This window comes from Neptuniibacter pectenicola, from assembly GCF_001597735.1.
GTDB lineage: Bacteria > Pseudomonadota > Gammaproteobacteria > Pseudomonadales > Balneatricaceae > Neptuniibacter > Neptuniibacter pectenicola.
Genome location: NZ_LUTS01000002.1, coordinates 346,029 through 403,699, shown reverse-complemented (window position 1 = coordinate 403,699; position 57,671 = coordinate 346,029). Strand labels below are relative to the sequence as shown.

Sequence of the window (57,671 nt, the reverse complement as noted above, 5' to 3'; positions counted from 1 at the left end):
GATTATTCTGTAAAGAGTTAATCTGCTCCAAACTATTGATCCGAGCGTTCAAAAAATATTGGCGGAAGTTACTGTAATGGTATGGGAAATTATCGGCATACTCATCACGGAAGCGCTCACCCTCTTCCACTTTAAAGAAGAACAACGCCGTCAGAGTCTGGTTCATATGCACACCCAGTAACTCACCAAAGGTAGAGAAACCCGCCACGCTCATACCATCAAAGTCATGTATCTGTGAAAGCTCTGCCCCGTTATTCAAACGACGTAAGACACAATCATTGGCTAACATTGCCACCGGTTTACCCGGCTTACCTTGTAAAAAGTCACGGTACGCTTGACTGGTTGTTTGCGCAAAAGGCTTAGCTTTGACCAAGTACAAACGATCACCAAACTCCAGATCACAGAAAAAGGCGATACTGCCCTCACCTTCATTGATCGCCGCAATGGAGCGAATAAATAACTCGCCACCAATCTCAACCGCAAACGAATAGCCAACTAAAGCATCACCTAACTTCGATGCTGGGCAATTAAAGTGATCACAGAGTAAATCGACAATCGAGGATATCTGATTATTACCATCACGAATCGCTGACTGAACCACCCGCGTATGAACATCGGATTCTGCGATAACAAAGGAGGTCGATGTTTTTTCAAAGTTGTGCGCTTTAAAGACCCCGTAACGTATTTTGGGCGCTAACTTAGCAAAGATTACAACCGCTTGGTTATGCGCAACACGATCACCATCAAAGACCAGCGCTTGCTGAAAATCTAATTTACCGCCAGCAGAACCGCCCACAAAGTAACAAGGGAATTTGCCGCTCTCATATAGCCCCTGCATAAAAAAGTTTTCACTTGCAGATAAACCATCAAAAAACGTGAGCGCCAACGTATCTTGGTAATTAACATCAAATGGAACATCAATACGTTTAAATTCTTCAGCGAACTTAGCGACCCGCTCCTTTCGATTCATGGTCGGATTACCGGAACGAATATCCTCACAGTGCAAAGGAACGGAGCGAATAGCCACATCGGAGAACACATCACTGCTATAACTCTGAACAACGATATGGTCCCAATGATTATCCGCTTTATGGTACAAGTTACCGCCACAAGAGCTTAGCTCGCCCGCGGTCATTACCCCCACAATTTTGGGCACATCTGGCATTGCTGCCTTTAACTGTCTAATCGTACTTTCAAAATCCAGATGTGGTGATACAAAAGCGATCACCAAAGAGATAGATGCCCCCTCAAATGCGAGAGCTGCAAGGTTATCGGTAGATATTTCTCGACTACTGATTGATTTAACTTTGATGACTTCAGCATCAGCAAAAGAGGGTTTTGAAGATTTACTGCGACCAAACCAAGACATTAACTATCACCCGTAATCACAAGAAAAGCGCTCCGTCAGTAAGAATAGAGAGAAATAACCCACCTAAACCGAAACAGAGCTTTATGGTTTTCATATATAAAGCTAATTAAAGCCACGACACTTAGTTTGAACAACCCCATTCAGGTAATTCAATACTTAAGCATCAAGCAAATATCACCAAAGTACACACATAAAGCAAAGCATAGCCACTATCTACGGAATAACCATGCCTAGCCCTGATAAATAATAAATATTGCACTTAACAACAAGGGCTGTAGTCTAAATAGACAAACATCTCTCCTATACTTGATAGCAATTACTTAATTCAGGATTAGTCATGACCACCCCCGTACGTGTTCGATACCAAACCGTTGAATTTGGAAAAATTGATATCCACTTGTGTACCTTACGTGATAACCAACAATTCAGCGACCCAAAAGGTATCGCAGAAGAGCTTGGTATATCCTCCGCCCTATGGCCCCTCTTCGGTATTATTTGGCCTTCAAGCCTCGTGCTCGCAAACTATATGTCTGACTATGAGACAGATGGTAAAAGAATTTTAGAAGTGGGCTGCGGTATGGCTCTATCTAGCTTATTACTGAACAAACAACATGCCAATATTACCGCCACGGATTACCACCCCGAAGTTGAAACCTTTTTGCAAAGAAACACCGATCTTAACCATGACGACGAGATCAAGTTTGAGCGTGTCGATTGGGCGGAAGATCACAGCTCCCTCGGGCAATTTGACCTCATCATTGGCAGTGACCTTTTGTATGAGAACCAACACATTCAACAATTAGCTGATTTTATTGATAGCCACGCTAAACCCACCTGCGAAGTCATTATTGTTGACCCCGGTCGCGGACGAAAAAACAAACTCAGTTTATTAATGGATAAATACGGTTACTCCCCCTCCCATATTAAACCAATAAATACGGACTACTTAGCACACCCCTTTAAAGGCGATATTTTAAGGTTTAAACGGGAAGGATAGTCACCTCAACAGGGACTATAGGTCACACTTACACTATTGAGTTTGTGGCCTATAGGCCGCCGTACCCCACAACGGAACGGTGGATAAACTATGTTTATAACTCCCTGACGTTTCCTTGGTTGAGTAGGAGAGGTACATCAGCGTTTGAGATGAAGCGTCGTAAATACGGCGAATCTTTAGCGACTTAAAAAGAATACTTTTTGATTTTTTAAAAACAACCTCACCCGATTTGGATTTATCAATCTGATTAATCATCGCTGCGGTAATCGCCCCCGTCTGGCGACACGCGATAGAGCCATCACTAGGATCAGCGAAATCAAGATCGGCCTCTATATTCGCAAGGTGGCAAGTGACGCCCGTCACAATAGGATCAACCAAGACGCTAATTTTTATATCTTTAGTGGTCAAAAAACCCAGCGAGACATCCCCCACCTCATCGTCACTACAGCCACTTAATAACAAACTAAACCCCACTATAAATAGAATGCTTTTCATCTCTTTCCTTGTATTATTTAGATTAAATAGCCTTACTCAATAACACACGCCTATCCGCGCCTAACTAAATTAGCATATAAATCAGTGATTTTATGGATTACACACACGCAGAGACCTACCTCCTCTCACGACCTGAAACCGATAAAAGCTACCCTTTTGGCCCAGATGTAGCGGTATTCAAAGTTAAAAATAAGATGTTTGCCCTCTTAGCCACCAGCGGTAAAAACGGCAACGAGTTAGGGGCAGAGTTTGCCGGTTACGCCTTTTTAAACCTGAAATGCGATCCTGATGAAGCCATCATGCTAAGGGATATATTTCCTGAAGTTCGGCCCGCATACCATATGTCTAAAAAACACTGGAACAGTGTCGTACTGAAAGACTCGATGCCAGAAAAAGAGATTGAACGCTTAATAGATCGCTCCTATGCCTTAGTTGTCAAAGGGTTAAAAAAATCTGAGCGCACACAGCTGGAACTCAGATACCCCCCCGACCTTCTATATCGCTAATTTTTCGACTATACCCTTATAAACTTCATCATTTCTCACAAGAAAAACTGATCAAATAATATACTTTTCAAAAGTATGATGTATATTTAATACATGTTAATGCTTTTTACTTCCATAAGCTCAAAACACAACAATAATATAATTATGTGAGGACGAAGAAATGAAGAAAATATTAACGCTTACTGCTGGCATACTGAGTACATCTCTCTGCTTGGCAGGGCCTGGAGATGAAGTAGACTTCCCTGCGGACTACTTAACCAACTTTACCCCTTATATGTCAGTCGATCGCACGCAAAACCCTGACCAACATATTCGGTTATATATTAACGACAAGGGCCTAAGTGGGACCGACGATAAAGGTCAACTCCCTTACGGCACCGTCATTGTCGGTGAAGTGTATAAAGTAGAAAAAGATGCCGATGGCAAAGTGATAGAATCCACATTAGGCCAACGCCTGATCAACAAGCTAGCGCTCTTAGCGGTCATGGAAAGACGTGAGGGTGCAGCAGCTGAGTACCCTGAAGGCATGGGCAATGATGATTGGGACTTTGCAGCATTCAAACCAAACGGTGATAGAGCGAACAAAGACTTAACCCAATGCGCGGCATGTCATGCTCCGCATAAAGATTCCCATCACCTTTTCTCATATCAGCACATCATTGCTGAACAAAATAGAAAATAAGCCGCTTAACATGAAAAGTCAGGGGCCCCTTTAAACAGGACACCCTGACTTTTCATTGAAAAAATGGGTTGATACCCCATCACTCATTTATGCGCTAACGCATCCTCAGGTTGGCAGCGTGCTACCCGCTCCGCCTCCTCATCAAGAACCTCTTGCGGGAACTGGCTCATAAAGCAACAACAGATCCCTTCACCTATCATCGTACGTGGACCTAACGGATGACCGATATGCTTGTACACACCATGGGAGTGGCTGTGCTCATGGGTATGGCTATGATCGTGGCTATGATCATGATTATGCTCGTGGGCATGGTCGTGAGCATGGCTATGTGAATGATCTCCATGATCATGGGCAGGGGTAAATTCTGCATGATGGTGGTGTATATCCACTTCGCCTGCGGCTAAACGGCGTTGAAAGGATGCCATTAACGACTCGTCGGCGGTTTCACCGTCCTCGTCTAAAATTGCACGTACTCTAACTTCAAACGCATCGATCACTTTATCATGGTCATTTAAATACGGTGTTTTAATCCACTCATACTCAGGATGTTCTGCCGCCACTTTATCCACATAACCAAAAATTCGTTTAATTAAGCGTCCGGTAAATAGAAAATAGGGCGCGACAACAATACGTTTAAAGCCGAGCTTCATTAATCGCTCTAAGCCTACACCCACTGAGGGATAGGTCACCCCAGAGTACACGGTATCGGCCCAGCCGAAGCCCATATTTTCGTTCACAATACGGGTTAGTTTAGCCGCTTCTGCATTCGCTTCTGTATCGGAGGTTCCACGCCCAACCACCACAAGCATAGTGTCATACAACTGCGCTGGCGGATGCTCTGGATCAAGTCCGAGGGATTCATAGATACGCGCCTGAAACGCTTCAATCATCGCCGGATGCAAACCTAACTCTTTACCATAATGTACCGATACACCCTCGTTTTTCTCCGCATATGTCGTCAAAACCGAAGGGATATCATTTTTAGCATGGGTCGCTGCAAACAGCATCCCCGGCACGGCATAGATCTCTTCAACGCCTTGCTCAAGCAGTGCGTTAAGCCCCATATGAATATTAGGCGCCGAAAATTCTAAAAAGCCATATTCAACGGGCATATCTGGAAAGCGCTTTTTCAATCCATCCGCTACACGGCCAAATTCACGTTCAGCGTCTTTATCACGGCTACCGTGACCACACACCATAATACCTTTTTTAGGCACGGGGCTATCTCCAATAAAACTTAAAAAATATACGCAGGACTTTACCTTAAAGGGCTGTTATGACAGCCGCTTAACATAATCAATCCAGCGCTAAAATATAGTCGTTTATAACCTGTGTTAACCTTGCCAACCTGCACTTATCCTCGGCATCAATACTACCTAGCCGCAAAACACTTAAACCTGCGAAGTCAGCTGATTCCGCCTCGCCATCGATAATACGCAGTAGCACGCCTCGCTCAGCAAAAAAAGTATAGAGCGAAGTCGCCTGTTTCCTGTTAATCCACCAGCTACTAAACAGGGCAGAAGCACCGAGCGCTTCAGCCCCAATACGGGTTAACAACGGTCTAAATAAACTAACAGTGATATCACTATTTCGCTCAATGCTTGCCCGATTACGCCCGTGCCAACAATGATCGTTAAGCGCAGCGATGGCAACCGACTGAGCGGGGCCATTAACGGACCAAGGCCCAACCCCATGCGCCACTTTACGCAAGAGGGAAGCGGGCCCAAAGAGAAAACCTAAACGAATCCCTGCCAATCCAAAAAACTTACCAAAAGAGCGAATAACCAATAGATTACTGGCCTGTTGAAAAGCATGATAGTCGGATAGCACACTCTGTTCAGGGTGTAGATCAATAAAGGCCTCATCTACGATGATAAAGCCACCTTCCGGCATCCTTGATGCCCAATCGACTATACGCTCAACAGAGAACAACAGCCCTGTTGGGTTGTTGGGGTTAATCAGCACAAGATGAAACGGTTTATTCAACCTCAATTGCGACTCTATACGTTCAATCGCCGCCACTTGATCAATAGCAGAATAACAAAAGAGAGAACCCACGCCCCTCTGTGCTTTACGCCAACTTTTACAATGTTCCTGATAGCCAAGCGCTGGTAATAATACAGGCAACGTAGGCAGCAGTTTAGGCAATAATTCGATAACCTGCTGACTACCATTACACGCAACAAAAGCGCTGCTGCCATAATACGCCGTAACCGCCGCCTCAAAGTCGCGAGACTGATAGGGCAACTGCTGGAAGCAGGAAGCCTCCAGATGCGGTACCGGATAAGCACAAGGATTAATGCCGGTAGAGAGATCGATCCACGCCTCCCGCGCAACACCATAGCGCTTAGCCGCTGATACCAGGTCGCCACCATGGACTAAAACATTCAAGCTAGGGGCCACCTCATTCACAAGCTCGCACTCTGTATGGATACCATAAGCGCGGTCACAACATAGATCGCCACAACCCATAAAATAAGTACCTTATTAACCAGTTCACAGGCCTCTTCAATACTCTTCGCTGAAGGCTTAGCACCCGATGCAGGGCCTAGCGTAGGCCGCTGTTGTAACTCACCATGATAAACGGCCGCCCCCCCTAAACAAACATTGATAGCCCCCGCGCCTGCGGCCATCACAGGGCCTGCATTCGGGCTTTTCCAAACACGCCCCTGATCACGCCATGCTTTTAACGCCACGGCGGTATCCCCAAGCAACGCATAACTAACAGCCGTAAGCCGCGCTGGAATAAAGTTTAATAGATCGTCCATGCGCGCTGCACACCAACCAAACTCTAGATAACGTTGGTTTTTATAGCCCCACATCGCATCAAGGGTATTACTGAGACGATAAAGAATGACCCCCGGGATACCAAGTAAACAAAACCAAAACAGGGTCGAAAAAATAGCATCCGCACCATTTTCTAAAACCGATTCTGTCGCCGCGGAGGCGATCGCCTCCGGCGCCAGTTCAGACGTATCTCGGCTCACAATCATGGCCACCGCCGCTCTTGCGCCGGTTAAATCACCTGCTTTCAACGGGACGGCAATGGCCATCGCATGCCCCAACAAGCTCTGCCAGCCTATGCCTAAATACAGAACAATACCCGCGACAACCGCCATGAGTACAGGGGTGTCCAACAGGCTGTATTGCAAAATAAAACCGAACAATACCCAAGGTAAAACGGCTAAGCACCACGCAATAGATCCACCTTGTTTACTGTTTCGATGAAAGCGTTTTTCAAGCAAACCCGCCACATTACCGAAACCGACTAAGGGGTGAAATCGTTTAGGTTCTTTTAAAAAATAATCTAATAACAGAGCCACTAATACACTCAACGCGATACTCATACCGACGGCCTCGTTTCAAGCGCCAGTAAGCTTAATAACCTATCCAGTGGTAGCACCGCTTCAACCGCATCCGCTAAACGATCGATCTGCTGATTTCTAAAAGCCGGATAATCAAAATCTGCGCTATCCTTTAGCCCCGCCCACCCTAACAGTGCAGCTAACAGCTCAGGCTGATCAAATACACCGTGTAGATACGTACCTAATACGCTGTTATCCGTATTTCTCGCCCCCTCTAAGCGGGGTTGCCCCTGCTCATCGAGCAGTTGGAACACGGGGTTAGCCAACGCCGTGCCGGTGCTAACGCCCGCATGAATCTCGTAGCCTTTCACATCAATCTCACTGCCGCACAAATGCCCTGTCACATTACGTAAACATTTGTTATCCGTTAAAGTGGTTTCTAACGAGAGTAGCCCTAACCCCGCACTGGAACCGGCACTCGACTCAATTTGGTCAGGGTCATGAACCCAATCCCCTAACATCTGGTAACCACCACATATGCCGATCACCTTTCCACCCAAACGTAAATGACGCTTTATAATCTCATCCCATCCTTCATCCATTAACCATTGCAGATCCGCACGCACATTTTTACTACCCGGCAAGACAATCAGATCGGCCCCGGAAAATTGCGACGCCTCCTTCATGAACTCACAATCCACCTGTGGATGCATACGCAACACATCAAAATCGGTGTGATTGCTGGCCCTTGGGTAGAGCGGCACGACAACCTTTAACTGTTGATAATCAGCAGTAGTTTTTTGCTGCTGATTAACCGCGTCCTCTGCTTCTATATGCAGGTTCACTAAGTAAGGAATAACGCCCAACACAGGTACACCGGTACGCTCAGTTAACCAATCAAGCCCCGGTTTTAATAAAGAAACATCACCACGAAACCGATTAATCACAAACCCTTTTACCCGGGCCTTTTCGGTTTCACTCAGCAGTTCATAGGTACCCACTAAGTGAGCGAAAACACCGCCTCTATCGATGTCTGCCACAATAATGACAGGACAATCTATCGCCTCGGCAAACCCCATATTGGCAATATCATGCTCTCTTAGATTGATCTCGGCTGGACTCCCCGCCCCCTCAACAATAACGGCGTTATAGCACTGCTGTAATTGTTGATGGCTTTTTACAACGGCGGTTAAAAGCTTGGGTTTAAACCGATGATACTCCGTGGCTTTCATATTCCCGACCGCTTGCCCATTGACGATCACTTGCGCGCCAATATCGCTATTAGGCTTAAGTAAAACCGGATTCATCGCAACCGTTGGAGCCAAATAACAGGCCTCTGCCTGAACCGCCTGCGCCCGACCTATCTCACCACCTTCAGCCGTTACCGCGCTGTTTAACGCCATATTCTGTGGTTTAAACGGCACGACTGTAATCTGATGGCGCGCTAAGATCCGGCAAAGGGCCGTCACTAAAATACTTTTACCCGCATCTGAGGTCGTGCCCTGCACCATCAATGTATGGGGTGAACTAAATCTGCTCATCTATCCAATTTCCCCAGCAAGGGCGTTATCTGTAGAAACATGCGGTTTATATCGACTCTTGTTGTTCATCTATATCCAATAGCAGATCTTGTAAGCGGTCCGCATAATCGCCGGGCGCTTGCCACAATCCACGTTGCGTGGCTTCTAATAAACGCTCAGCCATCTCCTCTAAAGCGTGAGGATTATGCTGCTCTAGAAACTGACGATTCTGGGGATCAAATACCAAGGCATCGGTGACTTTTTCATATTGATAGTCAGCAATCAGGTTAGTTGTCGCATCATACGCAAATAGATAATCGACACTCGCGGTCATTTCAAACGCGCCTTTATAACCATGCGCCTGCATCGCACCGATCCATTTAGGGTTTAACAAGCGGGAGCGAATCACGCGATTAAGCTCCTCTTTAAGCGTGCGAACTTTAGGCTGTAATGGGTTAGAGTGGTCATTATGATACACCTCAGGGGCTTCACCTCGGTACACTTCAACCGCGTTACTCATCCCTCCTTGGAACTGGTAGTAGTCATCCGAATCAAGAATGTCGTGCTCTCGGTTATCTTGATTCTGAACCACCGCCTCAAGTGTGGATAACTGGTATTGAAAGGTTTCTGGTACAGCAATACCATCATCCTTAATGGCGCCTTGTTCATCTTTATTACCAAAAGCACCGGTATAGGCATACCCTCCCCAATTGAGGTACGCCTCCGCTAGATCACTCTTATTCTCCCAGCAACGCTCATCAATTAACCCTTGCAAGCCTGCACCATAGGCCCCCGGTTTACTGCCAAAAACGCGGTAGCTGGCCTGCCTAAGCGCATCATCAATAGGCATCCCTTGATCAATCAACTGCTGCTGGCGTCTCTGTATATTCTGCTGAATAGTATTACTCGTGCCCGGTTCTTCTAGTGCTGCAACCGCTTGCACTGCGGCATCATACAAGCGCATAACATTTGGAAAAGCATCACGGAAAAAACCAGAAACACGCAACGTGACATCGACCCGCGGGCGACCTAACAGTTGGCTGCTGATCACTTCAAAGTCCACCACACGGTTTGAACCTAATGCCCAAATAGGGCGTACGCCCATTAACGCAAACGCTTGTGCTATATCATCACCACCGGTACGCATTGTTGCCGTACCCCAGACAGAGAGTCCTAAACTTCTTGGATAATCACCCTGTTCCTGTAGGTGGCGATCAACCAACGCTTGTGCCGAACGCTCACCTATCGCCCACGCAGCGGGTGAAGGGATGGAGCGGTTATCAACGGAATAAAAATTACGGCCCGTAGGCAGCGTATCTAAACGCCCTCGCGTCGGCGCACCACTTGGGCCGGGGTTCACAAAAACACCCTGCAAACCGTCCAACAACGATTGGATCTCTAGCGCGGCACTTTGTAGCAGCGCACGGTGAATCGTAGTCCGTACATAAGCAAGCTGCGCGCTTATACGCGGTAGCTCAAGCAGATCATCTAACCCCTTAGGCGTGAGCACATACTCACTAATTAAGCGTTGTGCTAACAACTCTAAACGCTCACGGGTATCGCCATCACTGCGCCAGGGTTGATCCGATACCGCCACTAAAATATCAGGCTTTGCCCCCAACCAGGGTTGTGAGCTCAGCACTAATGGATCAAAGTCGAGCTGCAGATCGGCTACTAAATTATGCAAAATACCTTGAGCGGTGGGGTCATCCCCCCTCGGCAAGCGGAGTAGAGCCACTAAGGTATCGGCTAATTTCTCTTGGCTCGGCAGTTCACCCAAAATATGTAAACCATGGCGTATCTGGGCTTCTTTAATATCACACAGATAAGCATCCAGCTCATTTAATACATTGTCACTATCGGCTAGATCGGCCGCGCCAAGTTCCTCTAACAAGTGCGTATCTTGCACCTGCTTCAGAATCTCCTCCCTTAGCCATTGCTGACGCTTATCATCCATCCCCATCGCTTGGTAATACTCATCCACCAACCCTTCTAAAACGGCCATCTCGCCATAGGTTTCAGCCCGACTCATGGGTGGCATAAGGTGGTCAATAATGACGGCTTGCGTACGCCGTTTAGCTTGGGCACCCTCCCCTGGATCATTCACAATAAAGGGATAAAAGTGTGGCATCGGCCCCAATGCAATATCCGGCCAACACTCAGCCGATAAAGCACTCCCTTTTCCCGGTAGCCATTCGAGGTTGCCATGTTTACCCACATGAATAATGGCATCAACCCCATAGCATTCCCGCAACCAAAAATAGAAGGCTAAGTAATTATGCGGTGGGACAAGGTCAGGATCATGGTAGTTCGCCACCAGATCCACATTAAAACCACGCGCTGGCTGGATGCCAACAAAGGTTTCACCGAAGCGAATACCTGATAGCATTAACCGTCCGTTGCGATATTTAATATCCTCTTCCGGCGGCCCCCACTGCTCCAGTACCGCTTGTTGAGCAGTCTGGGGTAATTGCATAAAGCAGGCCTGATAATCCGCTAACGAAAGGCTCTGCCAACAGGGACGTTGATGCAGTGTATTCGGGTTGTTAGTCACCGCGCCAAGCAACGCTTGGATCAGTTTATCGCCACTATCCGGCAGTTCCGCCAGCGGATACCCCGCCCCCTGTAAGGCGTGTAAGATATTCAATGCCGACGCCGGTGTATCTAACCCCACCCCATTACCAATACGGCCATCCTTAGTCGGGTAGTTAGCTAAAATAACGGCGATACGTTTCTCTGCATTTGGCTTAATCGCTAAGGACGCATGGCGTTTTGCTAGTTTCGCAACAAAGGTGGCCCGCTCTTGATGTAATTGATAGCGCACAACAGAGACTTGGCTAAGGTCATCATAATACGCTTCGTTCTTAAAGCTTAATGCACGGGTATGAATACGCCCATCCATCTCGGGCAGCACCACTTGCATCGCGATATCACGACTACGCAGTCCCTGTTTATGGGCTTGCCAATCCGCCTCAGTACTACTCGATAAAACCAACTGAAGCACAGGCACCTTACGCACAAACGGTGAATAAAACTCACTGGGCTGCGAGCATAGATCAGGGCTCGCCACTGTATTCGAGGCAAAACCCGTACTGTTAATAATGAGCTGTGCTTGGCTTTGTTCCAGTAACGCATTCACCAATGCTAAAGATTCGGGGTCTTTCAGGGAGGTGATCGCTATCGGCAGCGGGTTAATCCCCTCCGCTTCTAATGTATGGATCAACTGAGTAAACATCTCAGTATTTCCGCTTTGTAGATGGCTGCGATAAAACAGTAGCAGCGCGACAGGTCGATGACTTCCATCTTGGACGGCCCAACGCTGCTGCCATTCAACAAATGTCGCCTGCCCTAAATGATGCGCTAACCCCGGCATATACAGCATGCATTTCGGTAGTTTTTTTGGCTCGTGCCAACGTAAAGGCAGATGCAGATATTCACTGCTCAACGCATTAAGCAGATGCAGGGCATTATCGATCCCCCCTTCACGCAGATAGCGCCAAACCCGAATACATTCATCCTCAGACACGGAGCTTGCTTGCATCAACTCGGGGTCCAATGCCTCATCACCCGGCACAATAATCAGCGTGCGTCCGCTATCGCCTGCCGCCCACGCTTGTAAACGCTCAAAGCCATAAGCCCAATAGCTTGCGCCCCCCAACAGAGATAGCACCACCACCCTCGCCTGCTCCAACACTTTGTGTTCATACAGGTCATACGCAGCGGGTTTTAGCAATTGCATCCAATTGGCTAAACGGACATCAGGTAAACCTGTCGGCACAGGCTGTTCTTGCCCCCCCTGTTCATGGAAAAGAGAGACAGCCGAAGCTAAAGCCGCAAGACTACTGTCCGCGGCGGAGAGGATCACAATGTCAGCCGGTGTCTGGTTTAAGTCGATAATACCTTCATCATCAACAAAACCACCGGGTTGGGCAGCAAGTAAGTGCATAGTGTTTAGCGGTGCTTACACCAATGCCGTTTCGAGGGCCGTTTGAATGACGGAGGCTTCAATACCTTTACCAATAAACACCAGTTGTGTTTTCGGCTGATCGGTACCCCATGGACGATCAAAATACACATCTAAGCGTTTACCAACCGCTTGCAGTACCTGTCGCATCGGTTTACCTGGCAGTGCGGCAAAGCCTTTAGCACGGAAGATATTAAATTCACTTAATAGGTTTTTAAGCGCCACTTGCAGCTTATCGCTGTCCACTTCGCCCAATGTAATAACAAAAGAGTCGAAGTGGTCATGGGCATGGTCGTGATGCTCACCATGGGCATGGTGATGATCATGGTGGTTATGCACATCGTGGATACGCTCTTCCGCTGCGGCATCGAGCCCCATCAGCGTATCTAATTCCGCTTCACCGTGACTGATATAGGTGGTCTTAACTGCACGCGGTACTTTAGCGCTAATCACCGCCTGAACCCGTTCCCGCTCACCGGCATCCAATAGGTCATTTTTACTAACAACCACAAGATCGGCAGCACTCAGCTGATCATCCAACAGCTCTTGCAAGCTTGGATCATGGTCAAGGCTTTCATCGGCTAAACGCTGTGCTTGTACTTGTGCGGCATCATGGGCGAAACGCCCCGCAGCAACCGCCGGTCCATCAATCACAGTGATCACGGCATCAACCGTGCAATACTCTTTAATACCCGGCCAGTTAAACGCCTGAACTAACGGTTTTGGTAACGCCAGTCCACTGGTTTCAATCAGAATATGATCAATGTCGTCACGACGTTCAACTAACTGTTTCATCACCGGAAGAAACTCTTCCTCAACGGTACAACAGATACAGCCATTGGCGAGCTCATAGATACCATTTTCGCCACCCGAAGTAGTGGCTTGCTCATCATCACATTCCAATGGGCAGCTACGCAGTAGGTCCGCGTCTATATCTAATTCACCAAACTCATTCACAATAACAGCGATACGTTTACCCGCGGCCTGTTTCAGCACATTCGATAGTAGGGTGGTTTTACCGCTACCTAAAAACCCAGTGACGACCGTTGTTGGAATCTTATTTAATTGCATTCTTTTTACTCTCAAATGTTGTAACGCTTAACTGCTATTCGATTTAGCCTATATCACGCTTAACGGTGCGTGGTGTTTTTGGCTTCACTTTAGGACGGTATACATGGGCTTGGTCTTTGGCGTAGAGATAAGACTCTTCAAAATCATCACAATCCAATACATGACCCACCAAAATTAACGCAGTACGCGTAAACCCTTTTGCACGTACTTTTTCAACAATGTCGCTTAATGTCCCGACCACTTTATCTTGATCTGGCCAAGAGCTGCGGTAACACACAGCCACCGGGCAATCTGCACCATAATGGGGGATCAACTCTTCGACAATCTTGTGGATACGCGTCACCCCCAAGTGGATCGCTAACGTCGCTCCACTTTGCGCTAGCTGCGGTAAACGCTCCCGCTCAGGAAACGGTGTTTTACCCTCATACCGGGTCATAATAATGGTTTGCGAGACGCCGGACAGTGTGAGCTCTTTTTTCAGGTAAGCCGCCGATGCCGCGACCGCACTGACACCGGGGATCACCTCATAGGCAATACCTAATGCCTCTAAGCGACGGATCTGCTCACCAATTGCGCCATAAAGCGAAGGGTCACCACACTGTAACCGCGCTACGTTCAGGCCCTCATGGTCAGCCTGCTGAATATGCTGAGTAATCTCATCGAGGTCAATACTCGCAGTATCTATAATCTTTTCTGCCGTCCCTTCAACAGATTCCAGCACTTCACGCGGAATCAATGAACCTGCATACAGCACGACAGGGCATTGCTGTAAAAGACGATGACCTTTCAGTGTCATCAATTCCGGATCGCCGGGGCCTGCACCTATAAAATAAACCGTCATAGCTTTTTAGAATAACCTCGGGGCGTATAAACCCACTCTTTACTACCGTTTACAATATGTTTTGATTCACTATTACCGACACTCACCATCGTGAACATATCTACATCTTTCGCATCCAACTGATCCAGTTGAATAATCCGCACTGATTCATCCTCACGGGTGAGCTGACGCCCCAGTAATACAGGTGTTTCTGCAGGACGGTATTGCAATAAAATGTCACGAGCACTATTAAGCTGCCAATCTCGTTTTTTCGAGACCGGGTTATAAAATGAGATAACAAAATCACCACAGCCTGCACTATGAATACGTTTTTCTATGGTTTCCCAAGGCGTCAGTAAATCCGACAGGGATACGGTACAAAAATCATGACCTAGCATCGCACCCACGCGACTCGCACCCGCCTGCATCGCTGAAATGCCAGGGATCACTTCGATCTCCACATCTAACCATTCAGGGTGATTCTCTTTACCCTGAAGCTGTTGATCCAAGAGTTCAAAAACCAAGGTCGCCATGGCGTAGATACCTATATCACCACTGGAGATCAACGCGGTGGTTTTACCACTGGCCGCAAGATCTAAGGCTAGCCGCGCACGGCCAATCTCTTCACCTAAAGGTAGGTCATGGTGTGTTTTGTTATCACACACACCACCAAGGAGATCTAAATACAAACCATATGCCACTAAGTCACTACTGGCTTTAATCGCTGACAATGCCTTAGGGGCAACAAGGTGTGCATCCCCCGGACCGGTTCCTACTACGTATAACTGACTCATCGACATCTCTAATCTGTTGATATGATCCATTAATACAATCTATGGCTTACAAGGCCGCTAACCTAGGTAAGCTCTAGCGATTGCACAGGTTGCTTTAGTGGTTTTCTGCTTGTTCATAACCAGTTCGGCTTTTATCTGTTCATGTTCACTTAACGGGGTACTGTTCGCGCCCCCATTCGCACGGGCATAATCTTGCGCACTATACAGGGCAGCGCTCTCGGCAACGCCATAAACCCCTACCGTGTTATAGACATACTCTGAGCGGGTACTTAATTGCGCCTCAACCGTGCCTAATTGCTGTTTATCCCACGTGCGATAAGGCAAGGCTAACTTGGCGGCCAATGAGATAAGCCCTTTTTCATCCGCCTTAATATCAATACTGCTTAGACAGCTAATCTGTTCGATAGAGAGGCCCTGTTGTTGCAATGAGGCCATCAATAAACGCTCAAGCTCCTCTTCAGGGCAATGGCGTTCACACCCCATACCGACACAATAGATTGGCTGCAAATAGGCTTGCGCGGTTGTAATCACAGGCTCCGCACCTATCAAAACGGATACTTGCAATGCCCACTCATTCGCCCCCCCTTCATGCCCCGATAATAAAGAGATAACAAAACGCCCTTGCTCATCTAATACCAGTACCGCAGGGTCTTTATATTTATCCTCTAGGACAGGCGCCAAGGTACGCATAACAATGCCTGTCGCACAGATAAAAATCAGTCGATCCGCGGCATTAAAGTAGGCCTGAACCTGTTCACTAAACGGCTGGGGCTTATGGCACAAGGCCGCCCCATCTAACAAAGAAACTAAACGTTCCCCTAGCATTTTTCCTTTATCGGTCAGGCTGATAACACGAATCATCAAGATACCCTATCGCGACAAGGCGCAATCACAAATAACGAAAAGTAGGGTCCCTCAACAGGGTCCAGATCATCAATATCACTAATAATCTGTTGGTTATCACGCCCGATATATTCAAGGTATTTTGCATCATCTTTACGGCCTGATTGCGCCAACAACGCAAGCAGACGTGGACGAGCTTGCCCAGCTTTCATAATCACCAACGCATCGTAATGGGCTAATGCAGCTAAGATCTGTTGATCGCTATGCCGACCATTAATCACCGCAAACGATTCTTTTAACATCGTCAACGGTTGAACGAGGCTAGCGGCGGCAGCATTCACCGAGGTAATCCCCGGCACAACTTGGCACTCATAGCTGTCTTCTAAGCGATCCAATAAATAACTAAACGAGCCATAAAAGAGCGGATCACCTTCACACAGAAACAGCACATCTACACCCGCGTCTAGCTTTTTCCTAATCGCTTTGGCACCTTGATCGTATGCGGCATTCGCCAAACGCCGATCTTTCAGCATCGGCATACAAATAGGGATCTGCTGCTGAACCGATTCAGCGGAATCAATCGCATCAATGGCAATACTGCGGGCTTGCGAGTCCCCTTTTTCGTTGGTTAAAAAACTCAAAACTTGGGCTCGCTGAATCAAACGCCACGCCTTAACGGTCAGCAGTTCAGGATCACCCGGCCCAACACCCACACCGATAAACCGCCCTTTAACAACATTCATTACCGGCTTTCCTTTTTAAATACATAAAGCGTAACGGGTAAACTCGGGCGGTACATAACCTGCCCCGCTAACGAGTTACCATGACTCACAGCCACCTGAAGTGTTTCATAATGGCTATCGGCCGATCCTAAGCGCGTTTCATAAAACTGGTATAGATGGTGTTTACTCGCTTCAGTCACCGCTGAGCAGAGTAAAACGCCCCCCACAGGTAGTAACGTCCAGACGTGGCTTAATAACGCGGGCAACTCACCCCCGCTGCCACCAATAAAGACCTTATCCGGGACAGGCAAACCGGTTAATGCTTGCGGTGCGCGCCCCTCTACAATAGAAAGATTGCTTACGACACCAAACCGTTGACGATTTTGTTCAAGGCAACCGAGGCGATCAGCATGATGCTCTATCGCATAAATAGGGCTATTCGGATTCCAGTACGCCAACTCCACAGACACACCGCCACAACCGGCACCTATATCCCAAACACATTCCCCTTTAGCCACCTGCAACTGAGAGAGTATCGATAACCGAACCTCCCGTTTAGTCAGCATTCCACGGCCAGCCCCCACTTTATCGGTCACAAAATGCTGATCAGGAATACCCGGAAATTCCGGCAAAAAACCACGGTTACATCCAGGCTCAAGCAGGGAGACATGTAGAGGATCAAACTCAATCTGGCAGCTTTCACTCACCAGTTCTTGAGCGGTAAATCCTCTGATTTTCTCATTGGGGTAACCTAAGGCTTCACACACGGTGACCTTGGCATCTACAAAACCACAGGCGATACATTCTTGGGCGAGCGCTGTTGGCGTACTGTGGGCGTCGGTTAAAATCAGTAAAGGCTGATGTTGACGCAAGCGCGTGCGTAGTTTTAATAAGGGGCGGCCATGTAAGCTGAGCACCTCCACATCCTGCAACGCGATACCTAAACGATGACATGCCACTTGCAGGCTCGATACAGCCGGATAAAAGGTTAGCTGTTCGGCTGAAAAATGACGACTAAACCAACGCCCAATCCCGTAAAAAAGTGGATCACCAGACGCGAGGATCATCACTGATCGGTTGGCCGCTAACGATTCATCGATCAGCTCCTGCAAAGCCTCTAGTTTAGGCAGCAATAATGTCGCTTTACCTACAGGTAACAACGACACTAATGTTGCTAACTGCCGCTCCGATCCTACGACAAGATCAACCTGTTGTAGCACCTGCAATGCTTCCGGTGATAGGTCGGCTTCATGGCTGACACCTAGGCCAACCACATAAATTCCGGTGGCCATCAGTAGTACTCCCCGCGAATACAACGCAGTAATGCATTACAGCTGGCTGCCGTTACGGCACTGCCCCCTTGGCGACCCAATAAGGTAATACACTCAATACCTAACCCTTGATGTGTATCCCACAGATGCTGCTTTGACTCAGCCGCACCCACAAAGCCAACCGGCATACCGATAATCAGCGCCGGCTTTTCGGCCCCTTGCTCAATCAGCTCTAACAACCGAAACAGTGCGGTTGGCGCGTTACCAATCACCACCACACTACCGGCTAACTGTTCACGCCACAGCGCTACCGCCGCCATCGAACGTGTTTCACCACTCACTTCCGCCAACGCAACCGCACGCTCATCATTCAAATAGCACAGGGGCGGCTGATCAATCATCCGCTTTGTAATACCTTGTTTAACCATTTCCACATCGCACAGAATAGGGGCCCCCTGCTTCAGGGCCGCAATACCGGATTCACACGCGTTGGCACTAAAGCGAACAGCACTGGCGATCTCAGGCATTCCTACGCTGTGGACAATCCGCATCACCACTTGCTGCTGCGCTAAGGTTAAATCGGTTAAATCCGTCAACGCCCGAATCTGACGAAAACTTTCCTGTTCAATGGCCTGCGGGTTGATCTCATACATTGTGGTCACTGCTCAACCCTTTTTTAACAAGTTTATTTATCACGTCATCGACTGAATGGAGTAAACAATCGGCCATCGGTAATACCGGCCTTTCTAACATAAACACAGGGATACCCAATTCCCGCGCGGCTGATAACTTAGCCTCAGTCGCCACGCCACCACTATTTTTACTCACGAGCAGGTCCACGTTGTAATCAAGGAGCAACTGTTTTTCAGCATCATGGTTAAACGGCCCAATCGCTTTTATCCACTGCATACTGTCGGGCAGTTCAGCGTTAGGAGGCGCAGCGGTTCGAATCACCTGTTTCTGCCCTGTTAACACCGTCTGTTGTGTAAACCGATCTATCACATCTTGGGGTAGTTGGCCGGCGGTCAAAAACAACGACGCATAATCTGCGGTCGCCTTAACCATGTCATCCCAGTCCTCAAACCGTTGCCATTGATCACCCTCTTGCGCTTGCCAAGCGGGCCGATGAAAGCGCCAACAGGGAAGTTTCAACTGTTTACAGGCGTCCACCGCCGCGCTGCTCATACGTAAAGCAAACGGATGGGTAATATCGATTACAAGGTCGAATCTTTCAGTGCTCAGGTAGTCGACTAGCCCGCCACGTTGCGTAAACCCACCACTAATGACCTCGCACGAAAACTTAGGTACACGCACTAAACCCGCCACGCTATACGTTATCTGAAAGGTAGCCAGCAATCCCTTATCTTCAAGTGATTCGACCACTTTTCGCGCATCGGACGTGCCCCCTAACATCAAGATTTTCATCGTAGGTCCTCGGCGGTCATATGCCCTACAAATTCGCCTTTACGGTCTATTGCCCAGACCTCAAGCGCTATATGGGTATTCTTTAACATCGTCTGTAGCACACGTAACGCTCGGCGACACACCTCTGCAGCAAGGTCTAACCCTTGCGCTTGGCAGAGGTGTAATACTTCAATACTGGTATTGGCCTGTAATATTTTATCGGCAAGTTGACTATCTGCGCCTACCGCAACCGCCATCTCCGCTAAATGCGAAAACTCAATGCTCGATGTGCGGCTGTTCAGATCCATATGACCATTGGCCAGCTTACTGATTTTGCCAAACCCACCGCAAATGGTGACTTTATCTACCGGCGCTTTCTTCAAGTGCTTCAACAAGGCCCCTATAAAATCACCCATCTCAATTAACGCCATGTCTGGCAGTTGATAGTACTGTTTAATCGCCGCTTCACTTGAGCTGCCTGTCGTCGCGGCAATATGCGTGACACCATTCGCCCGAGCAACATCAACCCCCTGCCGAATAGATGCGATATAAGCGGCGCAGGAGTAGGGTCTGACGATGCCCGTCGTCCCTAAAATCGATAAACCACCCAAAATACCTAACCGTGGGTTCATGGTTTTTAACGCGATCTGTTCACCGTTTTCAACCCCCACCGATACCTCAAACCCACCCTCGTATTGATACACCTCAGCCGCGTTAAGTAAGTGCTCTAGCATCATTTTTCTGGGAACAGGGTTAATTGCAGGCTCACCCACATCAAGCGCTAGACCAACGCGGGTTACGGTGCCTACACCTGCTGCAGGTTTAAATCGAACCCCTTTCTCTTGCGTTAAACGCAGCTCAACAAATACCGTCGCCCCATGCGTCGCATCAGGGTCATCCCCCGCATCTTTAATGGTCGCCGTACGCATCCCACCCTCAAGCGGCTGGTAACATTCGATCGATAGCTCAACTAATTGTCCACGGGGCAGTAACACCTCAACCTTAGTTGGTTGTTTACGGGCCAGTAATGCCTGTGCAGCGGCCACACAACAAGCCGTCGCACAGCATCCGGTCGTTAAACCGCTGCGCAATTCCTGTTTCTGTTCGCTACTTTCTGGCCACACGTGAGTACGACTCCCTACAAAGGCTGTGATGCAGATTGGCCATTAAAAATAGCAGCAATCGCATTAGGGTTAGAGGCAAAAAACAGATGAAGATAACTGGCGGTTAGCCCCTTTTCACGATAGATCGCCTCTCCCGGTGCAGGGTGACGCTGCCGCTTACCATAGCCTATAGGCGCGGGCGTATCGTGGCTGCGGGAACGGTGGTGTGCATGTGCTTGCACCGGCCCTTCAGGCAAAAGAGCCGTTTGCATCCCTTGGCAACCGCGTTTACCGCGCATAGCGCCATGGCCGGTAATAACACCGCACATAGGGTAGGTCGACTCATCGAGATCCGTTAAATCATCAAGGCAATAAAGAAAACCACCACACTCAGCCAAGATAGGTTTACCTTGAGCATGAAACGCTTTTATCTGCGTTTTAATAGGGTCATTTTCTGATAAGCGTTTGGCATGTAATTCAGGATAACCACCGGGTAACCAAAGGGCATCAGCCTCTGGCAGTGTTTGATCGTTTAAGGGCGAAAAGAAGGCAAGCTCGGCCCCCATCGCTTGCAGCAAACGTACATTAGCATCATAGATAAAACTAAATGCCGCATCCTTCGCAATAGCAATTCGCCGACCTAATAGCAAAGGCGCAACAGGTTCAATCTCTGCGCTAAAAAACTCAACAGGCTTGGGCAGTTCAAGAATAGCGTTAGGAACCTCTAAAGGCCCTTTTATCCACTGGGCACCCAACGTAAAACGATGCTCTAGCTCATCGCGCACCTCATCAGCTTGCACTAGGCCTAAATGACGTTCAGGCAGGGCCACGTCAGGGTCTCTTGCTAAGGTCGCTAATAAAGGTAAGTTTTCAGGCAACGCATTACGGATCAATTCCGCATGGCGCTCGGTACCGCAGTTATTCGCAATTAGGCCTGCAACCTGCACATCGTCGCGATAGTTCGCCATCCCCATCGCTAACGCAGCAGCAGTCTGCGCCATCCCTTTAACATTCATAACAATAGCGATAGGTATATTAAAACGGGCCGCTAAATCAGCGCTTGAGGGGTCACCATCAAACATCCCCATGGCACCTTCAACCAAAATGAGGTCCGCTGACTGGGCTGCCTCAAAGAGTTTTTGCTGGCAATAGGTATCCCCAGCCATCCATAAATCTAGCTGCTCAACATCCTGACCGGACGCCTGCGCTAAAATTTGCGGATCTAAGTAATCTGGCCCTGTTTTAAAAACACGCACCACTTTGCCCTGCGCTTTAAAATAACGTGCCAATGCCGCAGTGATCGTGGTTTTACCTTCACCCGAACTGGGGGCAGAAAGAAAGAGAGCCGGGCATGAAACTCTATTCGATAGATCAGTCATTAGTACTCGATTCCCGCTTGCGCTTTCACACCCAAACGAAACGCATGACGTTCATCCCGAATACTACTGATAGTATCCGCAATCTCTTCTAAGCCTTCAGGCATGACTCGACCCGTAATCATGACGTTTTGATTTTTTGGGCGGTTTTTCAACGCTTCAACCACAGGGGCCAGTTCAAGGTATTTATATTTGAACATGTAGCTCATCTCATCAAATACGAGCATCTCATAACGATCATCTTGCAAGAGCGCTTCCGCTATCTGCCATGCTTTTTTCGCCGCGGCGATATCTTGTTCTTTATCTTGAGTTTCCCACGTAAAGCCGTGTCCCATCACATGCCAATCAATCAATGCATGATCACGGAACAGTTTATATTCGCCGGTCTCTGTACGCCCTTTCACAAACTGGATAACGGCTGCTTTTTTACCATGTCCCACACAACGCGCCATCGTACCAAAAGCGGAACTGCTTTTTCCTTTACCATTACCTTTTAGCAGGATCAAAACACCGCGCTCTTCCGTGGCACTGGCGATACGTTTATCGATCACCTCTTTCTTTTTTGCCATACGCTCTTGATGGGTTTTCATTGACTGTCTCCTGCTAATGATAAGTAGGTTGCATTTAATGTGTGCGCAAAGTGCGGGCCTTTACCGCGTTTCACCTGACTCAACTCTGTATCAATCCATACCAGCTCACCGGGGAGTTGAATACCGTCAAGCGAGCTGCTACTACGGCCATCGCTTATCACATAACTACGGATCTGTAGTTGTGGGTTTTGACGCAGTAACGTACGCAGATAGCGCTGCGCTTCAATAAACGCATCTCGCATCGGTGTGCCACCACCCGCACTTAATTGATCTAACCATTCACCCAGCTCTTTTGGCGCACGCACTTTTGAGAGTAGGCGTTCTACCCGGCTATTACCAAAACCAAAAAGTGCAATCTGCTCGCGGGCAAGGTAAGCCTGATTGGAGATCTGCAAGATCGCCGCTTTACCCTGGGCAAAGCTTTTTGCCTGCAACGTGGACGCGGAGGTGTCGAACAACAAAAAATGCAGTAGGTCGTCAGACGCACGCTTAGTTTGAAAGCGGAACTGTTTAGGTGGCCAGCTAGGTAAATTAGCAACTAAGGTAGCGAACCAGTCTGGCCGTTTACTCAGCTCACAGGTCTCTTTAACCCCAACGCGCATCGCAGAGTGGCGTTTATCCCGATCAGTGACAAGTGGCGCTAAATTGAGCCTTAAACCTTCTGCGGTTTTCTGTTGTTCGGCTTCAGCCGTCATGGCACCCCAATCACCTTCTTGGCCCCTACGTTCTGACTGACCTTGATCGGTTTTACGCTGGCTATCATCCGGCCGTTTAAAACCCTGTTGCGGCGAAGGCGGTGGCGTCTGTTCCGGCGAAGACGGCGGTTGTCGATCATTCGCGCTATTTTTTGTCTGTCGGCGATGGGCTAAAACCAATGTTTCAACCGCATCAATATCCACTTGTGTAACATCCACCCTTTGGTTAAATGCAGCATGCGCAATAGCAGCCCTATACCAAACAATATCCGCCCGTAAACCATCCACCTGTGCAGCACTACAGCGTTCAGCAATCACTAAGCGCAACGCATCATCACAACTAACATTACTCAGTAATAAACGGGCCGACTCAATACGCTGAAGCAGTTCTGTCTGTTGCGCTTGATAATGTTCACAAAAGCGCTGATTTTCACGCTCAAACCGTTCACGCCGTTTAACAATCTCTACCCTTTCCGCCGGTAAGTATTGATTATCTAAATCAACCGATAAACCAAAGCGATCATGCAATTGAGGACGAAGCTCACCCTCATCGGGGTTCATCGTCCCGACCAACAAAAATTCTGAGCGATGACTATGGCTTATGCCATCTCGTTCGACACAGTTGACCCCCGATGAAGCAACATCGAGCAACAGGTCAACCAAGTTATCGGGCAGTAGGTTCACCTCATCCACATAGAGCACGCCCCCATCCGCTTTACTCAATAACCCTGGACTGAAGCGGACCGTTTTTTCATTGAGCACATGCTCAAGGTCTAAGGTACCTAATAACATCTCTTCGCTGGCACCTAACGGCAGCGTAACAAAATCAGCAGTTTTCCCCTTGCCTTCACCTACCGATGCAGGCAGTAGGTCAGCTAACCCCCGCGCCAATGTAGATTTTGCACATCCACGCGGACCGCTAATCACAACACCACCAATAGCGGGGTTAATCGCAGACAAAATAAGCGCTAATTTAAACCCCTCTTGGCCTAACACTGCGCTAAATGGAAAACTGTTTTTACTCATTTTTCTACCTTTAGGTTCCCGTTATCCGAGACATGCTATTCCATACCCTGTAACCAAGTTGCAGCATCAAGAAGCAACACTACTCACCCTACTTTACTGTTTTGGCCAGTAAGCATGATGCTCATCAATGACGAACTTATGCCGGTGTTTCTGCTGCGTATGGTAGTGGGGGTGAACATGAGGTTCCGCCCCCTCCCAGCCTTCATGTTCATGTTGATGGTGCTCATCATGTACATGGGGGTGTAGGTGATTCATTTCTAGGTGCTCATGCCACAGCTCGTACTGATCATGGGGCTTCCAGACAACCGCCGCCACAAGGGTAGCAATAAGCGCCAACACGGCTAAACAAGCAAAGGTTAACCCCATACCTAATCCGCTACCTAATCCCCCAGCTAAAAGATAACCTATCAACCACATGCCATGGGTCAGCGCGAAATTAGCCGAGAAGTAATCATTACGATCACTCGCTTGGCACGACTGACGCACCACCCGTCCGGTTGGAATCAAAATCATGCTACTGCCAACACCGATGACAAACCAGATAGGAAATAGGCCGAGATAACTCGGTCCGACACACCCCGCCAGCAACGCAACCACCAGTAACGTTCCACCACCTAACATCATTCGACGATCATGAAAACGCGCTAATAACGCAGGCAGGAAAAGCGCTGCCAACATAGACCCTAAACCCGCTGAGGCCATTAACAACGGCACTTGTTCTTCCGACAGATCCAGCACCGCTCGCACATAGACTACACTATTAACAATAATCATCGCGCCAGCAGCAGATAAGGCTAAATTAAGCAGCAATACCGCGCGTAACCGTGGTGTATGTAAGTAGCTTTTGATACCAAAACTAACATGTCGCCACACGCCACCACTGCGGTCATTACGCTGACTTTCCGGCAGCGTAGCCATAAATATAAAGATCACCGATAGCGCAAAAGCAACCCCATTGAGTTGGAACAGCAACTCATAAGAGGTAAATAATAAGATAAATGCCGCTAATGCGGGGCTTAGAAGGCTTTCTACCTCCATTGCTAAACGCGATAGCGACAGCGCTTGGGTATAGGACTCTTCATCAGGAAGAATGTCAGGTAGTAGTGCCTGATACACCGGTGTATAAGCAGCCGCCATAATATTTAATAGAAAGATCACCGCAAATAGCTGCCAGAGCGCGTCACAAAAGGGCAATAGCGCCACTAAGGTCGCACGCCCAATATTCAAACCTGCAAGCCACTTCTGTCGAGGTAAACGGTTAGCATACCCACCCACAATAGGCGCTACACTCAGATAAGCGATCATTTTAATCGCTAAGGCCAGCCCTAAGGCTAAACCCGCATCGCTCGGTTTAAGATCAAAGGCGAACAATGCTAAGGCAACCGTGGTCAAACCGGTGCCCAGCAGGGAAACAACTTGGCCTAAAAACAGCCACCTAAAATTCCGACCGGATAAAGAGGTAAAGATCGTCATCATGCGTGTTCGTGCTCTGCCGAGATCACATTTATACCCGTCCCAGTCGCTAGTGGATTCAACTTGGCATTTTCTAAGGTGACCTCCCGAGTGGCTAATTGCGCTAAAAAATCAGCATCATGGGAAATAATAATCATCGCTTGAGGTAAGGTTTGCAATGTATCAATCAGATGCTGACGTGCATTACTATCTAACGCATTACTCGGCTCATCTAACAGCAGCACTTCAGGCTCCATCGCCAACACCGCCGCTAAGGTGATCATCCGCTTCTCGCCCCCGGATAACTGATGTGTAATACGCTCTTCAAACCCTGCCATACCTAAGGAGGCTAAGGTATCCATTGCCAGCTGCAAGGCCTCCTCACGGCTTTTCCCTAAGTTAAGCGGCCCAAACGCAACATCCTCTAACACCGTTGGGCAGAATAGTTGGTCATCCGGGTCCTGAAATAGAAAACCGGCACGGGCGCGCACATCAATAAAAGATTTCTCATCGTTACGTGGCTCACCAAAGGCAATAATCTCACCCGATTTGGCTCTTTTAAGGCCAACCAGTAGATGTAACAGTGTCGTTTTTCCGGCACCATTCGCACCGGTCAGGGCAACGCGTTCGCCTTGGCACAGGTGAAAATCGACCTTATCAAGCACAAGACCTCGACGAGGATAACGGTAGCTTAATCCTCTCACCTCAATTAAGGGCTTATCTGACATAGCTCTATCACTCATAACCTGTTCATCATAAAAAGTTGAGCCCTACCAATATGCATAACAACGGAATAAACAACGCCATAAAACGATAATCATCGGCGCCTAGTGCCATATCATCAAAAAGATAAAATCGACCTTTATAACCTCGACACTTCATGGCATCCATAATACGTTCCGAACGTTCGACCGAATGGACTAACAGCATACCAATCAAGTAACCGATTGAACGCCATGTGTGCATATCGGTCCGCAAAACAAACGCACGGGCCTGCATCGCACGGCGCATCCGTTTATATTCCTGCCCAATCACATCTAAATAGCGCACCGTAAACAGTAACAGATGCACCAGTTTATCCGGTACGCGAAGGTGTGCTAACGCATGGCCTAAAGTGGTGGCACTTAACGTACCCACTAAGGCTAACAAGGATAAAACCACAGCATGGGCTTTAAGCAATATCATTAATGCGTGCAATAACCCCGCCTTACTTGCTGATACACCCGCCACAGTAAACAACGCTTCGCCGGGCGTGGTAAAAGGCAACAATATGACCAAAAAGATCATGAACATATCCATTGCAATCACCCGGCGCAGGGTACGCTTAAGGTTCAACTGAGCAAGTAGTGCCAGTAATAGGCCCACTAAGACCCCAACCCCTAAGACAAAAAAGTTCTCTGATAACACAGTCACAAAAGCAAACAGCGTCACCATGATTACACGAAGGCGCGGATCAAGCTTATCGATCACAGAAAGATCGTGCTTAACCTTTTGCCCTTTCCATGAGGTGCCGCTGTGCTCTAAAAACTGTGGCATTAACTCAACCTGTCTGCTGTTTATCGAGTTGACGCTGACGCCACCAGATACCTAAACCGCACAAGCCAAAGATATAACCAATCCCCCCCATAATATCTTGCAGGGAACTTTTCTCTTTGTATGCGGCGATCTCTTTTCTAAGCGGTACCACCTGTTTTGCCACGGCACGCTCAATCATCTGCTCTAACCCCTGGCGATCAGTCGCTATAGGTGTTGTCGACACACTCGGCACCGCAACCTTATCCACAGTTACCTCAACGGACCCAACCGCAGCTAGGCTGTCAGGCAACTCATCAGCCGGCAAGGTTAACTCTAAAATATGGCCAGAACTTAAATTGGCATAAAACAGATGATCAATACGCTGGGTCGCCGTGTAGGTAAAGCCTCCCTCATCATCGGTTTCTAAGCGGGCTAATTCATTGCCCTGCCTGTCCGTCACGTTGACCACCGTACCTGGGGTTGCCATATCCCCATTGGAAAACCCAACTTCACCTTCGATCTGGTCACCAATTGCATAAACACCGCCAACGACATTATGCGCAGCAACCCCGAGAGAAAGCAGGCTCAAACACAGGGCAGCTATTAACTTAAACCGCATCACACCTCTCCTTGATATTAAGGAACTCAGGTTTCACTTTACGAATAAGCAACACCGCCGCCGCAGTCACAAACCCCTCAACAATCATCACAGGAATATGCGCAACAAACGTGATCTTCGCCGCCAATAAGAACGCTTCGCCGGAGAGCATTAACGAGAACGCCACCAGCACGGTGGTGATCACAATTGACCCCGCGCCACCAATAGCACCCCATATAGCAGCCACTTTAGGCGAGCTTGAGCTAATACCCATTCCACATAGGTAATAAACCATGACCGCAGGGAGTGCGATGTTGACGGTATTGACCCCTAGCACTAAAAAACCACCGAAGCCAAAAAATACGGCTTGTAGGAACAAGGCAACCAATAAGGCAGGAAAAGCAGCCCAGCCCAATGCTAAGCCTATTAAGCCATTCAAAATAAGATGAACACTGGAAAAACCTATGGGCAGATGAATATATGAGGCGATAAAGAATACAGCAGATAAAACACCCACCTGAGGCAGGTGATCATAATCCATCTTTTTTAAACCAATCGCGACACCTGCCACCGTTAAGGCAGCACCTACCGCAAGTACAGGTACCGCCAACGCCCCATCAACAATATGCATAACGACTCCATACCAGGCTGAGAAACCTGTTCAAGTAACACCCTATCAGGCGCATCATTTTACGGCTTTAAAATCATGCGCTTGTACCCAGATCACTGCATCTTGGGATAGCTCTTTACCGTTAAGCTCTGTTTTTTCTCCCACACCGAGAGCAGCAAAACCCCATTGTCCGGCTTTAGGGATACCAAACGTAAACGTACCATTTGCATCCGCATAGATCGTCATTGTGATAAATAGGTCAGACGGTAGATTCGCGTTCGCCGTGTCAGAAAAACGATTGTTTTTCATATCTGGATCATAATTAACGTACTCAACCTCAATCTCTGCAAAAGGTACTGGCTTACCTCTACTTTTAACTACACCGGTAAATGACCCTCCCGCTAAAATACCGTAAGGCTTCGTTAGTGGAACAATTTCAGCGGTCAAACCTAAGGTTTCATTCCAATCAGTCGGTAACGTACCAACATTAACGATGGTTTTAACAATCTGCTGAATATATACATTTTCAGCTTCTTCAAAATAGGGTGCCATCTGCATCACAAAAACATGATCCCCTAGGCCTCGGAGTGTTGCATCCACTTCATAAGCATCACCAGTATTTGCGGCACTGCTCCATTTCGAGGCTTTCACACCCGACAGAAGATCCGTTTCTTTACCTTTTTTCACCACATAAAACTGCTCAGGCGGTTCTACAGCCATCACATAACCACTATCCGCAGGATGGGTAAAAGGGAGTTTCAGGTTAATTAATCCACCACGCTCACGTAATAGATCGGGGGTATACAGCATCTGAAAGTGGGCCTGAGCCGCAGAGGCGAAAAGGGATGAGGCTAAGCTAATAGCAATAAACGATAAAATATTTTTAAACACGAAAAAATCTCCAACAAGTCATGTGTCGGAGTTGGGAGGATAAGTATGTCCAGAAACCCTGAACGATTACTCGGTGAAGCCCTCCGCAACACCATGGTAAAAAATGTTTATCTAGCTGGTATCCGGACTCATTGGCGAGAGCGCATTGACATGAAATACGTAATCTCAATTACTTCACCTTCCCACATTAACTTAGGCAACTTTGCACTTAACAAAGCTAAACAGCGAATGCAGTGGTATAACGAAATAATCTAACCAATTTACCGTTGCGGGGGCAGTGTTGGGATTACCATTAGCCAACCATGGCTTGGGGCGCACCAACTTCCCAGATCAGAGGCTTAAAAAAACGCCCAATCTGCACTTACATGCGGCAAGATAAGCCGATAAGAATACCCATGCAATCAACGCTTTGCAATTGAGTAGTTTTCGCTTTGCTATGAATTTTGTACAGGCAAACATGATCCATTCACCCTCACCCCCTTTTGCCTTTATAATAAACCTAAATCCATAGATAAAAGATAATCACTATGCTCTATGTACTTCCTGAAACAACTGGCGACATTATCGTTTTACAAGCGAACGAATCGCTCACTCAAGACGATTATACCCAGACCTTTATCCCCCTCTTTGAGCATGTAAAAAACACCCACCCAACCGTACGTTTACTGATCACCTTCGCCCCAGGCTTTGAAGGATTTGAAGCCGGTGCACTATGGGAAGATCTGAAATTTGGCAGCACACACGCCAAGGACTTCTACCGTATCGCCATCGTCGGCGGCTCCGAGTGGATGGAATGGATTAGCAATGTCGCCGAATGTTTTATGGACGGCGAAATTCGCCACTATAAAATCACTCAACTGTTAGAAGCCCTTCGCTGGATTAATGATGAAGGCGAAGATGATGAACATGAGGAAAAAAATCACCCATTTGCAGGGTAGATACAATAAGTCACCTCCCCCATTCAAAAACAAGCGATAAGTGAATGCCTGCATGAGAATTGCAAAAGAAATGACAGTAGCCCATTAAAAAAGCCGTTCACTGCTATATAAGCCGCGAAGTGCCAGTATGCTGCTCATGCAGGGATATGAAGCCCCGACCTAACCCTCAGGGGCGAGGGATTAAACAACAAAGTCTGTGCCTCCCAACAAATAAAGCGTATAGTGGCTGGGTACACCCCCCTCTATCGAGCCTACTGGCCAACACGCCTCTATCCTCCTTATTGATCCTTTAGTTGCGACAAGCAGCTAGAGCAGATTTCTTGCACCTGCTGTTTGCGTTTCTCTCTCCATGGGAACAACCAGATTTTTAGCGTAGCTCTGTTCGTTAGAACACAGTGATGTTGCTCACGCTTTTTAACGTGATGCCGGTGCATCCTTGATTTATACCTATCTTTATTAGGAGCACCATGACTACAGATACTGAAAACGCCCACGCAGTCCAACCTGCTATAATTTCCTATGTAAAAGACCTGCCCAACCTATGCTCACTCGCAGGGTTAGCCTGCACAGTACTCGCGCTTTATTTTAGTATTATTGGCATCTATTACGCAGCGATGATCGGCATGATCTGGGCTGTTGCATTTGATTGGGCTGATGGGCTAGTCGCTCGCAAGATGAAGGGACGTACCGGCAATGACCGTATGTTTGGCGGCCAACTTGATCTAGTCATCGACATTGTCAGCTATGGCGTTACACCTGCGATTCTTATATTAAGCTATGGCCATTTCGACCCTCTATTGCTACCTATAGCGTTTTTCATGCTCGCGGCCAGCGCAATACGTTTGAGTTACTTCAGCACCTTCGGTTTGTCAGATACATCTAAATACACAGGGCTGGCACTCGATAACAACAACATCTTATTAGTTTTTATCTTTTTACTAGAGGGCATTATTCCAAACACTATTTTCGCAGGTATTCTCTACGCCAGCGCCTTAGGTTTAGCTGCGCTCAATGTCTCTCAGATCAAAACACCTAAACTCTCTGGCACCCCTCTCCATGTGGTTTTACTTGCACTGTACACCCTTGGCATAACAGCTATTTATGCTTACAAGCTGTTATAGACGTCGCTGCACAGAGAGTCCCCTGTCGCTTACCCGACACTGATTAATAATTTTATAAAGGTTAAATAAAACATGATTGTTTACACTGTAGGTACGTTTGATTTATTACACGTAGGGCACTTAGCGTTACTTGAGTATTGCAAATCGCTCGGCGGCGTTCTGGCTGTGGGCGTTGCATCTGACCGCGTTGTTAACTCGTACAAACCCAACGTGCCGGTTATTCCACTTGAGCAGCGCATGGAAATGTTAAGCGCACTGCGCTGCGTTGATATTGTCCGGCCTTATGATGAACTTGAATATGTCTCTGGCTGTGAAGCATTAAAGGCAGATATTTTTGTTATTGGCGAAGACTGGGGAAAAGCCCCCCATAACCTTGCCGTTGAATCCTATTTAAAATCAGCAGGCAAACAGATCCGACAGGTACTGTATAACCCACGCACCTCATCAACGACCATCAAACAAAATGTTGTCGCACAAGTGAATAATGCTCAAAACTTATCAACAGCAGTGGCATAACAACTTAAATCGGTCCATGTAATGAAACCATTAAGTAACGTGGCAGATAAGCGTAACTAGACATTGCGCCTCATGCCACGTTTCTCCGACGGCTAGACACACTCATTCGTTAAAGCAGGAAACTGGCGCACTCTCGCCCCGGATCACCTCATATTCAGCCAACATGACCCGTTAGCGCCAAAGCAGCACCCCTTGAGCAACAACACCTCAACCATCGCGACGATGCGATTGTTTAACTAAACGTTATCGACTGTTGCCCGTTACATTCTATTAATGACATGACTATTTCCATAAAATAAGGCGTATCCATCACAGCCCTATATTAGATCAAGCCATACAACCGACTGCATCTTGACCTATAGCGCCAGACTCCCACCCCATTGGAGGATTACATGAGCATTAGAAACACCGCCGACAACTACGGTTCCATAGCAAAATGGTTACATTGGATGACCGCTCTGCTTTTTTTAGGCGCTTATATGAGCGTGTATTATCGACACTGGTTTACTGAAGCGAAAACACCTGAAAACTGGAACGCATTACAACTCCACTTTTCAATTGGCGTAACCATCGCCGTTATCGTTGTATTGCGCGTTGTCTGGCGCTTAACCAACCGCCAACCGACGTTAGAACCCGGCACACAACTGGAACACCTAGCAGCCCACCTAGGCCATTATGCGCTCTACGCCCTAATGATCATCATGCCTCTCACAGGCTATTTAGGGACTGGCGCAAATACCGAATACTTCTTTCTATTTGATATACCAAAATTTGAAGATACCCAACTCTTTACCTCCCTTGTGCAGGATGGCTTAGGCCTAACGTTTAAAGCGTTTGAGAAGCCCATCGATTTTATCCACAAAGATATACTCGGCGCATGGTTAGCATGGATTTTAATTGCAGGACACGCCTTAGCCGCGCTATACCACCATCGGATAAAACGCGATAGAACATTACGTAAAATGACCATCGACAAATCCTAATATCACGATCCAATGTAAGCACCACAACCGCTAAACCGCGACGTGGCGTGGCGTGCGAAAAAAAGAGAGTGAAGCAGCTAACGGGTAGATGACATCACTACAGACACGCCCTGATCCATCAGGGCGTCCTTCCTTAATTTAACTTACATTGAGCTATAGCAAATAATGACCAAGACAGCATCCCCACTATGGTTTTATACTTAATCCAATACTAGCATCAATAGTTCCCATGAAAATTCGCCCCTACCAGCCATCCGATCACACAGAGATAGCCGACCTATTTCACGCGGCAGTGCACGCGATTCCTGAGACGATCTATTCAAAAGAGGAACGAGATGCTTGGGCACCCACGCCCCCCAATTATACTGAGTGGGCGTCACGCCTTAGCGTAAAAAAACCTTTTGTCGCCGTAAAAAACAATACCCTCATTGGCTTTATCGAATTAGAAAAAGATGGCCACATTGATTGTTTGTATGTCCATCCGACTTACCAACGAGCCGGGGTCGCCAGTCAACTGCTACAACAGGTGCGCACAATCGCCGACCAAAAAGGCCTGACGACCCTCACTGTAGAGGCGAGCCGAATCGCCATGCCTTTTTTTAAACAACACGGTTTTACATGCCTACAGAAAAACATCGTGCATTTAAGGGGACAACCATTAGTCAATTACAGCATGTCATCCTGCATGCCTTAGAGCCCTAAACACACCTTTATTAACCATCCCATCAATTGTTAGCGTTACTGGAAGGATTCAACATGAACGCATTAAAAATTAGCTTCTGGGGTACGTTGCTTGCATTAACCGCCTTATGGTTACTTGCTGACACTTTTATGCCCGAACCTTTGACCTACTTCTCATTCCGCTCTGTATTTATTCAATACACCGGCATAATCGCCATCGGCGCAATGAGCATTGCTATGCTGTTGACGATGCGCTCGACATGGATGGAAAAGCAGCTGCACGGACTCGATAAGATGTACCGTTTACATAAATGGTTAGGTATCGCCGCGCTGGTAACCGCAACACTGCACTGGTGGTGGGCAACCGGAACAAAATGGATGGTAGGCTGGGGCTGGCTAACCAAACCTGAACGAAACAAACTCAGCCCCGAAGCCCTACCTACATTAGAACAATGGTTAAGGGATCAGCGCCACTTAGCCGAGTCATTAGGCGAATGGGCTTTTTATGCCGCTGTTATTTTAATCATTTTGGCATTGATCAAACACTTCCCCTACCACCTATTCAGAAAGGTTCACTATTGGATTGCCGTTGCTTATTTAGTGTTAGTTTTCCACACCCTCGTGTTAACTAAGTTCGATTACTGGCTCCAGCCTATCGGCTTGGTCACCGCGCTATTGCTGATCAGTGGCACACTCTCGGCCCTGCTCGTATTGACTGGCCGCGTAGGACAAGGGCGAAAAACACAAGGAGTCGTTGACTCACTCACCTATTACCCCGACCTAAAAGTGATTGAATGTACCATTGATGTAAACCCCGATTGGAAAGGCCACACGCCGGGCCAATTTGCGTTTGTTACGTCAAAAAAACGCGAAGGTGCACACCCCTATACCATTGCCTCGGCTTGGGATGCAGAACAACACACCCTGACCTTTATCACTAAAGAGCTAGGCGACTGGACCAGTCGCCTACGCGATTGGCTCAAGGTTGGCCTGCCCGTTACAGTTGAAGGCCCTTACGGTTGTTTCGATTTTCGTGATCACTGTTCACATCAAATCTGGGTCGGCGCCGGTATCGGCATTACACCTTTTATTGCCCGCATGAAGTACCTCGCCAAAACCCCTGGGACACAGAACATTGATCTCTTTCACGCCACAAGTGATTTTGACCAAACCGCCATCGATAAACTTTGCGCTGATGCTAAAGCCGCAGGCGTTAACTTACACCTCATCGTAACACCAAAAGATGGGCGCTTAACCCCTGAAAAAATTCGCGAAGCTGTGCCTAATTGGCGTTCAGCCAGTCTTTGGTACTGCGGACCCATGGCCTTAGGCCAACTCTTACGTAAGGACTTTAAAGCGAAAGGAGTCGCCTCAAAAGATTTCCATCAAGAGTTATTCGATATGCGCTAACAGTGTGTCCTGGATAAACTGGGTCAAATCACAGGCCCAGTTTACCCCTCACTCCCCCCATACCTAGACGCATTCCCATGCCCAGCTATATAAGATATTATTAATATAAGACACATTGACGATAAAGTGGACTCTACTATATAGCGTTCACTTAAACAGTGTGCCGCAATAAGCATCACATCGAGCGCGAAAAAAACACTATATGACAAAAAATTTGTCACATATGTCACAAAGTTAATAGATAGCCGTTAACATAGACGGATGAAATTGGCAGAACACTCGATAAAACATTTTCCCATTGATGTAAATAACCAAAAAACATAGCGGGTATGTAATCTACTTTCATCCCTTAAAGACAACAGGTAACAGCCCGATCCACCAAAGCAGGCACGTCTATTAACCATAGACGCTCAACGCCCTAAAGAGTCTCTAAGGTATTTTCAAAAAGGTGATAACCATGTCAATTAATCGTCGAAACCTCCTCAAGACTGGCGCAACGTTAGGTATCGCAGGTGCCTTTGGTCTCGGGGCTTGGGAACTCAACAAAACCAATACAAAAGCAAAGATTCTCATTACCGGTGGTGGCGCAGGCGGACTCGCCCTATCAAACAAACTACTCCATTATTTTAGTGGCGCAGAGATCACCATCGTAGACCCGCGTGGCTACCACTGGTATCAACCGGGGCAAACATTACTTTTGGCCGGTGCTTATAAAAGCAAAAGTAAAGTCATCGAAGATAATGCCACCTATTTAGACAGCCAAGTTAAATGGATTGAAGCGGGTGTAGAAGCCTATAACCCTGATAATAACCAGATCACTACAACCTCAGGACAGGTACTAAACTATGACTATCTGATTGTCGCCACAGGCTTAGAGTTACGCTACGACATGATTGAAGGTCTCGACACGAATGAAATTGGCCAAGGGAACATCGCCAGTATTTACCTAAGCCCCGAGGCCGGTATTGCGAGCCATCAACAAGCACTAACATTTGCCCAAAGCAAAGGCGGACAAGCCCTATTTACGCGTCCACAGGGGGCCATAAAATGCGCAGGCGCTCCGATGAAAGCAACCAATCTCATAGAGTATTTTGTGCGCCAAGCAGGGCAACGAGACGCTTTTAATTTTGAATACTGCACCGCTGAGAACCAGCTATTTTCTGTCAAAGCATTTGACCAACGACTCCAGGAGATTTGGGCCGAGCGGCAAATTACGCCGAATTATGAGCACACGCTAACCTCCCTAGACAGTGCCGCCCAAACAGCAACCTTTACCTTGGCCGACAACGCTCAACGCACCATGGATTGGGACTTTATACATGTAGTCCCCCCCATGACAACGGTCAAAAGCTTACGGGAATCTGAGTTAATTGATGAAACCACCTTTAAAGGCTATTTAGAGGTTGATAAATACACACTGCAACATAAACGATACCCCAATGTTTTTGGTATTGGCGACACCGTAGGCACACCTATAGGTAAAACAGCCGCATCGGTTAAATCCCAATTATCGATTGTTGCCAGCAATTTGCAGTCACTTATTACCGACCAACCCTTAACGGCCCACTGGAACGGGTACACCTCTTGCCCGATGATTTTAGATGTTGGCCACGCAATGCTATGGGAGTTTGATTACAGCCTTGAGCCTATGACGACCCTACCTATTCAGGTAGTAGACCCGCTGGATAAAAGCGAGCTGGCTTGGGTGATGGAGAAATCACTTATACGCCCTGTATATGATGTGATGCTGCATGGCTACACTCCCGTTTAAAGAATAGAGCAAATATGAAGGGCCCACTGACCTTAAGTAAAAGGGAAAAATAAAGGAACATTGGCGCGGAATATATCCAAAAAAAAGACTATTCGGCCCAAAGTGGCAGGGCGTATACTTTTGTCGTTTAGCTTATTCAGCGACAAGAAAATAACTGGCACGACTTCTGCTTTACTATGGTTGACAACATCTGCACATGCCGAATAAATCGGTAATAAGTAAAAGGTATTAATTATGGTATCTGAAACTGTCGTGGAACTATCGCGCTGGCAATTTGCCTTAACCGCGCTATACCACTTCCTTTTTGTCCCCTTAACGTTGGGACTCGCCTTCTTGCTAGCCATCATGGAATCTGTTTACGTGATGACCAATAAGCAAGTATACAAAGATATGACCCGCTTCTGGGGTAAGCTCTTTGGGATCAATTTTGCGCTAGGTGTCACTACCGGCCTCACAATGGAATTTCAGTTTGGTACTAACTGGGCTTATTACTCTCACTATGTAGGTGATATTTTTGGCGCCCCCTTAGCAATAGAAGGGTTAATGGCCTTTTTCCTTGAATCGACCTTTGTTGGTTTATTCTTTTTTGGCTGGGATCGCCTAACCAAAGTACAGCATTTAGGGGTGACGTGGCTTGTTGCCATAGGCTCCAACTTCTCAGCCCTATGGATTTTGATCGCTAATGGCTGGATGCAAAACCCCGTCGGTGCGTATTTCAATTTTGAAACGATGCGCATGGAGATGAGCAGCTTTGCAGAAGTGATCTTTAACCCAGTAGCACAAGTTAAATTTGTGCATACCGTATCAGGTGGCTATGTCACCGGTGCCATCTTTGTTCTTTCCATTAGTGCTTACTACATGTTGAGAAATAAAGATGTTGGCTTTGCCCGCCGCTCTTTTGCAATCGCATCAGCGTTCGGCCTTGCTTCTGTCATGTCTGTTATTCTCTTAGGTGATGAGAGTGGCTATGAAGTGGGCGAAGTACAGAAAGTGAAACTTGCCGCCATGGAAGCTGAATGGGAAACCCATGAAGCCCCGGCACCTTTCACGCTCTTTGGCTTACCTAACCAAGAAACCCAAGAAACCGACATGGCAGTACGTATCCCTTACGCACTCGGCCTAATCGCAACACGATCGCTCGATGAAGAGATCATGGGGATCAAAGAGTTAACGGAACACGCCGAAGGCCGAATCCGTAACGGTATCAACGCTTATGCCCTCTTGATGAAGCTGCGTAATGGTGAAGACACGCCAGAAAACCGAGCGGCCTTCTCTGCCGTTAATCATGACCTTGGTTATGGCCTACTCCTAAAACGCTACACACCCGATGTTGTGGACGCGACAGAAGAACAAATAAAAGCAGCCGCTAAAGACACTATCCCGCAAGTAGCGCCAATGTTTTGGACCTTCCGCGTAATGGTGGCTTGTGGCTTTACAATGCTGCTGCTGTTCTCTCTATCGTTTTACTACACAGCCCGTCGCCAAGAGTACAAAAAACGTTGGTTACTTAAATTCGCAATGTTTGCACTCCCTCTACCTTGGATCGCAAATGAAATGGGCTGGTTTGTTGCCGAGTTTGGACGTCAACCATGGGCGATTGGTGAAATTTTACCCACCTATGTAGCGACCTCAACCCTAAGCGAAACGGATCTATGGATGAGTATTGCTGGGTTCGCAGCACTGTACTCACTCTTCCTTGTGATCGAAGTATTCCTCATGGTCAAGTACATCCGCAAAGGCCCAAGTGCGCTTGGCACTGGACGTTATGATAACGAGCCTTCTCTGAACGAAGATAAAGGAGCTGCTCACTATGTTTGATTACGAAACGCTGCGACTCATGTGGTGGCTCCTGATCGGTGTATTACTGATCGGTTTTGCAGTCACTGACGGTTTCGATATGGGGGCGGCGATGCTGCTCCCCATCATCGGTAAAACAGATACGGAACGACGTGTTGTCATTAATACTATCGGTCCCCATTGGGATGGTAACCAAGTGTGGTTTATCACCGCAGGCGGCGCCATTTTTGCGGCTTGGCCCTTAGTTTATGCAACGGCGTTTTCGGGCTTCTATTGGGCCATGCTGCTTGTCCTTTTTGCCTTATTCTTCCGCCCTATCGGTTTTGAGTATCGCAGTAAGATGGATGGCCAGCGCTGGCGTAATAACTGGGACCTTGGCTTATGCCTCGGCTCTTTTGTGCCCTCATTAGTGTTTGGTGTGGCCTTTGGTAATCTGTTTTTAGGGGTACCTTTCCACTTTGATGAGCTAACACGCTCAACTTACACCGGTTCATTCTGGGCGCTACTCAATCCGTTCGCCTTAATCTGCGGCCTTGCGAGTGTCACAATGTTGTTACTACACGGTGCGGTATGGCTACAGATGCGTGCAGGGGGTGATGTAGAGATGCGGGCAAAGAAATACGCATCATTACTCGGCCCTGTACTCGCTGTACTTATGTTAATAGCGGGTGCCGCTATCATATGGATGATCCCAGGTTATGAGATTGTCTCTACCCTTGTCACCGATGCTAGCTCAAACCCATTGAGTAAAGAGGTTGCATTAACGGACAGCTGGTTAGGTAACTTCGCCACCCTGCCCGCATTATGGCTGTTAGCTGCGGGAAGCATCGTCTTACCGCTACTGGTTAGTATCTTGGCAAAATGTGGCAAAGCTGGATGGGGATTTACCGTTAGTGCAGTCAATATTGCTGTCGTTATTTTGCTGGCGGGCTCTACGCTATTCCCGTTTGTCATGCCATCATCAACGGACTTGGCAAGCAGCTTAACCTTGTGGGATGCCACATCAAGCGCACTCACGTTAGAGATCATGTTCTGGGTGGCGATGTTCTTTGTTCCCCTCATTTTGATTTATACCTTATGGGGCTATTACAAAATGTGGCGAAGAATTGAGCCTGAGTTTATTGAACAGAATAGCGTTTCAAACTATTAGGAGAGCACGATGTGGTATTTTACTTGGATCTTAGGGGTATTACTGGCGTGCAGTTTTGGCATTATTAATGCCATGTGGCTAGAAAACCACTTCGACGAAGAATAAAAAGCAGGACTAAGAGGGCTAACCCAGTGTTAGCCCCTACCTCTTCCCCTTTAATACGAAGGGTTACTCAATGCGTATTTGCCAGGACAGCACTACGCACTCAACCTAGGTCAATGAAACTTAATCATTACCTACTTTTAACTTGCGATAGAGCGTACGTAAACTGCACCCCGCAATGTTAGCAACCTCGGACTTATCGCTGTAATGCGCCAGAAGCTGTTTAATATACGCCTGCTCAAGCGCCTCCAAACTCAGTTTTGCTTGAGCCAGCCCCAGCAAGCCCCTCGCTACAGTATTTTCAGCCACATCTGGAAACGTACTCAAATCCAGTGCCTGCTGCATAATATCAACGGTAATATCAGGCTTATCGCTCAACACAGTAGCCCGTTCCAATATATTTTTCAGTTCCCGTATATTCCCTTTAAACGGCTGTTCTGCCAGCAGGCTCATCGCTTCAGAGTCCAGATTAAAAGGGGTATGACTATCGATTCGCAACAAAATACTTTGAACCAACAACGGCAGGTCTGCTTTACGCGCAGCAAGCGAAGGCAATCGAATTGGGAATGTACTAATACGGTAATAAAGGTCTTCACGAAACTCATTCGCCTCAACCATGGCGGGCAGGTTTTTGTGGGTCGCACAGATAAGGCGAAAATCCGCTTCATAAGCTTGACTGTCCCCCACCGGACGAAACGTTCGCGTTTCAATCAAGCGCAGCAACTTAACTTGCTGATGCATAGGAATGTCGCCCACTTCATCCAAAAACAGTGTTCCACCACGAGCAGACTCAACCAGCCCTTTACGGTTACTGATCGCGCCGGTAAAGGCCCCTTTAACATGACCAAACATTTCGCTTTCAAACAGCGAATCAGCCAACCCCGAACATTCAACGGTCACAAAAGGCTTCCGTGTTCTTTGGCTAACATCATGCAAAGCCAAAGCGGCAAGCTCTTTACCACTACCCGATGGTCCGGTCAGCAATACATTGGTTTCGGTCTTACCTACACGCTGAATGCGATCGACCAACGCATTAAACGCTGGGCTTCGACCAATCATTTTATTTGCAATCGGTTCGGCACTGACCTCACTAACCGGTTTCATTACCTCGATAAAATAACAGCGCTCCTGCTCATCTGTCACCGGGGTGGTTTCTATTCGCATATGCTCTTTGCCTTGAGCCGTATTGTGAATATGCAACACACTGGAAGTAGAGCCACTATCAGCCGCCGCCCTCAATGGACAGCTTTCGCCTTCCATATCACAGGGCTGCTTATAACCATGCGAAATTTCATAGCACTTTCTCAAGCCTTTACTCGAATGCTGCTTGAAACGATGATCGTAGTGTTGATTTGTCGCCACTACATTATACTCTTCATCCAACAGCACTGCGGGTTCAGAGTAGCTATCCAACACATTGGTAATAGAGGCAAGCCAGCTGGTGTGGGTCATCGATACCATCTCGTCATTTGTCAAACATCTGTCAATAATGACAAAAACCCATATTTAGAGCTAGCATAAATAGCCAAACATTAGAGTTAACAGAGTAACCATGGGTAAAGTGCCTCAAAAAATGCAGTTCAACAACGCGGCCGATCTACTTCGCCAATTTAGCCAACAGGGTAAACGGGAAAACCGCTTATCGGTATTGCTAGGTTTGGTTCAGATCACAATGACGATCTTGTTTGCCTTTATGGTCGCGGGCATTTTAGATCAGGCCCTATTTCAAGCCGACAGCACGCTACCCGATGGGCAAACCTGGTTGATATTAACGCTCAGTTTGGTGACAAAAGCCGTAGCGACCTACCTGCAAAATAACGTTGCCAATCAGGCCAGTATTAAAATACGCAACCACTTACGTCAATTTGCCCTCGAACGCTGTTTTTCCCTTAATATCCGTCTGTTCCCTACCTTTAAAAGTGCTGAACTCAGCAACCTACTTAGCACCGAAATCAATAGCCTACGGCTCTATTTTGCTGATTACAGTGCCTATAAATATTTAGCGGTACTCATGCCGATCGCCGTCATTTTAGCGTCTGCGACCGTTAATTGGTTGGTCCCGCTCATTTTAGCAATCACAGCACCACTCGTGCCCTTGTTTATGATTTTGGTAGGCCACAAAGCGGGACAAGCCAGCCGAGATAACCTTAAACAATTGAATCGACTTGGCAATTTAATTTCCGACCGACTCAAGAACCTACAAGCCTTACAGCTTGCTGGCACAACGGAACAGGAAGCGGATAAATTATTTCGACGATCGGAATCCTTCCGGGAAGCCACCATGCGTGTATTACGCTTAGCGTTTCTATCAAATACCTTACTGGAATTTTTTAGTGCCATTAGCGTTGCGCTTGTCGCTGTTTATCTTGGCCTGTTTTTCCTCGATAAATATCAACTGGGAAGCTGGAGCACTGATCTCTCACTAAGCCAAGGTGTATTTCTACTGATGCTTGCGCCAGAGTTTTATCTTCCTTTACGCCGCTTAGGAACTCTATATCACGCCAAAGCGGACGCCACCAGCGTAGCCGAACACCTACTCACCTTAAACCAACTCGCCGATGACAGAACGAGTACTGACCTCAACTCGACCCTCGAAGCCCTGCCTGAGGTTCATCACATATATATCGAGGCCGTGCAGTCTGGCGATAAAGATAAGGCGTTACACCACCCGCTCTCCATACAGCTAGAAGCCAACGATAAGATCCTACTCAGCGGCCCGTCTGGGTCAGGTAAAACCACCCTATTAGATACATTGGCCGGACTCTACCCACTCCACTATGGAGCCATCAAAATCAATGGTATTGAGCACACCCTCTACCAAAACCCACACTGGCGAAAGCACATCGGGTATATGACCCAGACACCGGAGCTATTATTCGCCACTATACGAGAGAACCTTTGCCTAGGACGTAATTTCAGCGATGAGGCCCTGCTAAAAGCACTTAACGATGCGCAGATAGATACCCTTGTCATGTCCCTCACCGGTGGGCTGGATTACCTCATCAGTGACGCCGGAGGCTACCTATCCGGCGGTCAAGCACAACGTATCGCCCTCGCCCGGGTATTTTTACATAAGCCCAAGCTATTACTACTGGATGAGCCTACCGCAAATTTAGATGACGCCACAGCGCAGGCCTTCATGCAGCAACTTGCCCAGTATAGTGAACAGGGTGGCATGCTCATCATGACCAGTCACCGGCCCTCTGACCGGCACTTTTTCAACAAAGTGATTACGATGGAGGCCTTATCCGATGCCTAATGTAAAACGGCTTTATCTAAAGCTGCTGTTACAGGAACGTAAGATGGCGCTATTGGGGATTATTCTGGCGGTATTAACCGCCTATTCCGGTATCGCACTCTTAGCAGTATCTGGCTGGTTTATTAGCGCAGCCGCGTTGGCGGGACTCAGCGCTGTAGCCGCCCACGCATTTAACTTTTTCGCCCCTGGAGCCATCGTGCGCGGGCTCTCTATATCCCGTACTGCTGGGCGTTATGGCGAGCGCTTAAGTAGCCATGAAGCCACTTTTCGTATCATCTCTCACTTACGGGCTAACCTCTTTCGTTTAATTAGCCGAATGAGCTGGAGTGAGCAGCAACTTAACCGTCACGAAACCTCCAGCCGCCTGTTACAAGACATTCAAAATATCGAAGCCATCTATCTTTCAGCTATTCTCCCCGCCGCTGTTAGCTTTTTAGTGATGATCGCTTACCTCATCACCTTATATATAGTGCTGCCCAGCTTACTGCCGTGGGTCATTGTTCCCCTGCTCTTTGCAACGTTTGTAATGCCTTGGCTATACAGCCATCGAGTTTTAGCCTCGGAAACCAAATTACACCAACAACACAGTCAACAATGGCTCTCGGCCAGTGCGCTCTTAAGCTGCATGAGAACACTTACCCTATTTGAACGCTTGCGAGACAGCGGGCACTTCCTGCAACAACAAGCACAAGAAACCGATCAAGAGGAAGCCACTGCAGTACAACGTCAACAAGCAGTATTGCTACTGACTCAACTCATTTTAATCATAATGACCGTATTGGTATTTTGGCAGGGCTTACTCGCCTTTCAACACGAGCAACTCGACGGCGCATATGCCTTTATGCTCCTTTTACTGACCTTAGGTAGCGCTGAAGTACTGCTAAGTAACTGCCCAGCCTTGGCCAATCTAGGTCTGGGATTAGCCGCCTTAGGACGCTTACAACACAGCTTGATAGCTACCCCCGAACAACCTGACACGCGGCACTTTAACCACACAAGTAGCCCTAAACTAAGCGTACAGATTAATCATCTTGAATACAGTTATCCACAGCAACACCGCCCTGTATTTGAACAGTTCAGCGCGCAGATTAAGGGGCCCGGTTGGGTATGGCTCAGCGGACATAGCGGTGTAGGAAAAAGCACACTCTTAGCGCTCATTTATGGTCAACTCAAGGCTAAGAATGGCACGATCGACGTTAATGGCATCAGCGCAGAACAGATCCGTTTAATGCCGCAACGGATCGACATACTCCGTACTACGCTCAGGGATAACCTTACACTTAACCTGACTATCAACGAGCCCGCTCTCTGGCGCGCGCTCCAGCTTGTTGAGTTAGATCATTGGGCGAAACGACTCCCCCAAGGGTTAGATACATGGCTAGGTGAAGGTGAGTGGCAACCCTCAGGTGGTGAACGTAAGCGTATCGGCTTAGCACGCCTAATACTCCAAGACCCTAAACTAATCTTGCTAGATGAGCCGACTGCAGGTCTAGATAGCGCCCTCGCGGAAAAGATCTACCGAGAATTAAGAACCCACTGGTCCGATAAAATCATCATATGCAGCAGCCATGAGCTTCATTTCACCGCCACACAGGACCAAAGCATTGAGTTAACCGCAGGCTAAAGGCCAGCAAAAAAACAGAGCGATCAGCCCTTACCTTACTTAAAGGCTGATCGATCCCCGAGACATATCTTGACATTGCCAGTCATCGTTAAAACATAACCTATACTCATCCACGCTTAGACTAAACTTAAAGTGGGAACCAGCCCGCTAATTAGGTGAAATCATGGATAAAAACAACTATCGAATAGAAAGCGACTCGCTCGGCGAGGTACAAGTTCCCATCAATGCCCTTTATGGGGCCCAGACCCAACGCGCAGTGGATAACTTTACCATCAGCGGTATCGCCATGCCGCGGGCTTTTATCCGTGCATTAGGGTTAGTCAAAGCCGCCTGCGCCCGCGCGAATGCCCAGCTAGGTACGCTTGCGCCAGATGTAGCAGTGGCGATTCAACACGCAGCAATGGACGTTAGCCAAGGGTGCTACGACCGAGAATTCCCTCTCGATGTCTTCCAAACCGGCTCCGGCACCAGTACCAACATGAACGCTAATGAAGTGATCGCCCATCTAGCCTCTAAACAGCTCGGCATCCCCGTTAACCCTAATGATCAGGTTAACATGAGCCAAAGCTCCAACGACGTAATCCCCACCTGCATTCATCTGAGTGCCGCCCTATTGCTTAACGACCAACTTATACCGGCGCTAGACCACCTCATCCAAGTTATTGATGATAAGGCAGCAACCTTAACCCACGTTGTAAAAACCGGTCGAACGCACTTAATGGATGCGATGCCCGTAACTTATGCGCAAGAGCTCAGTGGATGGAAAGCTCAACTTGATCAAGCAAAAGAGCGACTACAGGCTGTTCAACCACGGCTGTATCAGCTTGCGATTGGCGGTACCGCCGTGGGCACCGGTATCAACACACCTAAAGGCTTTGCAACAGCGGTTTGTGCCGAGTTAAGCCAGCTCACCCAATTGCCACTAGACGTAACCCATAATCACTTCGCCGCACTCAGCAGCCAAGATACCGCCGTAGAACTTAGTGGACAGTTAAAGACCTTAGCTGTCGCCTTAATCAAAATTGCCAACGATCTACGCTGGGCCAACAGCGGCCCCTTAGCGGGGTTAGGTGAAATCAGCTTACCGGTATTACAGCCGGGTAGCAGTATCATGCCCGGCAAAGTAAACCCTGTTGCGCCAGAAGCCGTAGCGATGGCCGCCACTCAAGTCATCGGTAACGATTGCTGCATCACCCTTGCAGGGCAATCAGGTAATTTCCAACTCAATGTCATGCTCCCCCTAGTCGCCCATAATTTAACGCAAAGTATTGAGCTGTTAAGTAACAGTGCGTTATTACTTGCAGACAGCGCCATCTCGGAAATGACAATCAATACCGCCCAAATAGAATCGACCCTCGCCCTCAACCCGATCCTAATTACCGCATTAAACCAAGTCATTGGCTATGAACAAGGCGCTATAATCGCTAAACGTGCGTATGCAGAAAAAAGAACCGTATTGGAGGTCGCAATAGAAGTCACAGGTATGGATGGGGATGAGCTAAGTCGACTGCTTAACCCAAAAAATCTAACATGAAGTGCACACCAGATAAGTAATAACTAAGGGAGAGCGTCCTCTCCCTTAACACCCAAAGATGGCGCTTAGATAGGTAAACCAAATAAGTAATACACCCAGGCAACGCTTACTGCGACACACATCAACAAAGCCACTGGATTAATAGAACCCCGTGGTTTCGCGTTCCCTAAATCCTTTTTATTCCCCGTGATCATAGACGCCACCAGTTTCTCCTTAAAGAGGACACTGTGGGCAACGACACCAAGAATATGTAGCCCGACTAAACACTGTAATATCAGCTGTACCTTATGGTGAATTTCAGCACCTAAACTGGCTAATTCATCACTGACACTGGCATAAAAAGGTCCATCCCATAACACTTCATCAGACGTGACTAAACCGGACGCTACCTGCAACATCAGCAATAAAATAAGCATCACAACCATCATGGCACCCGCTGGGTTGTGACCATAAAAATGTGTTGAATTACCCTTAAACATCGATTTTAAATAGGTAAGCCCTTTGATAGGCGAAACGACGAAAGAGCAAAAACGGGCATAGTACGTACCAACTATCCCCCATAAAACACGAAACAGAATCAAACCCGACAGTAAATAGCCACTATAAAAGTGCCATTTCATGAAGCTGTCATCCCAATTACCGCTATAGATAAGAAAGACAAATAGCGAGACAAGCACCCAATGGAAAATCCGAGTTGGTAGATCCCAAATCTTAACCATTAATTTGATACTCCTTGTGCCCTTAAAAAATTATAACGGCAGCTTCATTGAAGAATAAAGCTGCCTAACAGTCACTTATTTAGCTTTATATTCTTTATGACATGCTTTACATGACTTGCCTAGCGGGCCAATCGCACCACGTAGTGCACCAACACCCTGACCTGCGTTTTCAGCCATAGTATTGACTGCTGCAACCCAGTTCTCATGCTTCTCACCAATATCTGAACCTTCCTGCCAGATAGCGGCTTTAGCTTTTGTTTTACCGGATAAACCCTCAGCGTCCATATCAGACCCTTTTGGCCACATAAGCGCATTATCCATTAAAGCTGCATTTTTAAGGTTATCGGCAATTGCTTGCGCTAATTTGGCATCATAATCACGTTCACCTTTTGCCATTGCACCCAAAACACCCATATTGAATTTAACCATCTGGAAGTAACCTTGACGGCCTTCAATCTGGTCTTCAAAAGGGAAATCTTCTGCCATAACAGGTGAAACGGTTGTCGCCAATACCGTCGCGCATAATGCTGCTTTAATAAACTTTTCCATTGTTAGACTCTCCTCACTGATTTAATCATCAGACATAATAATATCATCGTACTACGTAAGAATAATCTAATATTAAGCATTTATCTGTAAAGTTATGTAAACAAATAACGAAAAATAGACAAAAAAAACCGGGCCAAGGCCCGGTTAACTAACTTATTGAATTTTAAAACAATAACGGCTGTGCCGTCTTGGCTTACTGTCGCCTTTATTTACCCGCTAAAGACGCCGCGGCCTGCTTTTCAAAGTACTCACGTGTTAAGCGGAATACAACAGGACTCAATAGCGCAAGGGCTACCAAGTTAGGGATCGCCATCAACGCATTAAGCGTATCAGCCAGCAACCATACAAACTCTAAACCAACCATTGTGCCCACAGGAACAGCAAGGATCCAAAGGATGCGGAAAGGTACAATAATCTTCACGCCAAACAGGTACTCTGCGCAACGTTCGCCATAAACACTCCACCCCAAAATAGTTGTGAAAGCAAAAATAGCCAAAGCGATTGCGACAATATAGTTACCAACACCAGGAAGTGCCTGAGCAAAAGCCGCAGAGGTCAATGCTGCACCGGACTCACCTGAAGTCCAAGCACCCGATGTAATAATCACTAAACCGGTAATCGAACAGATGATGATAGTATCGAGGAACGTACCTAACATCGCGATTAAACCCTGACGAACAGGATCTTTAGTTTGAGACGCCGCATGAGCAATAGGTGCAGAACCTAAGCCCGCTTCGTTTGAGAATACACCACGCGCTACACCAAAGCGGATAGCCGCCCATACCGCAGCACCAGCAAAACCACCTTCAGCAGCGGATTCAGTAAATGCATACGTAAAAATAAGATCAAGAGCATGAGGAATCGCATCAGCATTAATCGCCAATACAACAAGGCCAGCAACAAGATAACTGATCGCCATCAACGGTACAAGGGAGCCGGCAACAGCACCAATACGTTTAATACCGCCAAGTAACACAGCAGCCGTAAGTACCATTAAAACAACACCGGTAACCCACAACGGTGTACCGAAGTTAGATTCAAGAACGGATGCAACCGAGTTAGATTGAACTGTGTTGCCAATACCAAAACCAGCGATGGTACCGAAAATAGCGAATAACGTACCCATCCAAGCCCATTTTTTACCTAGGCCATTCTTGATGTAATACATCGGGCCACCCACATGGTTTCCCTCTTCATCTACTTCACGGTATTTAACCGCCAGTACAGCTTCTGAAAATTTAGTCGCCATACCCACCAGTGCAGTACACCACATCCAGAACAGTGCACCAGGACCACCTAGGAATACAGCAGTAGCTACACCTGCAATATTACCTGTACCTACCGTTGCCGACATCGCTGTCATCAACGCTTGGAACGGCGATATATCACCCTCTTCTTTTTCAGAGTCAGGCGTTTTACGGCCGCTCCACATAAGTTTAAAACCAGTGCCAAGCTTAAAGATTGGCATCAGTTTTAATCCTAGTTGCAAGAACAGGCCTACACCTAGAATCAATACCAGCATCATGGGACCCCATACAATGCCGTTAACCATATTGATAAAATTGGTTAATGCTTCCATTATTATTCCTCGATATTGTTGTCTTAATTGAGGTTTGTTTACTCTTGAGAGTCTTATTATTAGAACATCCAATACTGTACTTCAAATGCGTTTGTGATCGCAAAAGAACAGTTAACTCTTAGGTGTGAAAACAGCATAACTGCTGACCGACTTGATAATTTCGCGCAAGATGCAGGCCTCAGCTATCACAGCACAAGCGAGTATTGCTCGAAATTACCTATGCTTCTGCCAAAAAGAAACGGCCCTAAAACAGCGATAGCTTAATTACAACACATAGTAGTTACCCATAAGATAAGTTAATTCAACTAGATAATGGCTTTGAAATTAACGGATATTCCGAATAAATAACTTTAATTACCCCCTCATAAAAGGGAAATATGCTATTTAATAGAGAATTAATCGTATTTATAGCGATCTATTGGGAAAATCCACACATAATCAGACGTTTTCACTACAAAGAGGACGTATTCAATAGCGTTCGCTTTAAATTAAGAATAATAACAGGCTATTTTCTGTATATATCGAACACATCTTCATCTGCAGCAACGATAAAGGCCGCATAAAAACATTTAAGAGGCTTACTATCTAGGCATGAAATAGCGCGCGGAATGGCGGGGTAACTAGGAACGTAGAAATGGCCCTAGAAAAAGCGGCGACTTTTAAATTAAAAAACAGAAAATAGGTATAAGGCAAGGCTGGCCCGCACCAGTCGTAAAACCCGACGGACGCTGCGCTTTACACACAAACGGCTATAGCACGAATACCTTGATTAACTGCCCGCTTTATATTCAATAGGTAAAGCATGGGTTTCCCTTACCTCTTCCATCACTATATAACTCTTAGAGTTTTTCACACCGGGCAATGTGAGTAACATATCCCCTAACAGCGCTCGATATTCCGACATATCGTTAATACGCGCCTTGAGTAGGTAATCGGCATCACCCGATACCAAGTGGCACTCAAGTATATAAGGTAAATCACACACCGCACGATTAAACATCTGGAACGCGTCAGGGGTTTGATAAGACAACGAGATCTCAACAAAGACCAACATATTGTAGTCCAGCAACTGAGGGTTTAATCGGGCATGGTAACCCTCGATATATCCCTCTTTTTCCAACCGCTTAACCCGCTCAATACACGGGGTAGAGCTTAAACCCACCTTTTCTGCTAAATCAACGTAACTAATCCGCCCATCAACCTGCAAGGTGCGGAGTATACTGATATCCAGCCGATCTAATGCGCGCTTTTTGTTGTTAGACATCCAAAATAATCCACTAAAAAATTAACATAAACTAGGTTATATTTCTTAATTATAAGAAAATTCAAAGCCATTTAATACTAAAAAGCCAATAAACTGGTGTTTTCTCATTAGCAAAATAAATTTAATAAATGAGGTCACACAATGAAAGTATTGGTTTTAGGTGCAGGCGTGGTTGGCGTTACAAGTGCTTGGTATTTAGCCAAAGCAGGCCATGAAGTAACTATAATCGATCGCCAAGTAGATGTCGCCTTAGAAACAAGTTATGGCAATGCAGGACAAATATCCCCTGGATACTCTGCGCCTTGGGCTGGTCCTGGCATCCCCCTTAAAGCGATTAAATGGTTAATGCAAGACCTCGCTCCGTTTATGATTAGCGGAAAAGAGATCGATACACAGACCCTCGGCTGGATGACTAAAATGCTCACCAACTGTACTGAGGGTGCTTACCATACCAATAAAGCACGCATGATGCGTTTAGCTGAATATAGCCGTGATTGCTTTATTAATCTGCGCCAAGAACTCGATATTGATTACGAACAACGCAGTAAAGGTACCCTGCAACTTTTCCGTACCGATAAACAGGTGAGCGATTCTAAAAAAGACATCTCCGTTCTGGAAGAGTGTGGAGTCGATTTCCAAGTCCTAGATACTGACGGCTGTCTTGACTATGAACCCGCCCTCGCCGCAGTAAAAGAAAAAATCGTAGGTGGCCTTAGGTTGCCCGGTGACGAAACCGGTGATTGCTTCAAATTCACCAATGCCCTTGCGGAAGAGTGCAAAAAGATGGGCGTTAAATTCAAAATGAAAACCGACATTCTCAACATCAATACCGATGGGGGTGAAGTGGTCAACGTAAGTACGTCACGCGGTAAAATGACCTCGGACGCTTACCTTGTTGCACTCGGCAGTTACTCAACGCTCATGCTGTCTAAAATCGGCCTAAAAGTCCCCGTGTACCCCATTAAAGGCTACTCCCTAACGCTTCCGATTATCGACCCATCAAAAGCCCCTACCTCAACCATTATGGATGAGACTTACAAAGTAGCGGTTACCCGTTTTGATGATCGTATTCGTGTGGGCGGCACCGCAGAGATCGCATCCTACAATAAAGAGCTCGAAGAAAAACGTCGCGCTAATGTTGAATTTGTCGTTAACGATCTCTTTCCCGGCGGTGGCGATATAGAGCAAGCCGAGTTCTGGACAGGCTTACGCCCCATGACACCGGACGGCACCCCCATTTTAGGTGAAACGAATATCTCCAACCTTTTCTTAAATACAGGTCACGGCACCTTAGGCTGGACCATGTCATTAGGTTCAGGCAAATACGTTGCTGATGTCATCAGCCAAAAAACACCGGATATCGATAACGAAGGTTTATCTGTAGCCCGCTACAGCTAATCACACGCGCAATAACACTTAACATATCGAGGTTGATCAGCTCACTGGCCAACCTCTCTTTACCCTGAAGGAATGATCATGAGCAACAAATCAATTATCTCTACCAATAAAGCACCAGCGGCGATCGGCACATACTCTCAAGCAGTAAAAGCAGGCAACACCGTTTACCTATCTGGCCAGATCCCATTAAATCCAGAAACAATGGAGATGGTAACCGAATCATTTGAAGCCCAAGCGGTACAAGTATTTGAAAATCTAACCGCCGTAGCCGAAGCCGCTGGCGGCAACGTAAACGATTTTGTTAAAATCACCGTTCTGCTATCTGACCTCTCTTACTTCGGTCAAGTAAACGAAATCATGGCAAAGTACTTTCAAGCACCTTATCCTGCACGTGCAGCCTATGCGGTCAAAGCACTGCCTAAAGATGCTGATATCGAAATCGAAGCAATTATGGTTGTATAAAGCTAGATTACAGAGCGTTTACTATAATTACACCCCTGTTTTAATCACCAATAGTACCGTTGATTAGGAGTCATCATGGCACGTGCAGCCACCGCTACAATTCACTTAGACGCGATTCGTCACAACTACCTTTTGGCAAAATCGGTTGCCCCTGAACAGGGTGCATTAGCCATTATTAAGGCCAATGCTTATGGCCACGGCGCCGTTGAAGTTGCCAACGCGCTCAGCAAGGATGTTGATGGGTTTGGCGTTGCTTGCATAGAGGAAGCCGTTGAACTTAGGGAAGCGGGTATTCGTTTACCCATTTTACTACTGGAAGGCTTTTTCACCCCGGATGAACTCCCCATCATCAGCGACCTTGATTTATGGTGTGCCGTCCACAGCGCAGAACAGATAGACATTATAGCTAACACTCAACTTAACAAGCCAATCACCGCGTGGTTAAAGCTAGATAACGGCATGCATCGTTTAGGCATTGCACCCAGCGAATATAAAGCTGCGTTCACTAAACTATCTGCGTTACCTCAAGTTGAACATGTTGTCTTAATGAGCCACTTTTCTGCCGCGGATGAGCCAGAACTTAGCACCACCGCAGAACAGATTAATCTCTTAGATACACTGGCCGCTGAACTTAACGCCCCTATCAGTATGGCTAACTCAGCCGGAACACTTGAGCATGCGAACGCACGCAGAGATTGGCAGCGCCCAGGTATTATCCTTTACGGTGCAACCCCTTTTGCGGGTGCCCATCCGTTAGCGGATCAACTCAAGCCAGCGATGACATTAAGCTCAGAAGTCATTGCGGTACGCGAGATCCAGCCGGGTGAGAGCGTAGGCTACAGCGCAACATGGGTCTGTGACAGACCTACTCGCGTAGGCACCGTCGCCATGGGATATGCCGATGGTTACCCTCGTCACGCTAAAAATGGGACACCGGTCCTCGTTGACGGGCATAAAAGCCAAATTATTGGGCGCGTATCTATGGATATGTTAGCGGTAGACCTCACTGACATTCCTGATGCAAACGTAGGCAGCTATGTCGAGCTCTGGGGAGAGAACCTGCCCGCCGCTGAAGTCGCTGCCTATTGCGACACTATTCCCTACACCTTGTTTACCGGTATTACTCGCCGCGTACATAAAAAATATAGTTAAGGAAACACCGATGAGCATCGAACGCATTGAGTCTACCGAACGCATGAGCCGTATCGTTAAGCATAACAATACCGTTTACCTTTGTGGCCAAACGGCTGGCGAAGCACAGTGGGATATTGCAGAACAAACACAACGCTGCCTAGATAAGATCGACGCCCTACTTGAGAAAGCAGGGAGCCACCGCAATCAACTCTTATCTGTCACTATTTACATTCGTGACATGAAAGACTTTGCAGCCATGAATGCCGTCTGGGATGCATGGGTCGCTGACAGTGAAAAGCCTGCACGCGCCTGCGTTGAAGCCCGTATGGCTCGCCCAGAGATTCTAGTAGAATTTAGTGTAACTGCCGCCTATTAACCGGGCGATAGCACAAAAATAATAACAAAGGGCGCTCAGCGCCCTTTTTTAGCTCTTCCCTCGCCCGTTTACTTTTCTTTACAGTTTATAAACCCTATTTAACGCTCTCCCGCAGCATACTTTCGATAAAGAGCACTAACGTATCGGACTGCTGTTATGAAATACAACCACCGTAACTTTTCAACACCCATGATTATGGCCAGCGGCTTAGTCATTACTGTGAGTGGCATTATGATGTTTTTCCACCTGGAAAAAGATCTGGTCAAACTGATGCATGAGTGGATTGGTCTTGTAATGGCCGTGGGCGTATTACTGCATATTCAATTTCACTGGCGCGCCTTTAAACGCTACTTCACCAAAAAATCGGGCATAACCGTGATCATCGGTATTCTACTGGCCAGCAGTGCTATCGCCTTAACAGCACCGGATAAAAAAGCACAGCCCACTAAGCAACTGGTCGAGCACTATTCTGACAAATCGTTAGAACAGATCGCCGCGTTTGAAAACCGCACCATAGAACAATTACTGGTCGATTTAGAGATCGCCCATTACTCGGTCAGCTCAGTAGAACTTAGCTTGAACGATATCGCGCACGAAAACCACGCCAGCCCCTTCGAGGTAATAGACGCGGTCATTAATCCGGATTACTAAATGAAGCCCACTAACCGGCCCCTCTTAGCGAACTTAATACACACAGCATTTCCATAATCAGAAAACCCAGACCATAATACCCTGTGAACTACGCTGCTTTTATCGTCACGATAAGCAACCACATATCCAGAATCCGCTACAAAGAGGTGTAATGTTCCTATCCTTCGGATGCCCATACTGTATGGCACCTAATAGCATAGAGGTTGACCCCGCCTATGATATTGACCAACAGATGATCCAAGATTGTGAAGTGTGCTGCCAGCCCATTGAACTTTTAATCACAGAACATGACCAACAGATCTATGTAGACGCCAAACAAGAGTGGGAATAAGGATAATGAGTTTATGAGCCTGCACCGTTTATTTTTACGGTACGCAATAACCCTACCCTCAGGCACTCTTAAATGGATCGGTGTGCGCCCGGAAAAGAAACAACCGCTGATTGCGCTTGATAAGGTGATGGCGATCAAACATAAAGGGTTAGAAGGTGATCACCGCTGTATTAAGACACCGGACTCAGCACGACAAGTCACTCTTATCTCTGAAGAGTTTATTCAGCAGATAGCCCACTACTGCAACAAAAACAGTATAGCGCCCGCGCTATTACGCAGAAATTTGGTAGTATCAGGGATCAATCTTAATGCGTTAAGATACCAACAATTTCGCATAGGGGATGCCATTTTTGAAGCCTCTGCCTTATGTCATCCCTGCTCAAGAATGGAAGCCGTATTAGGCCATGGCGGCGTCAGCGCCATGCTAGGTCATGGCGGTTTATGCTGTAAAATCATTAAATCCGGTGAGATCAAACTCGGTGACAGCGTAGACGTATTAAATACACAACAAGACCTGTTTTAAGCGATAACCGACACACCGCCCTTTTACGATTAGAGAGAGTTATGTTTTCATTTTTTGAAAAGCTTATTCCCGCTTTTCCCCCTGCCGAACCTCGTCAGCCACCTAAAGGGCTTTATGCATTTTGTCGCCACTACACAAAGGGGGCAGAATGGCCGCTGTTATTTATGTCCCTACTCACGGCCACCGTTGCTATATTAGAAGTCACCCTGTTTGGCTTTATGGGGCAGCTTGTGGATTGGTTATCCACTAAAGATCGTGCAACTTTTCTAGCCCAAGAAGCCGACCAACTACTCCTAATGAGTTTAGTGCCACTGGTTGCCCTCCCCATTGCTGGCTTACTCCACTCATTAATTACCCACCAAACCTTATTGGGTAATTACCCCATGTCTATACGCTGGCTAGCCCATCGCTATCTTTTAAAGCAAAGCGTTTCTTTTTATGCCGATGATTTTGCCGGGCGAATCTCAACCAAAGTCATGCAAACCGCACTCTCTGTGCGTGAAGCCGTCATGAAACTGCTCGATGTCATGATGTTCGTTGTCGTCTACTTCTTTGCCATGCTGGTGTTAGTTGCTCAATCCGATTGGCGACTCACCTTACCGATGGCGGTCTGGTTAGGGTTTTATATAGGGATTCAAATTTACTTTGTCCCTCGCCTTAAAAAAATCGCCACCGAACAAGCCAATGCCCGTTCAACCATGACTGGACGGATTGTTGATTCCTACGCCAATATTGCAACGATCAAGCTGTTCTCACATACCCAACGTGAAGCGGAGTATGCAAAAGAAGGTATGGATACCTTTTTAGAAACCGTACACAAACAGATGCGCCTTGGCACCGGCTTAAATATAAGCGTGCAGTGCATCAACTACCTGCTCTCCTTCTCCGTCGCCACTTTGTCCATCTGGCTTTGGCTTGAGAATGCGGTTTCGGTAGGCGCCATCGCTATCTCTATTGCCTTAGCCTTACGCCTCAACGGTATGGCCCACTGGATCATGTGGGAGGTTAGCGCTCTGTTTGAGAATATTGGCACCGTTGCTGATGGTATGGAAACCCTATCAAAACCGCTCCAGATTCAAGATAATCCCAGCGCCAAACCGATTACTGTGTCAAAAGGTGCGATCCAGTTTGAGGAGGTTGGTTTTAACTATGGCGAAGAGAAAACCGTCATTAAGCAGCTGAACCTATCCATCAAACCGGGTGAAAAAATAGGCCTCGTCGGCCGCTCTGGCGCAGGAAAATCCACCATCGTTAACCTACTTATGCGCTTTTTTGATGTAGAGCGTGGCGCAGTAAAAATAGATGGACAAGATATCCGCGAAACAACCCAAGATTCCCTTCGTGCCCATATTGGTATGGTGACCCAAGATACCGCCTTACTCCACCGTTCAGTACGTGAAAATCTATTATACGGCCGCCCTGATGCAACCGAAGAGGAGATGATTAGTGCGGCGAAAAAAGCCCAAGCCCATGAATTTATTTTAGGCTTAACCGACCAAGCCGGTCGTAAAGGCTATGATGCCCATGTGGGTGAACGAGGCGTTAAACTGTCCGGCGGGCAACGTCAGCGTGTCGCCATAGCCCGTGTATTACTCAAGGATGCGCCGATCCTTATTTTGGATGAAGCCACCTCAGCATTAGATTCAGAGGTGGAAGCCGCTATCCAAGCAAGCTTATATAGTTTAATGGAGAACAAAACCGTTATTGCGATTGCCCACCGCCTTTCCACAATTGCAGCCTTGGATCGGCTGGTTGTACTTGATAAAGGTGAAATAGTGGAACAGGGAACCCATCAGGCGCTCATCCAGAAAAAAGGCATCTACGCTCAGTTATGGGCCCATCAAACGGGGGGATTTTTAGGTGAGGAGTAATAACCGATTAAACCACTCAAAAGCATTTACCCTTTACCCTTTACCCTTTAGCTTTAGTGATTTAGAAACCGGTGGTTATTTCCAGTCCTCTAAACCATATTTAGCTAAGATACTCGCCAGCTCTCCCGAGGCTCTTAATCCTCTTATCCCTTCAGAAAGTATCTGGGCATAGCGCGAAGAATCCTCAAGCGCAGGAGAAAAAGCGATATACGCGGGGGCGGCTTTTTTGGTGAGGCCAACCACCTTAAATTCATCCGCTAATCCAAGCTTTTTAGCGTTATACCAAAACACGGGGCCTGTTTCGATCAG

General features: G+C 47.3%; 55 protein-coding genes and 1 riboswitch (2 of these 56 cut by a window edge). Of the genes, 24 read left to right on the top strand and 31 right to left on the bottom strand.

Going from position 1 to position 57,671, the window contains the following annotated elements:
* Positions 1-1,369, bottom strand: partial view of a methyl-accepting chemotaxis protein gene (locus tag A3773_RS04420; protein WP_067983482.1) — the 5' portion only. It extends 644 nt beyond the left edge of the window; the window shows 1,369 of its 2,013 coding nt (coding positions 1-1,369); it begins with the start codon at positions 1,367-1,369; its stop codon lies off the left edge, out of view.
* 337 nt (positions 1,370-1,706) lie between these two features.
* Here A3773_RS04420 and A3773_RS04415 point away from each other — a divergent pair, with 337 nt between their 5' ends.
* Complete coding sequence (locus A3773_RS04415; protein ID WP_067983480.1) at positions 1,707-2,366, top strand: class I SAM-dependent methyltransferase; 660 nt, start codon at positions 1,707-1,709, stop codon at positions 2,364-2,366.
* Positions 2,367-2,399: 33 nt separating this feature from the next.
* Here the strand turns inward: A3773_RS04415 and A3773_RS04410 are convergent, their stop codons facing one another.
* Complete coding sequence (locus A3773_RS04410; protein WP_067983478.1) at positions 2,400-2,861, bottom strand: CreA family protein; 462 nt, start codon at positions 2,859-2,861, stop codon at positions 2,400-2,402.
* 92 nt (positions 2,862-2,953) lie between these two features.
* On the opposite strand from A3773_RS04410, the gene A3773_RS04405 reads away from it, so the two are divergent.
* Together A3773_RS04405 and A3773_RS04400 are read left to right on the top strand one after the other, a co-directional pair.
* Positions 2,954-3,367 (top strand): MmcQ/YjbR family DNA-binding protein, encoded by a 414-nt coding sequence (locus tag A3773_RS04405; protein WP_067983475.1) that lies wholly within the window; start codon positions 2,954-2,956, stop codon positions 3,365-3,367.
* Between the two features lie 160 nt (positions 3,368-3,527).
* On the top strand, positions 3,528-4,049 hold the full coding sequence (locus A3773_RS04400; RefSeq protein WP_067983474.1) for a cytochrome P460 family protein: 522 nt from the start codon (positions 3,528-3,530) through the stop codon (positions 4,047-4,049).
* 83 nt (positions 4,050-4,132) lie between these two features.
* Here the strand turns inward: A3773_RS04400 and A3773_RS04395 are convergent, their stop codons facing one another.
* The 23 genes from A3773_RS04395 to A3773_RS04285 all read right to left on the bottom strand — a co-directional run bounded on the left by A3773_RS04395 (position 4,133) and on the right by A3773_RS04285 (position 29,619).
* The gene (locus A3773_RS04395) at positions 4,133-5,248 is read right to left on the bottom strand and encodes a sirohydrochlorin chelatase (RefSeq protein ID WP_067983574.1); all 1,116 of its coding nucleotides are present in this window, start codon (positions 5,246-5,248) and stop codon (positions 4,133-4,135) included.
* A gap of 97 nt (positions 5,249-5,345) precedes the next feature.
* The gene (locus A3773_RS04390; RefSeq protein ID WP_067983472.1) at positions 5,346-6,461 is read right to left on the bottom strand and encodes an aminotransferase class I/II-fold pyridoxal phosphate-dependent enzyme; all 1,116 of its coding nucleotides are present in this window, start codon (positions 6,459-6,461) and stop codon (positions 5,346-5,348) included.
* Positions 6,458-7,396, bottom strand: coding sequence for an adenosylcobinamide-phosphate synthase CbiB (gene cbiB, locus A3773_RS04385; protein WP_067983470.1), 939 nt, complete (start codon positions 7,394-7,396; stop codon positions 6,458-6,460). The genes A3773_RS04390 and cbiB overlap by 4 nt, the downstream gene beginning before the upstream one ends.
* Positions 7,393-8,895: a cobyric acid synthase gene (locus A3773_RS04380; RefSeq protein ID WP_067983468.1), complete on the bottom strand. Its 1,503-nt coding sequence runs from the start codon at positions 8,893-8,895 to the stop codon at positions 7,393-7,395. The genes cbiB and A3773_RS04380 overlap by 4 nt, the downstream gene beginning before the upstream one ends.
* A gap of 46 nt (positions 8,896-8,941) precedes the next feature.
* Entirely contained in the window at positions 8,942-12,820 is a 3,879-nt protein-coding gene (cobN, locus tag A3773_RS04375) for a cobaltochelatase subunit CobN (protein ID WP_067983466.1), read from the bottom strand.
* Positions 12,821-12,835: 15 nt separating this feature from the next.
* Entirely contained in the window at positions 12,836-13,909 is a 1,074-nt protein-coding gene (cobW, locus tag A3773_RS04370; RefSeq protein WP_067983464.1) for a cobalamin biosynthesis protein CobW, read from the bottom strand.
* Between the two features lie 43 nt (positions 13,910-13,952).
* A complete protein-coding gene (gene cobM, locus A3773_RS04365; RefSeq protein WP_067983463.1) occupies positions 13,953-14,750 on the bottom strand; it encodes a precorrin-4 C(11)-methyltransferase in 798 nt (265 codons plus the stop codon).
* Positions 14,747-15,523: a precorrin-3B C(17)-methyltransferase gene (gene cobJ, locus A3773_RS04360; RefSeq protein ID WP_075109486.1), complete on the bottom strand. Its 777-nt coding sequence runs from the start codon at positions 15,521-15,523 to the stop codon at positions 14,747-14,749. The genes cobM and cobJ overlap by 4 nt, the downstream gene beginning before the upstream one ends.
* Positions 15,524-15,580: 57 nt before the next feature.
* Complete coding sequence (locus A3773_RS04355) at positions 15,581-16,384, bottom strand: cobalt-precorrin 5A hydrolase (RefSeq protein WP_067983459.1); 804 nt, start codon at positions 16,382-16,384, stop codon at positions 15,581-15,583.
* Complete coding sequence (gene cobI / locus A3773_RS04350) at positions 16,384-17,109, bottom strand: precorrin-2 C(20)-methyltransferase (protein WP_067983457.1); 726 nt, start codon at positions 17,107-17,109, stop codon at positions 16,384-16,386. Before cobI ends, A3773_RS04355 begins: the two co-directional genes overlap by 1 nt.
* Positions 17,109-18,380 carry a bifunctional cobalt-precorrin-7 (C(5))-methyltransferase/cobalt-precorrin-6B (C(15))-methyltransferase gene (locus A3773_RS04345; RefSeq protein ID WP_067983455.1) on the bottom strand — a complete coding sequence of 424 codons (1,272 nt, stop codon included), beginning with the start codon at positions 18,378-18,380 and terminating at the stop codon, positions 17,109-17,111. Before A3773_RS04345 ends, cobI begins: the two co-directional genes overlap by 1 nt.
* On the bottom strand, positions 18,380-19,012 hold the full coding sequence (locus tag A3773_RS04340; protein ID WP_067983453.1) for a precorrin-8X methylmutase: 633 nt from the start codon (positions 19,010-19,012) through the stop codon (positions 18,380-18,382). The genes A3773_RS04345 and A3773_RS04340 overlap by 1 nt, the downstream gene beginning before the upstream one ends.
* The gene (locus A3773_RS04335) at positions 19,005-19,784 is read right to left on the bottom strand and encodes a precorrin-6A/cobalt-precorrin-6A reductase (protein WP_067983451.1); all 780 of its coding nucleotides are present in this window, start codon (positions 19,782-19,784) and stop codon (positions 19,005-19,007) included. Before A3773_RS04335 ends, A3773_RS04340 begins: the two co-directional genes overlap by 8 nt.
* Positions 19,781-20,887: a cobalt-precorrin-5B (C(1))-methyltransferase gene (locus A3773_RS04330; protein ID WP_067983449.1), complete on the bottom strand. Its 1,107-nt coding sequence runs from the start codon at positions 20,885-20,887 to the stop codon at positions 19,781-19,783. The genes A3773_RS04335 and A3773_RS04330 overlap by 4 nt, the downstream gene beginning before the upstream one ends.
* Positions 20,888-20,901: 14 nt before the next feature.
* Positions 20,902-22,245: a cobyrinic acid a,c-diamide synthase CobB gene (locus A3773_RS04325; RefSeq protein WP_067983447.1), complete on the bottom strand. Its 1,344-nt coding sequence runs from the start codon at positions 22,243-22,245 to the stop codon at positions 20,902-20,904.
* Positions 22,245-22,832, bottom strand: coding sequence for a cob(I)yrinic acid a,c-diamide adenosyltransferase (gene cobO, locus A3773_RS04320; RefSeq protein WP_067983445.1), 588 nt, complete (start codon positions 22,830-22,832; stop codon positions 22,245-22,247). Before cobO ends, A3773_RS04325 begins: the two co-directional genes overlap by 1 nt.
* Positions 22,829-24,553, bottom strand: coding sequence for an AAA family ATPase (locus tag A3773_RS04315; protein ID WP_067983443.1), 1,725 nt, complete (start codon positions 24,551-24,553; stop codon positions 22,829-22,831). The genes cobO and A3773_RS04315 overlap by 4 nt, the downstream gene beginning before the upstream one ends.
* A gap of 93 nt (positions 24,554-24,646) precedes the next feature.
* Complete coding sequence (locus A3773_RS04310) at positions 24,647-26,029, bottom strand: MFS transporter (RefSeq protein WP_231902142.1); 1,383 nt, start codon at positions 26,027-26,029, stop codon at positions 24,647-24,649.
* A complete protein-coding gene (locus A3773_RS04305) occupies positions 26,026-26,748 on the bottom strand; it encodes an energy-coupling factor ABC transporter ATP-binding protein (RefSeq protein ID WP_231902141.1) in 723 nt (240 codons plus the stop codon). The genes A3773_RS04310 and A3773_RS04305 overlap by 4 nt, the downstream gene beginning before the upstream one ends.
* 10 nt (positions 26,749-26,758) lie before the next feature.
* Complete coding sequence (gene cbiQ, locus A3773_RS04300) at positions 26,759-27,541, bottom strand: cobalt ECF transporter T component CbiQ (protein WP_067983437.1); 783 nt, start codon at positions 27,539-27,541, stop codon at positions 26,759-26,761.
* Between the two features lie 4 nt (positions 27,542-27,545).
* Positions 27,546-28,139 carry a NikL family nickel/cobalt ECF transporter subunit gene (locus A3773_RS04295; protein ID WP_067983435.1) on the bottom strand — a complete coding sequence of 198 codons (594 nt, stop codon included), beginning with the start codon at positions 28,137-28,139 and terminating at the stop codon, positions 27,546-27,548.
* Complete coding sequence (cbiM, locus tag A3773_RS04290; protein WP_067983433.1) at positions 28,129-28,749, bottom strand: cobalt transporter CbiM; 621 nt, start codon at positions 28,747-28,749, stop codon at positions 28,129-28,131. Before cbiM ends, A3773_RS04295 begins: the two co-directional genes overlap by 11 nt.
* A 54-nt stretch (positions 28,750-28,803) precedes the next feature.
* Complete coding sequence (locus tag A3773_RS04285; RefSeq protein WP_082800545.1) at positions 28,804-29,619, bottom strand: DUF4198 domain-containing protein; 816 nt, start codon at positions 29,617-29,619, stop codon at positions 28,804-28,806.
* A gap of 96 nt (positions 29,620-29,715) precedes the next feature.
* A riboswitch (cobalamin riboswitch) is annotated at positions 29,716-29,988 on the bottom strand.
* A 158-nt stretch (positions 29,989-30,146) separates the two neighbouring features.
* On the opposite strand from A3773_RS04285, the gene A3773_RS04280 reads away from it, so the two are divergent.
* The 10 genes from A3773_RS04280 (at position 30,147) to cydX (ending at position 40,091) form a co-directional block, all read left to right on the top strand.
* Complete coding sequence (locus A3773_RS04280; protein ID WP_067983431.1) at positions 30,147-30,557, top strand: SpoIIAA family protein; 411 nt, start codon at positions 30,147-30,149, stop codon at positions 30,555-30,557.
* 467 nt (positions 30,558-31,024) lie between these two features.
* Positions 31,025-31,678: a CDP-alcohol phosphatidyltransferase family protein gene (locus A3773_RS04275; protein WP_067983429.1), complete on the top strand. Its 654-nt coding sequence runs from the start codon at positions 31,025-31,027 to the stop codon at positions 31,676-31,678.
* Between the two features lie 72 nt (positions 31,679-31,750).
* Complete coding sequence (locus A3773_RS04270) at positions 31,751-32,194, top strand: FAD synthase family protein (protein WP_067983427.1); 444 nt, start codon at positions 31,751-31,753, stop codon at positions 32,192-32,194.
* A gap of 392 nt (positions 32,195-32,586) precedes the next feature.
* The gene (locus tag A3773_RS04265) at positions 32,587-33,177 is read left to right on the top strand and encodes a cytochrome b (protein WP_067983425.1); all 591 of its coding nucleotides are present in this window, start codon (positions 32,587-32,589) and stop codon (positions 33,175-33,177) included.
* Between the two features lie 229 nt (positions 33,178-33,406).
* Positions 33,407-33,871, top strand: coding sequence for a GNAT family N-acetyltransferase (locus A3773_RS04260; protein ID WP_067983423.1), 465 nt, complete (start codon positions 33,407-33,409; stop codon positions 33,869-33,871).
* Positions 33,872-33,933: 62 nt separating this feature from the next.
* Entirely contained in the window at positions 33,934-35,268 is a 1,335-nt protein-coding gene (locus tag A3773_RS04255) for a ferredoxin reductase family protein (RefSeq protein WP_067983421.1), read from the top strand.
* 457 nt (positions 35,269-35,725) lie between these two features.
* Positions 35,726-37,039, top strand: a complete 1,314-nt coding sequence (locus A3773_RS04250; protein ID WP_067983419.1) for an FAD-dependent oxidoreductase — start codon at positions 35,726-35,728, stop codon at positions 37,037-37,039.
* Between the two features lie 234 nt (positions 37,040-37,273).
* Positions 37,274-38,857, top strand: coding sequence for a cytochrome ubiquinol oxidase subunit I (locus A3773_RS04245; protein ID WP_067983417.1), 1,584 nt, complete (start codon positions 37,274-37,276; stop codon positions 38,855-38,857).
* Positions 38,850-39,986, top strand: coding sequence for a cytochrome d ubiquinol oxidase subunit II (cydB, locus tag A3773_RS04240; protein WP_067983415.1), 1,137 nt, complete (start codon positions 38,850-38,852; stop codon positions 39,984-39,986). The genes A3773_RS04245 and cydB overlap by 8 nt, the downstream gene beginning before the upstream one ends.
* Before the next feature lie 9 nt (positions 39,987-39,995).
* Entirely contained in the window at positions 39,996-40,091 is a 96-nt protein-coding gene (gene cydX / locus A3773_RS04235; RefSeq protein ID WP_067983414.1) for a cytochrome bd-I oxidase subunit CydX, read from the top strand.
* Positions 40,092-40,211: 120 nt separating this feature from the next.
* On the opposite strand, the gene A3773_RS04230 is transcribed toward cydX, so the two are convergent.
* Entirely contained in the window at positions 40,212-41,540 is a 1,329-nt protein-coding gene (locus tag A3773_RS04230; protein ID WP_067983412.1) for a sigma-54 interaction domain-containing protein, read from the bottom strand.
* A 100-nt stretch (positions 41,541-41,640) separates the two neighbouring features.
* On the opposite strand from A3773_RS04230, the gene cydD reads away from it, so the two are divergent.
* From cydD to A3773_RS04215, 3 genes are all read left to right on the top strand, one after another.
* Entirely contained in the window at positions 41,641-43,347 is a 1,707-nt protein-coding gene (gene cydD / locus A3773_RS04225; RefSeq protein ID WP_067983410.1) for a thiol reductant ABC exporter subunit CydD, read from the top strand.
* Entirely contained in the window at positions 43,340-44,971 is a 1,632-nt protein-coding gene (locus tag A3773_RS04220; RefSeq protein WP_067983409.1) for an amino acid ABC transporter ATP-binding/permease protein, read from the top strand. The genes cydD and A3773_RS04220 overlap by 8 nt, the downstream gene beginning before the upstream one ends.
* A gap of 163 nt (positions 44,972-45,134) precedes the next feature.
* Positions 45,135-46,505, top strand: a complete 1,371-nt coding sequence (locus A3773_RS04215) for a class II fumarate hydratase (protein ID WP_067983407.1) — start codon at positions 45,135-45,137, stop codon at positions 46,503-46,505.
* A 65-nt stretch (positions 46,506-46,570) separates the two neighbouring features.
* On the opposite strand, the gene A3773_RS04210 is transcribed toward A3773_RS04215, so the two are convergent.
* From A3773_RS04210 to A3773_RS04195, 4 genes are all read right to left on the bottom strand, one after another.
* Positions 46,571-47,224, bottom strand: coding sequence for a cytochrome b/b6 domain-containing protein (locus A3773_RS04210; protein WP_067983405.1), 654 nt, complete (start codon positions 47,222-47,224; stop codon positions 46,571-46,573).
* 75 nt (positions 47,225-47,299) lie between these two features.
* Positions 47,300-47,773 (bottom strand): c-type cytochrome, encoded by a 474-nt coding sequence (locus A3773_RS04205; protein ID WP_067983403.1) that lies wholly within the window; start codon positions 47,771-47,773, stop codon positions 47,300-47,302.
* 205 nt (positions 47,774-47,978) lie between these two features.
* Positions 47,979-49,352, bottom strand: coding sequence for an alanine/glycine:cation symporter family protein (locus A3773_RS04200; RefSeq protein WP_067983401.1), 1,374 nt, complete (start codon positions 49,350-49,352; stop codon positions 47,979-47,981).
* A gap of 769 nt (positions 49,353-50,121) precedes the next feature.
* Positions 50,122-50,616, bottom strand: coding sequence for an Lrp/AsnC ligand binding domain-containing protein (locus tag A3773_RS04195; protein WP_067983399.1), 495 nt, complete (start codon positions 50,614-50,616; stop codon positions 50,122-50,124).
* Between the two features lie 141 nt (positions 50,617-50,757).
* Between A3773_RS04195 and A3773_RS04190 the strand changes: the two genes are divergently transcribed.
* From A3773_RS04190 to A3773_RS04155, 8 genes are all read left to right on the top strand, one after another.
* Positions 50,758-52,014, top strand: a complete 1,257-nt coding sequence (locus A3773_RS04190) for a D-amino acid dehydrogenase (protein ID WP_067983397.1) — start codon at positions 50,758-50,760, stop codon at positions 52,012-52,014.
* Positions 52,015-52,092: 78 nt separating this feature from the next.
* The gene (locus tag A3773_RS04185; RefSeq protein WP_067983396.1) at positions 52,093-52,476 is read left to right on the top strand and encodes a Rid family detoxifying hydrolase; all 384 of its coding nucleotides are present in this window, start codon (positions 52,093-52,095) and stop codon (positions 52,474-52,476) included.
* Between the two features lie 75 nt (positions 52,477-52,551).
* The gene (alr, locus tag A3773_RS04180) at positions 52,552-53,628 is read left to right on the top strand and encodes an alanine racemase (RefSeq protein WP_067983394.1); all 1,077 of its coding nucleotides are present in this window, start codon (positions 52,552-52,554) and stop codon (positions 53,626-53,628) included.
* 10 nt (positions 53,629-53,638) lie between these two features.
* The gene (locus A3773_RS04175) at positions 53,639-53,986 is read left to right on the top strand and encodes a RidA family protein (protein WP_067983392.1); all 348 of its coding nucleotides are present in this window, start codon (positions 53,639-53,641) and stop codon (positions 53,984-53,986) included.
* 156 nt (positions 53,987-54,142) lie between these two features.
* Positions 54,143-54,637 carry a DUF4405 domain-containing protein gene (locus tag A3773_RS04170; protein ID WP_067983390.1) on the top strand — a complete coding sequence of 165 codons (495 nt, stop codon included), beginning with the start codon at positions 54,143-54,145 and terminating at the stop codon, positions 54,635-54,637.
* 181 nt (positions 54,638-54,818) lie between these two features.
* A complete protein-coding gene (locus tag A3773_RS04165) occupies positions 54,819-54,968 on the top strand; it encodes a zinc ribbon domain-containing protein (RefSeq protein ID WP_231902140.1) in 150 nt (49 codons plus the stop codon).
* A 13-nt stretch (positions 54,969-54,981) separates the two neighbouring features.
* Positions 54,982-55,491: an MOSC domain-containing protein gene (locus tag A3773_RS04160; RefSeq protein ID WP_067983386.1), complete on the top strand. Its 510-nt coding sequence runs from the start codon at positions 54,982-54,984 to the stop codon at positions 55,489-55,491.
* Between the two features lie 41 nt (positions 55,492-55,532).
* Positions 55,533-57,362: an ABC transporter ATP-binding protein gene (locus A3773_RS04155; protein ID WP_067983384.1), complete on the top strand. Its 1,830-nt coding sequence runs from the start codon at positions 55,533-55,535 to the stop codon at positions 57,360-57,362.
* Positions 57,363-57,437: 75 nt separating this feature from the next.
* On the opposite strand, the gene A3773_RS04150 is transcribed toward A3773_RS04155, so the two are convergent.
* A protein-coding gene (locus tag A3773_RS04150) for a substrate-binding periplasmic protein (protein ID WP_231902139.1) crosses the window boundary here: on the bottom strand, positions 57,438-57,671 show its final stretch. It continues 486 nt past the right edge of the window; the window shows 234 of its 720 coding nt (coding positions 487-720); the start codon falls outside the window, past its right edge; its stop codon occupies positions 57,438-57,440.

What these genes read in the sequence shown, in the direction of transcription:
- A3773_RS04415 (WP_067983480.1), top strand. Translation starts at nt 1,707, where the DNA reads ATGACCACCCCCGTACGTGTTCGATACCAAACCGTTGAATTTGGAAAA.
- A3773_RS04410 (WP_067983478.1), bottom strand. Translation starts at nt 2,861, where the DNA reads ATGAAAAGCATTCTATTTATAGTGGGGTTTAGTTTGTTATTAAGTGGC.
- A3773_RS04405 (WP_067983475.1), top strand. Translation starts at nt 2,954, where the DNA reads ATGGATTACACACACGCAGAGACCTACCTCCTCTCACGACCTGAAACC.
- A3773_RS04400 (WP_067983474.1), top strand. Translation starts at nt 3,528, where the DNA reads ATGAAGAAAATATTAACGCTTACTGCTGGCATACTGAGTACATCTCTC.
- A3773_RS04395 (WP_067983574.1), bottom strand. Translation starts at nt 5,248, where the DNA reads ATGGTGTGTGGTCACGGTAGCCGTGATAAAGACGCTGAACGTGAATTT.
- cbiB (WP_067983470.1), bottom strand. Translation starts at nt 7,396, where the DNA reads ATGAGTATCGCGTTGAGTGTATTAGTGGCTCTGTTATTAGATTATTTT.
- A3773_RS04380 (WP_067983468.1), bottom strand. Translation starts at nt 8,895, where the DNA reads ATGAGCAGATTTAGTTCACCCCATACATTGATGGTGCAGGGCACGACC.
- cobN (WP_067983466.1), bottom strand. Translation starts at nt 12,820, where the DNA reads ATGCACTTACTTGCTGCCCAACCCGGTGGTTTTGTTGATGATGAAGGT.
- cobW (WP_067983464.1), bottom strand. Translation starts at nt 13,909, where the DNA reads ATGCAATTAAATAAGATTCCAACAACGGTCGTCACTGGGTTTTTAGGT.
- cobM (WP_067983463.1), bottom strand. Translation starts at nt 14,750, where the DNA reads ATGACGGTTTATTTTATAGGTGCAGGCCCCGGCGATCCGGAATTGATG.
- cobJ (WP_075109486.1), bottom strand. Translation starts at nt 15,523, where the DNA reads ATGAGTCAGTTATACGTAGTAGGAACCGGTCCGGGGGATGCACACCTT.
- A3773_RS04355 (WP_067983459.1), bottom strand. Translation starts at nt 16,384, where the DNA reads ATGATTCGTGTTATCAGCCTGACCGATAAAGGAAAAATGCTAGGGGAA.
- cobI (WP_067983457.1), bottom strand. Translation starts at nt 17,109, where the DNA reads ATGAATGTTGTTAAAGGGCGGTTTATCGGTGTGGGTGTTGGGCCGGGT.
- A3773_RS04345 (WP_067983455.1), bottom strand. Translation starts at nt 18,380, where the DNA reads ATGGCCACCGGAATTTATGTGGTTGGCCTAGGTGTCAGCCATGAAGCC.
- A3773_RS04340 (WP_067983453.1), bottom strand. Translation starts at nt 19,012, where the DNA reads ATGTATGAGATCAACCCGCAGGCCATTGAACAGGAAAGTTTTCGTCAG.
- A3773_RS04335 (WP_067983451.1), bottom strand. Translation starts at nt 19,784, where the DNA reads ATGAAAATCTTGATGTTAGGGGGCACGTCCGATGCGCGAAAAGTGGTC.
- A3773_RS04325 (WP_067983447.1), bottom strand. Translation starts at nt 22,245, where the DNA reads ATGACTGATCTATCGAATAGAGTTTCATGCCCGGCTCTCTTTCTTTCT.
- cobO (WP_067983445.1), bottom strand. Translation starts at nt 22,832, where the DNA reads ATGAAAACCCATCAAGAGCGTATGGCAAAAAAGAAAGAGGTGATCGAT.
- A3773_RS04315 (WP_067983443.1), bottom strand. Translation starts at nt 24,553, where the DNA reads ATGAGTAAAAACAGTTTTCCATTTAGCGCAGTGTTAGGCCAAGAGGGG.
- A3773_RS04310 (WP_231902142.1), bottom strand. Translation starts at nt 26,029, where the DNA reads ATGATGACGATCTTTACCTCTTTATCCGGTCGGAATTTTAGGTGGCTG.
- A3773_RS04305 (WP_231902141.1), bottom strand. Translation starts at nt 26,748, where the DNA reads ATGAGTGATAGAGCTATGTCAGATAAGCCCTTAATTGAGGTGAGAGGA.
- cbiQ (WP_067983437.1), bottom strand. Translation starts at nt 27,541, where the DNA reads ATGCCACAGTTTTTAGAGCACAGCGGCACCTCATGGAAAGGGCAAAAG.
- A3773_RS04295 (WP_067983435.1), bottom strand. Translation starts at nt 28,139, where the DNA reads ATGCGGTTTAAGTTAATAGCTGCCCTGTGTTTGAGCCTGCTTTCTCTC.
- cbiM (WP_067983433.1), bottom strand. Translation starts at nt 28,749, where the DNA reads ATGCATATTGTTGATGGGGCGTTGGCGGTACCTGTACTTGCGGTAGGT.
- A3773_RS04280 (WP_067983431.1), top strand. Translation starts at nt 30,147, where the DNA reads ATGCTCTATGTACTTCCTGAAACAACTGGCGACATTATCGTTTTACAA.
- A3773_RS04275 (WP_067983429.1), top strand. Translation starts at nt 31,025, where the DNA reads ATGACTACAGATACTGAAAACGCCCACGCAGTCCAACCTGCTATAATT.
- A3773_RS04270 (WP_067983427.1), top strand. Translation starts at nt 31,751, where the DNA reads ATGATTGTTTACACTGTAGGTACGTTTGATTTATTACACGTAGGGCAC.
- A3773_RS04265 (WP_067983425.1), top strand. Translation starts at nt 32,587, where the DNA reads ATGAGCATTAGAAACACCGCCGACAACTACGGTTCCATAGCAAAATGG.
- A3773_RS04260 (WP_067983423.1), top strand. Translation starts at nt 33,407, where the DNA reads ATGAAAATTCGCCCCTACCAGCCATCCGATCACACAGAGATAGCCGAC.
- A3773_RS04255 (WP_067983421.1), top strand. Translation starts at nt 33,934, where the DNA reads ATGAACGCATTAAAAATTAGCTTCTGGGGTACGTTGCTTGCATTAACC.
- A3773_RS04250 (WP_067983419.1), top strand. Translation starts at nt 35,726, where the DNA reads ATGTCAATTAATCGTCGAAACCTCCTCAAGACTGGCGCAACGTTAGGT.
- A3773_RS04245 (WP_067983417.1), top strand. Translation starts at nt 37,274, where the DNA reads ATGGTATCTGAAACTGTCGTGGAACTATCGCGCTGGCAATTTGCCTTA.
- cydB (WP_067983415.1), top strand. Translation starts at nt 38,850, where the DNA reads ATGTTTGATTACGAAACGCTGCGACTCATGTGGTGGCTCCTGATCGGT.
- cydX (WP_067983414.1), top strand. Translation starts at nt 39,996, where the DNA reads ATGTGGTATTTTACTTGGATCTTAGGGGTATTACTGGCGTGCAGTTTT.
- A3773_RS04230 (WP_067983412.1), bottom strand. Translation starts at nt 41,540, where the DNA reads ATGACCCACACCAGCTGGCTTGCCTCTATTACCAATGTGTTGGATAGC.
- cydD (WP_067983410.1), top strand. Translation starts at nt 41,641, where the DNA reads ATGGGTAAAGTGCCTCAAAAAATGCAGTTCAACAACGCGGCCGATCTA.
- A3773_RS04220 (WP_067983409.1), top strand. Translation starts at nt 43,340, where the DNA reads ATGCCTAATGTAAAACGGCTTTATCTAAAGCTGCTGTTACAGGAACGT.
- A3773_RS04215 (WP_067983407.1), top strand. Translation starts at nt 45,135, where the DNA reads ATGGATAAAAACAACTATCGAATAGAAAGCGACTCGCTCGGCGAGGTA.
- A3773_RS04210 (WP_067983405.1), bottom strand. Translation starts at nt 47,224, where the DNA reads ATGGTTAAGATTTGGGATCTACCAACTCGGATTTTCCATTGGGTGCTT.
- A3773_RS04205 (WP_067983403.1), bottom strand. Translation starts at nt 47,773, where the DNA reads ATGGAAAAGTTTATTAAAGCAGCATTATGCGCGACGGTATTGGCGACA.
- A3773_RS04200 (WP_067983401.1), bottom strand. Translation starts at nt 49,352, where the DNA reads ATGGAAGCATTAACCAATTTTATCAATATGGTTAACGGCATTGTATGG.
- A3773_RS04195 (WP_067983399.1), bottom strand. Translation starts at nt 50,616, where the DNA reads ATGTCTAACAACAAAAAGCGCGCATTAGATCGGCTGGATATCAGTATA.
- A3773_RS04190 (WP_067983397.1), top strand. Translation starts at nt 50,758, where the DNA reads ATGAAAGTATTGGTTTTAGGTGCAGGCGTGGTTGGCGTTACAAGTGCT.
- A3773_RS04185 (WP_067983396.1), top strand. Translation starts at nt 52,093, where the DNA reads ATGAGCAACAAATCAATTATCTCTACCAATAAAGCACCAGCGGCGATC.
- alr (WP_067983394.1), top strand. Translation starts at nt 52,552, where the DNA reads ATGGCACGTGCAGCCACCGCTACAATTCACTTAGACGCGATTCGTCAC.
- A3773_RS04175 (WP_067983392.1), top strand. Translation starts at nt 53,639, where the DNA reads ATGAGCATCGAACGCATTGAGTCTACCGAACGCATGAGCCGTATCGTT.
- A3773_RS04170 (WP_067983390.1), top strand. Translation starts at nt 54,143, where the DNA reads ATGAAATACAACCACCGTAACTTTTCAACACCCATGATTATGGCCAGC.
- A3773_RS04165 (WP_231902140.1), top strand. Translation starts at nt 54,819, where the DNA reads ATGGCACCTAATAGCATAGAGGTTGACCCCGCCTATGATATTGACCAA.
- A3773_RS04160 (WP_067983386.1), top strand. Translation starts at nt 54,982, where the DNA reads ATGAGCCTGCACCGTTTATTTTTACGGTACGCAATAACCCTACCCTCA.
- A3773_RS04155 (WP_067983384.1), top strand. Translation starts at nt 55,533, where the DNA reads ATGTTTTCATTTTTTGAAAAGCTTATTCCCGCTTTTCCCCCTGCCGAA.